Raw genomic sequence first — 57671 nt, forward strand, 5'->3', positions numbered from 1 at the left:
GCGGCCGCTGCTGCCGGTGCCGGCCTGGCTGCGCGGGCGGGGCGGTCAGCCGGAGGCCTACTGCCACCGCATGATGTTGGACGCGATCCGCTACCTCGCCGACAACGGAACGAAGTGGCGGGCGATGCCGGCCGACTTCCCGCCATGGGACCGGGTCTACGCGTTCTTCCGCCGCTGGCGCGACCTCGGTCTGGTGCAGGAGTTCCACGACCGGTTGCGTGGAAGGGTCCGGGAGAGGGCGGGGCGGGACCCGGAGCCGAGCGCGGGCGTGATCGACTCCCAGTCCGTCAAGGCGGACGCCGTCGTCGGCGCCGACAGCCGCGGCTTCGACGGCGGCAAGCTGATCAACGGCCGCAAGCGCCACGTGGTGGTCGACACCCTCGGCCTGCTGCTGGGGGTGATGGTCACCGCGGCGGACATCGGCGACCGCGCCGCCGCCCATGTCCTGCTCGCCCGGGTCGCCGCCGCACACCACCGGCTGGCCCTGGTCTGGGCCGACGGCGGCTACACCGGCCCCCTCGTCGAGCACTGCCTGGCCGCCCTCGCCCTGGTCCTCGCCATCGTCAAACGCAGTGACGACATGCGCGGCTTCGTCGTGCTGCCCAAGCGGTGGATCGTGGAGCGGTTCTTCGCCCACCTGATGCGAAGCCGCCGCCTCGTGCGGGACTTCGAACGCTCCACCACCAGCGCGGAGGCGATGGTCTACTGGTCGGCGACGATGCTCATGACCCGCCGCCTGGCCCGGCCACGGCCTTCGCCAGCGTGAACCGGCCCGGTGCCGGCTCGGCCAGCCACCCCCGCGCTGTCAGCCGCTTCGCTTTCGACCGCAGGGCCTCCACCTTCGCGGGCACCGGGTCCAGGCCGAAGCTGCCGGCCATCTCCTGGCACGTCAGTGACCCCTGGCCGAGACGATTCCGGTCCGCGAGCACCTGCAGGATGCGCTGGTAGTCCACCGACAGTGCCGACCAGGCCAGCCCCGCACGCCACATCGGCACCACCGATTTGGGCTTCGCCGCCTCCGAAGATGCCGGCAGCGCGCACGGTTCACCGCGATCCGACGGCTCCTCGGCGGCACCCGGGCCGGCGACGTCGCCCCCTGAGGACAGCACCTCGTCGACACGCGAACGGGCGATGACCCACTCGTTCCACTCCCGCTCGGCCACGACCAGCTCGGCCTGGATACGGTCGGCCTCCTCCCGAAGGTTGTCCAGACGACGGCGAGCGGTGAGCTCACGCTGTTCCAGCAGTCCCACGACCGACGGCATCCCGACCTCCACACGAGCGGCGACTCAACACGCCACCACTCCCCGAGACCGCCGACCTCATGCCTGAACAGCGGAAACGCAGCTCTCACGCCCGGAAAGACAACAGCGACTCACCCACCGCGGGCCAGCAGGCGCTGGCGGCGTTGGAGCTGGTGCTCTCCTTCGACGCGATCAGCAGCGTCCTCGCAACGACCGACGCGGACGGACACGAGACGATGCTGCACCTCGCGCCGCCGTTCCTGCTCAAGCTGGCTGCCATCGAGGTAGCGACAGACCAACCGAGCACGGCGTGATCCTGATCCGCTGCTGGTGGACGACCTCGATGGCTTCCTCGTAGTCGAGAGCGTAGAAGGACTCTCCCCTGCTCACGCCCGGGTGCCGGCGGCGCAGCTCTCTGAGCACCCCCTGCTCCCAGGGGTGCGCATCGGCGACCAGCTCAGATGTCCAGGCGTCGAACAGCACGTTCCCGTCGCGCTCCGCCCTCGTGCGGTGCGTGCGGAGGCGGATTGCGAAGTCGCCCGTGCGACCGACCTTCACGAACGGGCGCGCCCCGGCGAACGACAGCACGTAGAGCCGCTTCCAGCCCTGAATCCTGGGCGCTTCAGCGGCTGAGCCCAACCTGTGCAAGGCCAACCACTCCACCAGGGCGACGAGCGTGTCCATCTCGTCGGTCTCCCAGTCCTCCCCGTCGGAGGCGAACCTGCGCTGCAACTCCGCGCGGAGCCGGCGCTCTTCAGGGCTGCCCGACAACTCCTCGGGCTTGAGCTCGACTCCGCCCGCCGCAAACCGGGCTGCGTACTGCGACTCAGACCAAGGCGTCATCCCCGAAGCGTTCCACAACTATCCACACTGAGAACAGCGTTCACGACTACCCGTTCGGGCCGGTCGCCAATGGCGAGCGGCCCGAACGGCTTTCACACGGACCAGATCGCTGGCCCAAGCCGACCGCCGACACCAATCCGGAAGGACACCATGATCAGCGACACCACCATCCGCCGCCTCGCGCTCCTCGGAACGCTCCTGGCCGTCTACGGCGAGCTTCATCCGTTCGCAGACCAGTGGGCGCAGGCCGGCCGAGATGCCTACGGAAAGCGCCTCCACGGCAGCCACCCCGTCCACCGGGACGGCGCCCCGGTCACGCCCGAGAATCCGGCCCTTCCTGGAGAATGCACGCTGAGCGCTTCCGCCCATGGGCGGCGCTGCGCTACCCGGCACGTTCTGGCCTACAGTGCCGTGCAAACGGCCGGGGCGATCGCCGTCACCCGGGCTTGCGGCTACCGGCTGACGGCCGGCCCCCTCTTGGTCGGGACCGCGATCAACGGCCTCACCCACGCCTTGATCGACCGCGGGCCGGTCCTCGCCGCTCTCGCCCGCCGTATCGGCAAGAGCGGCTACATCGAGGCCTGCGCCGCCGTAAAGCTGGACGAGGACGGCAAGATCACGACCGCCTTGTACGGGCCCGGGACGGCCTGGCACGAACTCGACCAGGAGCTCCACCGAGCGATCTCCGTAGCAGCAGCGGCCACCACTACCTGGCTGGCGGTCTGCCCCCGGAGCCACCGGGAAGGATGATCGTGGGGCCGAGGCGCCCTGCTGGACGCCCCGGCCGTCGGTTCACATACGCCGGCGTTCGAAGAAGACGAGGAACGGGGTGACGAACCCGCTCGCCTCGACCGGTGTGGTGTGGCCGACGATCACCAGAAGTACGCCAGCCGCCAGCGCGACGCCGTACACGCCAGCGCGCACCGGGCTGTCGCCCTGTCCGGCCGCAGCGGCGGGAACGGCAGTGTCCCGCTGGTCCGGGGGTTCAGACATACTGGAAGGGCTCCTGTTCACGAGAGGGCAGGACAGTCATCGCCCGCAGCGCCTGAAGAACTCTGCGGGCGACGCTCTGCGACGGGGTCGGGGCTCGGCCAGGCACGGCCAGCGCCCCGACCTCAGTCGAAGCTTGAAGTGAAGGTTCCGTCTTCCTCCAACCAGATGACCTCGATCGTCATCGAGCTGCAGAGGTCGATGAGGTCTTGGCGGGGCTTTGATCCTGTGAGAACAGCAAGCCGCGGCGTGGGCGAGAAGAACCGGCGGTAGTCGATCAGCTGCCCGATCGCCAGACGCAGCGCCTGCCGCGTGGGGCTGGCCTTGCACTCGATAAGTACGTTGTCGGTTCGGTCATGAAGGTCGGCGCAGAACGGCCGAACCTCGCCCGGCGGCAGGATTTGCACCCGCCTGATCTCGTGACCAAGGCGCTCAAGGTGAGCCCGGTACCGGATCGCGAGGTCCATCTCGGAGTCCCGGCTGGATCGACGTTGTAGTCGTTCGATGCGAACGCGGCCCCCGATCGCGGCCTTCTCCTCGTAGCCCCGGTAGGCCAGGGCCTCGGTCGTGGTCACGACCGGTGCGTCGGCGGCCAGCTCCCCTACGGGGCGCAGCCGGAAAACGATTACGGTGCGGAGCTCACCATCGGCGTCGAATGCGTCCGTGGAAATGAAGGGCTGCTCCTGATCGACCTCGAACTGGCCGACGCAGCGATAGTCCCCCTGCCTCTCCCGGCGCCAGATGTAGACGTCGCGGTTGGCGTCTTTATGCGTGAGGAGGGCTCGGTTGCCTTGGGTCAGCGTCTGGTCGCCCTTCTGGCCAGCACCGGTATAGAGATAGATGCCCTCCTCGTCGAGGCCGTCCGGCATGCCGTAGCTCTCGACGTGTATCGGGTCGGAGAAGAGGTGGATCATGCCCGCCTGCGCGGAGATCGAGATCCCGCTCTGGCGGTTACCCCCGTACATCGCGTGGAGCTCAGACCGAGGCATCGCTTCACCAGGATCGGGCCGCTTGTCCATCCGCTCCTCCTCTCGTCAGCATGACCACCTTGCCACATAAGCGTGACGCTAATCCACCACGCTTTGCCCAACCGCCAGGCCATCCAGTCCTCCCACAAGGCCTTGACCTGTACATATGCAACTCAAGCACCAACGCAACTCCGACCTTCCCGAGACCATATCGTTATCAAAGTCGACACCTATTGACCTTGGCGGTTGGTCACTCGAACATGCGCTCGAATAATTGAGCCATGACGCCCACCGACCCCTCGCCCCAGCCGCTACCGCGGCTCAGCAGAGCGATGCCGAGATCGCGCCTAAGGCTCTGATGACCCTGCCGGGGGCCAGCCGCGACCACAGGCAGTTGCGGCTGATCGAGATCCGGCGGCAGGGCCACTGGCAGCCGGCCATGCTGACCGTCTGGCGGCGACCGCCCGGCAGCCCGCTGTGGGTAGTCCACGTGATGTGGAGCTCCGACCCCGACAACGGGTGGGGGTGGTTCGTGTTCTCGGACGCGGCCATCCGCCCGATCACGGACCCAGGCGAAGCGGCACCGGCGGGCGCACCACTCTTCGGCCGGTGGCACGATGCCGTAGCCGTGCCGCGCGAACTCGCGCCACCCCCGGGCACCGACCCGCGCGATCAGGAACGTTGGCAGTTGGCCTGGATCAGAGTCGGCCGCGCATGGCGGTCCGGGCTGGTGACTGCCGTCCGTCGGCCGGCGCCGACGATGCCGTGGATCGCGTACTGCCGGTGGGGAGAGGACAAGCGGGCCGCCTGGCTGGTGCACGACGGGCAGGCGGTGCCGGCCGGCCACCCCGGAGGAGCGGGCCGGCTAACGGGTAGCACGGCGAACGGGAGCGCCCGGCAGAACAGTTCCGGGGGGTTGGCTGCCCGACCCCCACGCAGGGTGAATACGTGGGCCTGGCCGGCGTGGTGTAGATGGTCATGTACGTGGGTGGAATGGGGCTCGGACGGGGCGGCGCAGGGGCGCTATCCCCGCTCAATCCCCGCGCCGCACGACGAGTCGGGTATTTCCGGCATCTCCCTGCGGTCGGGTTGGCCGGTGCGGCGCGAACGGGTGTGGAAAAGGCCAGGTCAGACGGCGTCTAACCTGGCCTCAGTTCTGTGGGCCGCCAGGGGCTCAAACCCTGAACCTACGGATTAAAAGTGCGCAGCTCTTGAGTTAGCCTCGGCTCGACGTAGGGTGTCAGTAGCCCGAGACTCCTTACATTCATCACGGAACGTAGCCGCTACTCTGCGCCTGCCGCCACTTTCGGGCTACTCCGGGCCATTGCCCGACGCCCCGGCCGCGACCCACCAGGCAAGAACGCCATCTGCGGTGTGCGCTGCGGCCGGCGCCGAGAAGCACCCCCTCAACCTCGGATGACCTGCGCAGACCCCATCAGCGGCGGGTCCTCGTCCGCGGCCACAGACGTTGGGTCGCATTCCACCCGCCACGCCCGCCGGATCTCGACGCGCTTCGAAGAACGTCACGTGCGTACGGTCTGCCCCGTTCAGCACGCCAAGCCCTGTTCCGCCCCTCCAGGCGGCCAGGTGACTGTGGGCGTGCCCGGCCGAGCCCAAGCGGCTCCACCACCCTGCCAGAGGGAGACCATGCACGCCCGACCTCACATTCCCGCCATAAGCCGGTTCTCGGTTCCGACCCCGGCCATCGCCGACCCCTCGCACGAGGCCGATCCGGCAGAGGAGTTCGACCTCCTGCACAGCGGCTGGTACTCGACCGAGGAACTCGCCGCGCTGCTGAAGGTCGACCCCTCGACCCTGCGTCGCTGGCGCTCCGCCACTCCCCCACAGGGCCCGCCCTTCGTGCAGATCGCGCCCCGGCTCTACCTCTACAGCATCCCCGACACCCAGGTGTGGCTCGCCCAGAAGCGCACCGACCCATCCGAGGCAGCCTGAATGTCCGACCCCACCCAGCTCATCCCCATGGGTGTCAAGCTCACCACCGACATCGAGCACCGCCCCGACCGCCGCCCGGAATTCCGCTACCGCGCCCGGGTCCGGTGGACGGACCCCAACGGCGGCGGCCGCAAGTCGGCTTCCTCCTCCGTCCCCACGGAGACCGAAGCCGAGGCCTGGATCGCCCGCATGGAACGGGCCGCATCACGCGGCATCACCCCCAAGACCCTCACCATGACCCTCGCCGAGTACGGCGACGAGAACTGGGACCTGGCGATGCGCGGCCTGGAGACCACCACCCTCGATCCCTACACCGCCGGCTGGAAGCTGCGCGTCACCCCGGTCCTCGGCCACATACCCGTCACCAGCATCACCAACGGCATCACCGACCGGGCCCTCCACTCGTGGATCGCCGACGGACTCAGCATCTCCTCCGTCAAGAACAGCCTCGCCCCGCTCGTACGCATCATGGAGCAAGCCGTCCGCGACGGCCTCATCGACTTCAACCCCTCGCGCATGAGCGGCTGGCAGCGCCTCTACAAGAGAGCCGAGGACGAACTCGACGACCCCCGCTCCCTCGCCCTCGCCGACTGGGACGCCCTCAACGAACTCGCCAACGCCCTCGTCGAACGCTCCCACAACCACTACCGCGGCTGGGGCGACATCATCCGCTTCGCCGCCTGCACCGCCGCCCGCATCGGCGAAGTCTCCGGCGTCCGCGTCAAGGACATCAACCGCTTCGACTGGACCTGGGACCTGTGCCGCCAGACCACCACCGGCCCCGGCGGCCTCATCGACAAAGGCACCAAAGGCAAGCGACGCCGCACCGTCCCCATCATCGAAGAGATCCGCGACCTCGTGAACTGGCGCATGAACATGGTCGGCAACGACCCCATGGCCCGCCTCTTCACCGGACCACGCGGCGGACGCATCACCACCGCGATCCTGCGCGACGCCACCCACTGGGACGAAGTCGTCGTCAGCCTCGGCTACGAGTACCTGCGCCGGCACGACCTGCGGCACACCGGCCTCACCTGGTTCGCCGACGCTGGCGTCCCCATCCACGTCCTTCAGAAAATCGCCGGACACGGTCACATCACCACCACCCAGCGTTACCTGCACCCGGACAAGAGTTCCATCGAGAACGCCGGCCGCACCCTCAGCAGGCACTTGTCAGGAGACCGGACCACCCCGCAGACGGCGGCCTCCGCCCAGGCGGCATCGACAGAGGCGCCAGTTCGTCATCTGCGTCTCGTCCAATAGACGGCCGAAACGGGCAGCCTCCGGAAATTCTCCGCTGATCAGCTGCCCGAGCAGTGCGCCTGTCCTCGTCAACCACCCTGCTGTAGAAGTGGACTTGTGGCAGACGATGAAGAAGGTGCGGAACCCTGGGTCCGGTTGCTGCGCCGCGAGCAGACGGCACGCAACATCCATGGCAGCCTCCGAGCCGCTGGAATCACCGTGCCGCTGGATGCCGTCCTCGACCTGTGCAACCGCCCGGTGCGCACGCACGACGGTAACCCTTCTCCGCTCCCGCCCGAATGAGCGCGCCATCTCCTCGGCGGTGCCGGCACGTTGCGCCCCTGCACCGCTTGCTCCGTCCCCGCTCGGACCGCACGGCGGATTTCCGGCGGCCCCAGCCGGGTAGGGCTGCTGGCATATCGCGCGGGCAGCGCGGGCCCCACACGGGTTCGCGCTGTCACGGACCAGGGGGTGGACTGGGTGGCACGCCGAAAGACTGTGGCGGAAATCCTCGCCGAGGCGTACCGCCTGAAACAGCAAACGCGAGCCGCGGAGGCACAGCGCGGGACGCAGCAGCCAACGACCGGCCAGGCCTCCGCATCGGCGGCTCAACCCCGCCCCAGGAAACGGAAGGTGGATCCCGTCGTAGAACATGCCCGGCTTCTGGCCGCCGGCGAGAAGCACCTCAAACGCGAGGAGGCCGCCCGCGCCAAGGAAGCCGCCCGGGTGGAAGCGGAGTTGGCCAAGCGCCAGACGGCTCGCCGCCGGGCGGAGGAGGCGAGGAAGCGCGAGGACACCCAGGCCGAGAAGGAAGCCCAACGGCAAGCCCGGCAAGCAGAGACGGCCCGGCTCAAAGCCCAGGCCGAGGCGGGCACCGCCGAGTGCAACCGGCGCCGTGAGGAACTGGAGACAGTCCTGCTCCTACGCCCCGAGGGCCTCGAGCTGTGGCACCCGCACGTCGAACAGGCCTTCACCCATGAGGGCCCCCAGGGCGTCGCAGAGATGATCGAAGATCTGCTGCGGCGCTCCCCCGTGCCCCCGGGCTGCCGAACAGCAGCCCATGCGGTCTATGTCCCCGAGGCCCAGCAGCTCCTGGTCGACATCGAGCTTCCGAACCACGAGATCGTCCCCGCGGTGGTTTCCTACCGCTACGTCGCGCAGCGGGCAGAGGTCGTACCCCAACCCGCCAAACAGGCCGAGGTCCACGAGGCCTACGCCCGGCTGGTGGCCCGCCTGGCCCTCCGCGCGCTGGACGAGGCGTTCTCCGTCACGCCGACCGCGTTCGTGGAGAGCGTCATCCTCAACGGCCGTGTCAACGCCACGGATCCGGCGACCGGCCAGGCCGTGCGGGCGTGCGTCGTCAGTGTCATTGCCCAGCGCAAGGACTTCGCCGAACTGGTCCTGGACGAGCCGAGGCTCGACCCGCAGCAGTGCCTCCACCGGCTTGGCGCCACCGTCTCCAAGCACCCCCACGACCTGGAACCGGTCACGCCCATCGTCGAGGCGGACCTGTCCCGCTACCGCATCATCACCGACACCGCTGTGGTCGCCACCCTGGACAGCCGGCCCGACCTGCTCCAGATGAACCCCTACGACTTCGAACGCCTTGTGCGCGAACTCTTTGAGGCCATGGGCTACGAGACCTGGCGCACCCAGGGATCCCGCGACGACGGCGTGGACGCCGTCGCCACCCTGACCGATCCCACGGGCTCCAGCGTCTTCGCCATCCAGGCCAAGCGCTCCAAGAACGCGGTCCCGGTGGAGACCGTCCGTGCCCTCGCGGGCGTGATGCACGACAAGGACGCCGGCTACGGCATCCTCGTCACCACCTCATGGTTCGGCAAGGCCAGCTACGACTTCGCCCACCGCAGCGGCCGCATCAGGCTCATCGACGGCCGCAACCTCAAGGCCCTGCTCGCCGGGCACCTGAACATCGACGCCCTGATCGGACTGCCCAAGGTCCCTCCGGGCTGGCAGGCCGGCGACCTCGTGTAAGCGCGAACGTGGGGCCGCCGCCGCAGGTTGCGGCGGGCCCTCGGCCGATGGCTGCGGTCCCCAGCTGGTCCCCAGCAAGATCGCAAATGGGTGGCCGAGCGGCCGTCGACCACCTGTCGGTCCATCAGCAAAAAGGCCGCTGGCCTGGAATTTCTCCCGGCCAGCGGCCTTCCGACATTCTGTCGGGACGACAGGATTTGAACCTGCGACCCCTTGACCCCCAGTCAAGTGCGCTACCAAGCTGCGCCACGTCCCGTGGTCTCGGTGCCCCGGCGGAGCCTGGGGGGCTCTGCTGTGGGCTTCTCGACCTTGTCCCCGGTGTCCCGGCGACGTGGAAAACAATACAGCACGTCGGGGGGTGCTCGCTGCCAGGTTTGGTTCGGGCGCGAGGTCAGGGGGTGGGGTGGCGGGCGTCGTAACGGAGGAAGGCGGGTCGGTGGACGGCGAGGAGGAGGATGGCGGCGAGGCAGGCGAGGCCGCCGCTGACGACGGAGATGGCGGGGCTGGTGAGGGAGGCGACGGCGCCGGACTCGAAGTCGCCGAGGCGGGGGCCGCCGGCGACGACCACGATGAAGATGCCCTGGAGGCGGCCGCGCATCTCGTCGGGGGCGGCGACCTGCATCATCGTGTTGCGGAAGATCATGCTGACAGTGTCGGCGCAGCCGGCGACGGCGAGGAACAGGAGGCCGAGCCAGAGGTTGCGGGCGAGACCGAAGGCGGCGATGGCGAGGCCCCAGGCCGCGACGGAGGCGAGGACGGCGACGCCCTGGCGGTTGACGCGGCCGACCCAGCCGGAGAAGAGGGCACCGACCAGGGCGCCGACGGCGGGGGCGGAGACCAGGAGGCCGACGGTGCGGGCGTCGCCGCCGTAGAAGGTGACCGCGATGGCGGGGAAGAGGGCGCGCGGCATGCCGAAGATCATGGCGGCCAGGTCGGCGAGGAAGCTTGTGCGCAGGTTGGGTTGCTCGCGCAGGAAGCGCAGGCCGTCGAGGACGGAGGCGCGGCCCTTGCGTTCGCCGAGCGGGCGCAAGGCGGGCAGGCGCCACATCGCGTAGAGGGTGGCGGTGAAGGCGACGGTGTCGACCAGGTAGGCCGCTTGGGCGCCGTAGGCGCCGATGAGGACGCCGCCGAGCATGGGGCCGACGGTGAGGCCGAGGTTCATGCTGACGGTGTTCAGGGCGTTGGCGGCGGGGAGCTGGTGGCTCGGGACGAGGCGCGGGATCATCGCCGAGCGGGCGGGCGAGCTGAGCGCGAAGAAGCCGGCCTGGACCGCGACGGCGACGTAGAGGACGGCGACGAGGCCGAGTCCGGCGAGCGCCTGGGCGGCCAGGACCGCGGAGACGGCGGCGAGGCCGGCGGAGCCGATCAGTCCGAGCCGTCGGCGGTCCACGGTGTCGGCGATGGCGCCGCCGTAGAGACCGAAGGCGATCAGCGGAAAGAGGGAGAGGAGCCCGACCAGGCCGGTGGCGAAGGTGGAGCCGGTCAGGTCGTAGACCTGGACGGAGACGGCGACGGCCGTCATCTGCTGGCCGACCGACGAGACGGCCTGGCCGAACCAGACGCGCCGGTAGTCGGCGTTGTCGCGCAGCGGGCTGAGGTCGGCGAACGCCCCGCGAGCGGCGCGGCGATACCACGGCGGTACGGGAGCGTCGGGCCCGGCGTCGGTCACAGGAGGCCGGGACGGGACAGGCCGGGTACCGGCTGGGACAGGCCCGGCGTCAGTAGCGACAGGTCCGATACCGGCAGGGACGGGCCCGGCGTCGGCTGGGGCGGGGCCGGCGTCAGGCGGGGCAGGCTCCGGACCCGCTGAGGCGGGCCCGGTCGCCGAATTGGCAGGATGATTGGTCGACACAGCCCCCATCCTCGCCCCGTCAGCCGGCCCACCCGCCACCGGGGCAACCTCTACAAGCCACCGGGGCTACAGGTCACCGGAGCAGCCACCGGAGCACCCGCCGGAACCGCCAACGGAGCCCCGCCCCGGAGCCGCTACCGGGTCAGCACCTGCTTCTCCCCCGCCTCGACCGCGAAGTCCAGCCGGTTGCCCGGCGGCGGGAAGGGGCAGATGAAGTGGTCCGAGAAGGCGCACGGCGGCAGGTAGGCGCGGTTGAGGTCGAGCACGGTGTGACCGTCCGCGTCCGGGGCGGGCAGGGTGATGAAACGGAAGCGGTAGGTGTCCGTCCCGCTGGTCGCGTCGGCGATGACGCCGGAGAGGCTGTTGCCCGCGCGGCTGACGGTCAGGGTGCGATGCTCGCCCGCGACGGTGAAGGCGATCCGGCCGGTGACGGCCAGCGGGCGCTCCTTGCCGTCCGCGTTGGGGACGACGACGGCCTGGTCGCCGCCGTCCTCGAACGGGGTGAAGACCGCCGGGACGGCCCACTCCGGCGAGTAGGCGTACGCGGAGATGCCGGCGAAGGAGGCCCGGCGCGGCGCTGCCGGGTCGAAGACCCGCAGGGCCAGCTCGCCCTCGCGCTCGATCGGGACGAGGCGCAGTTCGCCCAGCACCGCGGTGTCGGCGGCCGGGTCGCTGTCCGGGCGGAGCAGCGCCTCACCGTCGACGGGGGCCTCCGCGCCGGTGACCGTGATCCCGTCGGCGGCCGCCGCCCGGACCCGGACGCCCTCCGCGTCGGCCCACCAGAGCCCGGGCAGGCCCGGGACCTCGGCGGGCTCGGGCTCCAGCCAGTGCGTACCGGTGAGCGCCAGCTGGCCGTGCGCGGTGCCCACCGCCGCCGCCCGGTTGTCGCTCCAGTGCTTCCATTCCTCCGCGGCTGTCGCCGTCATCGGCGTACCCTCCCACTCCGGTCCACGGCCCGCAGGCCGTCCCTAGTCCGTCAATTCCTCAACGCCGACCACCGGGGTGGATCATTCCCGGGGCCGGATCAACCCTTGAGCGGCCGGAACAGCCCCTCCTGCACCACCGAGACCACCAGCTGCCCGCTGCGGTCGTAGATCTGCCCGCGCGCCAGGCCCCGGGCACCGTGCGCGATCGGGGACTCCTGCTGGTAGAGCAGCCAGTCGTCGGTCCGGAACGGCTGGTGGAACCACATCGCGTGGTCAAGCGAGGCCATGTCGAAGTGGCGGGTGCCCCAGAGCGGCTCGACGGGGGCGCGGACGGCGTCCAGCAGCGTCATATCGCTCGCGTAGGTGAGGGCGCAGACGTGGATCAGCGGGTCGTCGGGCAGGGCGCCGTTGGTGCGCAGCCAGACGCCGCTGCGGGCCTCGACGCCGGCCAGCTCCTCCTTGCTCCACCGCAGCCGGTCGACGTACCGGATGTCGAACGGCTGCCGACGGCTGATGAACGGGGGCAGCTCGCCGAGGCGGGAGCCGACCTCCTCCAGCGCGCTGGGCAGGTCCTCGGGGGCGGCGACCTCGGGCATCGGGTACTGGTGCTCGATGCCGCCCTCCTCGGGGAGGTGGAAGTCCGCGGTGAGGGCGAAGATCGACCGGCCGCCCTGGATGGCCAGCACCCGGCGGGTGGTGAACGAGCGGCCGTCCCGGATCCGGTCCACCTGGTAGACGATCGGCACGCCGGGCACACCGGGGCGCAGGAAGTAGGCGTGCAGCGAGTGCACCGGGCGCTCGCCGTCCACCGTGCGCCCCGCCGCCACCAGGGCCTGTCCGGCGACCTGGCCGCCGAAGGTCCGCTGGAGCGCCTCCTCGGGGCTGCGCCCGCGGAAGATGTTCAGTTCGATCTGCTCAAGGTCCAGCAGTTCGACGAGTTCGTCGACGGGGGTACCCATGCGTGCACTTCCTCTCCGGACGGCCGGCCCGGACGGAGGTCTTCCGCCTGGCCGCCGACGCCCGTGTTCTCGAAATTCTCCCGCCCCATCGAATTCTCCAGCGAGCCCGGACATTCCCCGCACCCGGGGCGGCCGCTGCCGATTCACTCGAACGAGGTCCCACACGACCGAACACCAGCCCTCGAACCACAGCCCGGGCACCACCGGCCCCCGGCCCTCCCCCGTCCCGCAACTCCGGCCCCGGCGCCCACCGGCCCGGGGCCCGGCCCCTAGCCCGGCCTGGAGAAGTCACATGATCCGCCGGACAGAACCTAACGGGCCCCGCCCGCAGCGGGCCGGAGGCCCGACCGGCGGACGGTGATGTTGAGCCGCCCGGTCAGCCGGAGCGCCGGATCGGCCGTGCCGGGCAACGTGCGCACCACGCCGTGGTACGCGAACCTGGACGGGCCTCCGAAGACCAGCAGGTCTCCGCTGTGCAGCTCCAGGTCGGTCCACGGACGGGTCCGGGTCTCGGTGTTCCCGAGCCGGAAGACGCAGGTGTCGCCGAGCGACAGCGAGACCACCGGCGCGTCGGTCCGCTCGTCGCGGTCCTGGTGCAGGCCCATCTTGGCGCCGTGCGGGTAGTGGTTGACGATCGCGATGTCCGGCTCGTACCCGGCCGCGCCCGCGATGTCGCCGGCCGCCTCGCCGTACGCCTCGGCGACGGCCCGGCGGGCCAGCCGGCCGAGCTCCGGGGGGAACGCCTTGACGGGTGTGCCGTCGGCGGCGGTCCGGCGGTAGCCGTACGGGTACCAGTGCCACCCGAGGCTGACCATCTGCACGGACATCAGACCGCCGGTCGGCATCCGGACGGTGTGCATCCCGGCGGGCGGTCGGGCCCACTCCCGGCAGGCGGTGACCAGGTGCGACTGGGCTGCGGCGTCGAGCCAGCCAGGGACGAGCACCACGCCGGGCGCGGGCTCGGAGCGCTCACGCGACACGCCCGCGCCAACGCCCCCACCCGCGCCGAACAGCTCGCCCTGGATCACCCCACCATCGTCGCGCACCCCTCCGACAAGCGGCACCCGAACGGCGTGGCGCCCCCGCCCGCTCGCCGCGCGCCCGGCTCACCGCGCGTCCGGCCCATCCGGCCGGTCCGGCTCATCCGCTCCATCCGGCCCATCCGGCTCCCCACCGATCATCCCGATCTCTCGCGCGCAGACCGGCCAGGCTTCCCACCCCTGCATCCGGAGGATCTCCTCGGCGACGGCGGTCTGCTGGCGCCGGCTCGCCAGGTTGAGCCGACGGGCGTACCGCAGGCCGCCGGCCTCCTCCCAGGTCGGCGGCCAGATCTGCAGTCCGCCGAAGTAGCCGTTCCCGGTGTTGGCCCGCCAGTCGCCGCCGCTCTCGCACTCGGCGAGGTCGTCCCAGACCGTGTCCGCGACGGTCGGGGTGGCCCGGGCCTGCCGGCCCGGCAGCGGTCCGGCAGTCAGTAACAGTGCGGCGGCGAGGGCAGCGAGGACCCGCGCCGGACTGCCAATCGGCACGAAGGATTGACAGCTGATCCTATGAAAGCTGAGAAGGCACAGCAGCCGACCCTAGGCGTGCCCCTCCCCGGCAGACCCTGACACGCCGGACACGCCGACGGCCGCTCCCCCGCACAGCGGAGAAGCGGCCGGCCGGACGACACGTCCGGGGGTGCAGCCTGACCAGAGGTCGGCCGGACCGGGGATCAGACGGTGAGGGTCTGGCCCGGGAAGATCAGGTCGGGGTTGCCGCCGATGACCTTGGCGTTGTTGTTGTACAGGGTGTGCCAGTCGATGCCCTTGGCGCCCGCGATGGTGCTCAGGGTGTCACCGGACTTGACGGTGTAGTTGCCACCGTTGGCCGGCTGGGCGTCGTTCGAGGTCGCGGCCTTGCCGGACTTCGCGGCGTTGTCGGACTTCCACGACTTCGCGGCGTCGGAGGACTTCGGCGCGGCGACGGCGGCCTTGGGGGCCTCGGCGGCCTTCGGAGCGGCGGTCTTCGGGGCCTCGGCGGCCTTGGGGGCCGGGGCGGCCTTCGGCGCGGCGGTGGCGGCCGGGGCGGCCGGCTTCGCGGCGGTGGCCGAACCGGCGGAGGTGTCGACCGCGGCCGGGGCGCCGCCCTTGGTCAGGCCGGCCTTGACGGAGCAGACGGGCCAGGCGCCCGGGCCCTGCGAGGCGAGGACCTTCTCGGCGATGGAGATCTGCTGCGCCTTGGTGGCCAGGTTGGCCTGCGGGGCGAAGGCGGTGCCACCGAAGGCGGCCCAGGTGCTGGAGGTGAACTGCAGACCGCCGTAGAAACCGTTGCCGGTGTTGATGGCCCAGTTGCCGCCGCTCTCGCACTGGGCGACGGCGTCCCAGGTGGAGACGGAGGCGGCGGAGGCCGAGGTGGCCGTGACGAGGCCGGCCACCGGCAGGGCCGCGACAGCGGCGCCCGCCACGACCGCCATCCGAACGCGGTTGCGCTTGGTGACGGTGGAGGTGGTGGCAGCGGCGGACTCGTTACGGAAGGTCATGAGGTTCCTCTCGACAGCCCCGGGCGGGCATGCGGAACCAAGCCCTCGGAGGGAGTCGGTTTCGCTCGCCGCGTCCGTCGGGCGGCCGGGCACGTGTCGGACGTGCCGCGCCGCCCCGGCCACCCGCCACGCACCGGGGACCTGTTCGAGCGGTCGCATCGGCGGGCACTGCCGGCGCCGGGGTGAACCGGCGGGCTGTGCGTCGGGGGTGAACCCGGGTGGTGCTCGTTGCACCGCCAATGAAGCTACGAGTCGGCGGCCGGGGATCCAAACAATCGACGGTCTGCCCAGCTCAGCCAGGCGTTACCCGCGGTAACGACCTTGCAATCATGCCCCAAATGTCCGATTTAACCGTCATTTCCTAGATCAAACATCTACGAGCCGTGACCCACCTCACGGTTTCATTCCGGCAGCCCCGCCATCGACATCGACAGATTGCAGCCGTCGGAACACGCGCTGCGATCGATTCAGGGGCAATTCCCGTCAGCCGCGGCGCCCACCCGTGACCCCTGCCACAGGGGTCCGTTGGTAAAGGCGGCCGGAATCGACCGCTTGGACCCCTTGGAGCACCCGAGGACCGCCCGGAGACCGGCCACCAACCCAAGGCCCAACCTCCAAAGCCCGAGCCCGACCCACCGCCCGCCTGAAACCCGCCCCCAGCCCGCAACAACCCGATACCCGAGGAGTCCCAGTGCCGCGCATGCTCGACGTCAGCGACGAGGTCCGGTCCGAGATCGGCGACGACGAGGCCGACCGCCTGCTCGGCGGCGCCCACGCACCCGACAGCTACGAGTGCACCTCCTGCCGCACCCCGGGCGACTCCCTCCAGGAGCCCACCAGCACCGTGCTGTTCGTCGGCGAGGAGACCGCGGTGCTCGCCTTCGCACACGCCCGCTGCATCCCCTCCCAGGTGGTGCCGGTCGCCGAGGAGCAGCTGGTCGGCGCGGTGCGCAGCATCAGCCAGGCCCAGACCGACACGCCCACGGCCACCGTCACGCCGACCGCCGCCGTGCCGGCCCCCGCCGCCGCGGCCGTCGCACAGCCCGCCCACGAGCGGCCCACCGCGCCCGGTCAAGCCGCCATCCTGGGCATCACCTGCGGACTGGTGCTGCACGGGGACACCGGCCACGCCTCACTCGTGGTCGAGCCCACCGGGCCGGTCGGCCGGCCGGGCAACACCTCCGGCACCGACGAGTTCCTCGGCCTCCTCCAGGACGCCGGCTTCCAGCCCGTCACCGACCTCGACAAGACCCCGGAACAGCTGGCCGGCTGGTCGGTCCTGGTCGCCATGGGCAAGCTGCACGCGATCCTCCAGCCAGCGGCCGCCGGCGGCAGCACGGGCTGGTGGCAGGCGCACCAGCCGCTCCAGGTCACCGACGCCTGGCGGTTCGCCGCCAACCAGCTGGCGGAGGTGACGATGTACGCGGTCCCGGCCGGCATGGTCGGCCGCCAGCCGCGCGAGGACCTGCTCCGCCAGGCGCTGGAGCGTGCCATCGCCATGGGCCAGGTCGTCGCCGCCTCCCTCCCGCTCGCGGGCACCTGAGCCGCACCCGCACCACCTGTACCCGCACCACCCGGCGGCCCGGCCCGCGCCCCGGCCCCGCCCGAGCCGCCCCCACAGCCGCCCACCGCCTCGTCGTCGGCCGGTCTCACCGATCCACACCCCGGATCGATGACACCGGCCGACGGCCGGGCCGCCTCACCCCGCATCCCCGGGCGGGTTCACTCGTTGGCCCCTACGTGTACAGCTACGACGTCTCCGCCTCCCACCGCCGGTCCACCACCGTCCCCCGTGCGATCCCGGGCATGCGCCCGTCGTACGACGCGGAGCACCCCCACTCGACGACGCCGATCTACGACGAGCTGTACTCCGAGTACCGGCGGCTGTTCCGGGCGCTGCCGGGCGACCGCTCCGGCGAGGAGAACCTGGAGTTCGCCGGCTTCGCCGTCCGGGACAACGGCTACCCCTCGCTCGGCGAACCCCGGCCGTTCCCGCCGCAGCACCAGGCGTTCCAGACGTACGCGGGACAGACCCTCGGCATCCCCCAGTTCATGCCGAACCAGCAGACCGGCCCGGGCCACACCGGCCACGGAACCCATGGCAGCCACGGCAGCCATGGCACCCACGGCAGCCACAGCACCCACACCGGCCACGCCTCCCACAGCAGCGCCCCGCACACACCCGCCAACGGCGCCGGCTCCACCGGCGAGAGCACCGGCCACGGCCACCTGGCCGGACCGGCCTCCCCCTCCGGCCACCCCGCCCAGGCAAGCGACGGAACCCCCGGCGCTCTCGGAACCCCGGGCAGCCAAGGCGGCCAAGGCGGTCAGGGCACCCAGGGCGGCCAACCAGCCCAGCCCGCCGCCCAGTTCACCAACGGCCAGGGCTGGGTGGCCGCCGGCTACCTCGGGCCGGTCCTGCACCCGATGCCCGCCGCTGCCCCGGCCCCGGTGGTGGGCGCCGGCACCGGCCCCACCGCCGGCCCGGCCACCGGCGGCCGCCACCGCAACCTGCTCTCCCTCCCCCCGGGCCGCAGCAGCGACCAGCACTGAGCAACAGAGCCGCGGCACCCTGTACCCGGCCCCATGCACGGACCCCACCCGACAACGCCCGCCCACCAGCCCCGCCCACCAGCCCCGCGCATGCGGAGAGGGCCCCGCCACCCGTGGTGGCAGGGCCCTCTCCGCGTCACGTGCGCGCCCGCACGTCCGACTGCTTACCGTTACTTCCTCTTCCGCTTCTCCCGCACCCGCACCGAGATCGAGATCGGCGTGCCGACGAAGCCGAACTCCTCACGGAGCCGACGCTCGACGAAGCGGCGGTAGCCGGCCTCCAGGAAGCCCGAGGCGAACAGCACGAAACGCGGCGGCCGGGTGCCCGCCTGGGTGCCGAACAGGATGCGCGGCTGCTTGCCGCCCCGGATCGGGTGCGGGTGGGCGGCGACCAGCTCGCCGAGGAAGGCGTTCAGCCGGGCGGTCGGGATACGGGTCTCCCAGCCGGCCAGTGCGGTCTCGATCGCCGGGACGAGCTTCTCCATGTGCCGGCCGGTGAGGGCCGACACGTTGACCCGCGGGGCCCACTGCACCTGGACGAGATCGCGCTCGATCTCGCGCTCCAGGTAGTAGCGGCGCTCCTCGTCCAGCTGGTCCCACTTGTTGTAGGCGACCACGACGGCGCGACCGGCCTCGACGGCCATCGAGATGATCCGGGTGTCCTGCTCGGCCAGGGTCTCGCTGGCGTCGATCAGGACGACCGCGACCTCGGCCTTCTCCAGCGCGGAGGAGGTGCGCAGCGAGGCGTAGAAGTCGGCGCCGGCGGTCAGGTGGACCCGGCGGCGGATACCGGCGGTGTCCACGAACTTCCAGGTCTTGCCGCCGAGTTCGATCATCTCGTCGACCGGGTCGCGGGTGGTGCCGGCCAGCTCGTTGACGACCACCCGCTCCTCACCGGCGACCTTGTTGAGCAGGCTGGACTTGCCGACGTTCGGGCGGCCGATCAGCGCGACGCGGCGGGGGCCGCCGGGGGCGGCGTCGCCGAAGGTCTGCGGCGGGGCCTCGGGGAGTGCGGCCATCACGGCGTCGAGCAGGTCACCGGAGCCGCGGCCGTGCAGGGCCGAGACGGGGTACGGCTCGCCGAGGCCGAGGGACCAGAGGTAGGCGGCCTCGGCCTCGGTGGACGGGCCGTCGACCTTGTTGGCGCAGAGCACGGTCGGCTTGCCGGCCCGGCGGATGATCTTGATCAGGGCCTCGTCGGTGTCCGTGGCGCCCACCTTGGCGTCGACCACGAACAGCACCGCGTCGGCGGTCTCGATGCCCAGCTCGGCCTGGGCGGCCACCATGGCGTCGATGCCGAGGACGTCGATCTCCCAGCCGCCGGTGTCGACCACCTTGAAGCGGCGGCCGTTCCAGGCGGCCTCGTAGCTGACGCGGTCGCGGGTGACGCCCGGCTTGTCCTCGACGACGGCCTCACGGCGGCCGATGATGCGGTTGACCAGGGTGGACTTGCCGACGTTCGGGCGGCCGACGACGGCCAGCACCGGCAGCGGTCCGTGGCTGCCGTCGCCGAGGCCGTCGACGTCCTCGGGGTCGAACCCCTCCTCGGCGGCGAGCGCCATGAACTCGGCGTACTCGGAGGCGTCCAGCTCACCGTGTCCGGCGGCGGAGTGCTCTGCGGTCATGTTCGTGTTTTCCGTTTCCCGGCCCGGCCCTTCCCAGGGGCGCGCCGTGCGTACCTGCCCCACCGGGGCAGCGCGAGTGGTTCCGGGATACCGCCACGGCACCCGGTTCGTTCGGTGGTCAAGCAGCGATCGGGCCGGGCGGGCCCGATCGGACAACGACGGCGGCCGGTCAGACCGCCGAGAGCTCCGCCCGCTCCTCCACCAGCGCGGTGATCGTGCCGATCACCTGCTCCAGGGTGAGCTCGCTGGTGTCCACCAGCACCGCGTCCGCGGCCTGGGTGAGCGGGGCGGTCTTGCGCGAGGAGTCGGCCGCGTCCCGGCGGGCCAGGTCGGCCGCCATCGCGGTGATGGTCGCCTCGTCGACCCCCTTGGCACGCAGCTCGGCCGCCCGGCGCTCGGCGCGGGCCACCTCGGAGGCGGTCAGGAAGATCTTGACGGTGGCGTCCGGGAACACCACGCTGCCCATGTCCCGGCCCTCGGCGACGATGCCGCGCTCGGCGACCTCGGCGCAGCCACGCTGCAACTCCACCAGCCGGGAGCGCACCGCCGGCACCGCGGAGACGGCGCTGACCTGCGCGGTCACCTCGGGGCCGCGGATCGGGCCGGACACGTCCTGCCCGTCGACGGTGATGGTCGGGCCGTCCGCGTCGGTACCGGAGACGATCACCGGCTTGCCACAGGCGACGGCCACGGCCTCGGGGTCGTCGACGTCGACGTCGTTGGCCAGCATCCACCAGGTCATCGCCCGGTACATCGCACCGGTGTCCAGGAAGCTGAGCCCGAGCCGGGCGGCGACCGCACGGGAGACGGTCGACTTGCCGGAGCCGGAGGGTCCGTCGATGGCGACGACGACCGGGGCGTGCGCTCGGTCGGCAGTGTCCACGGGGCGAACCTCTCTCTGAATCCTGGTCCCGGCACCTGCGCGGCGTGAATCGGCGCAGCGCGAGAAACGGGGAATGTCTCCCTCAAGGTTAATGGACCGCCGCCAGACCCCGACCCGCCCGCCCTCCGGAGCCGCTCAGGCCCCGGTGGGCGGCCCCGACCAGCTTCCTCGCCCGCTGTGGATCGCCGCCAGCGCCCCGGCCGCCGCGGCCGTCAGCAGCTCGTCCTGCCACGGGGTCAGCGGCGTCCCGCCCAGCTGCCGCCGGTGGCCGGCCAGCGCCTCCAGGGCGGCCGCCGACGCGACGGCGTTCTGCAGGACGGCGGCCCGGACCACCGGCAGCAGGGCGGCGGCCTCGGCCCCGTACGTGCCGAGCAGCCGACCGAGCGCCACGTTGCAGAGGGCCGTGCGGAAACGTTCATGGAGGAAGTCCGGTACTCGCCTGTCCCCGAGGTGGGCCAGTGCGAGAGCCTCCCGCCCGCCCTCGTACGGCAGGGAACCGGGCCGCATGCTCACGGCCAGCCGGTCGGCGTACGGGGCCGCTGCCGAGCCCGCCTCCGTGATCAGCCGCAGCGCGCGCTCGCGCACGTGCCAGGAGGGGTGGTCGAGACAGTTGGCGACCAACACGTACAGCTCCGCGAGCGGGGCCCGGCGGTCGACCACCGCGCGTTCCGCGACATCCAGGCTCCACGGGCCGCGGACACCCGCCGCGGCTCCCGGCAACGCGTCGATATGGGCGAGGCGCTCAACAGAGTCACCGGCGAGCGCCTCGCCGATCAACCCGTCGAGCTGTGGTGCACCGAGCTGTGGCGCGCCGACTCCGACTCCCGCCCCAGCTCCGGCCCCGGCTCCAGCTCCAGCTCCAGCTCCAGCCCCGGTCCCGGTTCCCGTCCCGGGGCGCAGCCGCACCCGAGCACCCTCCGCCGCTGGCCGCACCGCCGCCTCGCGGTGCCCGAGCCACTGCCCGAACCAGCCGTACCACCCGTCCACGGCGAGACCGTCGGGGGTCACCTCACCGCTTGCCGACCCGGACCCCGCCACCGCCGCCACCGCCGCCCCTTCGACCGGCACGGGCGCCGGCGCCCCGAGTGCCGTCAACTGGGCGCACAGCTCCACCGGGTCCCCCTCACGCTCGGCCTGGGCCCGCAGGGCGCCGGGCGTCTCCTGATCGTCCGCGCCGAGCGCCCGCAGCAACGGCGGGACGAGCCCCCGGACCTCCGGTCCGCGTCACCGGCCAGTCGGGCGACCTCGGGCACCACCGGCGCCAGAAGGGCCCGGCCGCCCTGGTCCCAGATCGGCCACCAGTAGGCCGCCGGCCGCTCGGTGAGCTCGGTGAGCAGGCGCAGCGCGTCCCGGCGGGACCGGCCGCTCGGCGCCCGCAGCATCCGGATCAGCACCGGCAGGGCCTCCGGCACCAGGGCGCCGCCCCGCACCGGATCCCTCAGGTCGGTACAGAGCCGGGCCCCCGCACGCCGCAGCGCCCATGCGTCCTCCTGCGTCGACGCCGCCACCACTGCATCGCCCGTCCCCATACCGCACCCCCGTCTGTCACCCGGCCCGGCCCGGCCCAGTCCGCTGCAGCCGTCGGCCGCGCCGGCCCAAACCGCCTCCACCGAAACGGGTTCAGCCGGACGGGAAGTCCACCGGAGCCTCCGAGCTCCCCGGTACCGCCCGGCTCAGTCCCGGACGCTCCACCCGCTCGCCCGCAGCGCCGCCGTCAGCGGCTTCACCGCCGCCGGGGCGACCGACAGCTGGACGAAGCCGACCTGCTGGCCGGTCGAGTGCTCGATGTCGACGTCCTCGATGTTGACGCCCGCCGCACCGACCTCCCCGAAGAGGCGGCCCAGCTCGCCCGGCTGGTCGCCGAGCACCACGGCCACCGTCTCGTACCGGGTGGGCGGCGCGCCGTGCTTGCCGGGGATGCGGGCCTGGCCGGTGTTGCCGCGGCGCATCACGGCCTCGATCCCGGCCGCGCCGGCCTGGCGTTCGCCCTCCTCGGCGGCCTGGAGCGCGCGCAGTGCGGTGACGGTGTCGCCGAGGTCGGCGGCGACCTCCTCCAGGATGTCGGCGACCGCACCGGCGTTGGCGGAGAGGATGTCCACCCACATGCCGGGGTTGGAGGCCGCGATCCGGGTGACGTCCCGGACACCCTGGCCGGAGAGCCTTATGGCCGTCTCGTCGGCGTTCTCCAGGCGGGCGGCGACCAGCGAGGAGACCAGTTGCGGAGCGTGCGAGACCAGCGCGACGGCGCGGTCGTGCGCGGCGGCGTCCATCACGATCGGCATCGCGCCGCAGAGGGCGACGAGCTCCAGGACGGCGTTGAGCGTCTCGGTGTCGGTGTCGGCGGTGGGGGTGAGCACCCAGGGCCGGCCCTCGAACAGGTCCGCACGGGCGGCCAGCGGGCCCGAACGCTCGCGCCCGGCCATCGGGTGGCTGCCGATGTAGTGCACGGTGTCGCAGCCCAGGGCGGCCACCTCGGCGCGCGGGCCGTCCTTCACGCTGGCGACGTCCGTGTACCAGCGGGCCAGGCCGCGCCGCTGGCAGTCGGAGAGCACCTTGCCGACGAGCGCGGGCGGTACGGCGATGATCGCCAGGTCCACCGGTCCGTCGGCGGGTTCGGTGGTGCCGGCGCCGAGCGAGGCGGCGGTGCGGGCCGCGTCCGGGTCGCTGTCCTCCAGATGGACGGTCAGCCCGCGACCCGTCAGGGCGAGCGCGGCGGACGTGCCGATGAGTCCGGTACCGACGACGACGGCAGTGCGCATGGCGGGTTGGCTCTCCTCACGGGGCTGGCCTGGACGTGCCCGCCCATCCTCTCGCATCCCCACCACCCCCGTGGCCACGGCCGGCACCTCCCGCCCACCGACCGCAACCGCGCCGCCTCCATGCCCGTCCCCTCTCACACACCGCGGGCACAGGACCAGGCACAGACACGGGCCCGGACGCACGGGCGAAATCCACGGACGCCCACGCCGAAGCGAGGCAGACTGACCGCGCGGGAGGCGGCAGCGCGCGAATCGGCGCGAGCGGCACGAACGAAGGGGTAGCCGGGTGAACGATCAGCACAGCGCAGGCAGCAGGGAACGCTCCGACGGGCCGGCGGTACCGGCCCACCCGTCGGTGCTCGACTCCGTCGTGGTCTACGCCTCCGGGGCGGTCTGCCGCCGCCGGGCCCGGGTGGCCCTGCCACCGGGCGGGCGGCTCCGGCTGACCGGGCTGCCGCAGGTACTCGACGGACGGTCGTTGCGGGCCCGGGTGCTCGACGGCCCGCCCGGCACCGCGGTCACCGAGGCCCGGCTCGAACCGGTCGCCGAACTCCGTACCCCCGCCGAACTACCCGAGCTGCGGGCGCAGTTGGACGATGCCAGAGAGCACGAGTGCGCCGTCCGGGAGCGGCACCGGCTGGTCCTCACCGCCATCGCCGAGACCACCGCACTGCGCGCCGTACCGCCACAGCGCCGGCGCGACGAACCTCTGCGCCGGACGCCGGCCGACGCCTGGCTTGAGCTGGCCGAGTTCGTCGACGACCGCCTCGCCCGGCTCCACGGACGGGCCGGGGAGCTGACCCGGGAGCTCGAACTCGCCGAGCACGAGACCGAGGTGCTCACCGACCGGCTGGAGCGCTCGTCCACCGCCGGGCCGGTCCACCCCGTGGAGACTTCCGCGACCGTCCTGCTCACCCTCACCCCGCCCCACCTCGCCACCGACCCCGGCCCGGGCCCGGGCCCCGACTCCGACGCCCCTGCCGCCCCCACCGACCCCGACGCCAACGCCAACGCCCCCGAGCTCGACATCGAGCTCGAATACGGTGTCCCCGCCGCCCGCTGGGTGCCCGCCTACCGCCTGTCGTACCGGCAGGGCTCGGGCACCGGGCAGCTGATGCTGCGCGCCTCCGTCGCCCAGAGAACCGGCGAGGACTGGACCGGTGTCCGCCTCGCGCTCTCCAGCGCCGACCTGGACCGGCGCACCGACCTGCCGCGGCTGCGCTCGCTGAGGATCGGCCGCAGCCAGCCGGCCCCGCCGCCCTCGGGCTGGCGCGAGCCCCCGGCGGGCCTCGCGGACCTCTTCGCCGGCTACGACGCGGCCGGTCCCCGCCCGGAGCCGCGCCGGCCGGTCCCGCTCCCGGTCGCGGTCGGCGCCGCCCCCGCCGCACCCCTGATGTCCCTCGCCGGCGGCACCCGCGCGGCCGACGAGGCCCCGGAATTCCTCGGCTACGGCGCCCCGCCACCGCAGCCCGGCAGCCCGATGCCGGCCCCGCCGATGCCCGCCCCGCCGAGCGCCCCGGCACCTGCCCCAGCCGCGGCACCGGCACCGGCCGCCCGCCGGGCCCGCGCCTCGCGCCCCTCCGCCGCGCCCGCCCGGGGCGCCCAGGCCGGCTACGCCGAGGGCACGGCCGGCGCGGGGGCAGGAGCACGGGCCGGAGGAGGAGGCGCAGGAGGTCTCACGGCGGACACGGACGGGGAGCGCCCGTTCGCTCCTCCGGCCCCCGACGCCGCGCTCCTTGACTACCCCGCGCTCGTCCTGGCCGGTCCGGAGGCGCCCGCCGCCCGCCGCGGCACCCTCGGCCCGCCCTCCGCCGGCCGGGCCGGTGAAGCCCCGTCCCCGGCGGCGAGCGCCGCCCGGGCCCTGATCGCCCTTCCGCTCCCCCGCCACGCCGTGCCGCCGCGCGTCTCGGCCGGCTCCTTCGACCACCGTTTCGACGCCGCCGCCCCCGCCGACATCCCCTCCGACGGCACCTGGCACACCGTCACGGTCGGCGAGATCCCGCTCTCCGTCCGCTCCGAGTACGTCACCGTCCCCTCCGTCGAGGAGAAGGTCTACGGCACGCTGGTGCTCGACAACCGAACGGCGCAGGCCGTCCTCGCCGGCCCGGTCGAGGTCACCGTCGACGACGAGTTCCTGCTCACCGCCGCGCTGCCCACGCTCGCGCCGGGCGGCACCCAACGGCTCGGCACCGGCGTCACCGAGGGCATCGAGGTCGCGCGCCGCACCGAGCTGCACGAGTCCACGGCGGGCATGCTGAACAACAGCACCGTGCTCGACCACCGGGTGCACGTGGAGCTGGTGAACCGGCTCGGGCGGGCCGCCACCGTGGAGGTCCGCGAACGCGTGCCGGTCGCCTCGGAGGCCGACATCCGGATCGAGGAGCGGGCCGCCTGGCACGCGCCCACCGTCCCGTCCCCGGAGTGCCCGCCCAGCACCCGGCTCTGGCGGGTCGACCTGCCACCGGGCGGCCGGGCCGAACTCGACGGCGGCTACCAGATCAGAATCCCGGCCGGAAAGGCCATCGTCGGCGGAAACCGGAGGAACTGAACGATGAGCAGCGAGACCATCCCCCTCCCGGTCACCGCCGTCACCTGCCTGGAGGACCGCAGCCAGGTCGAGCGCACCGTCACCGTCCATCTCGCCGCCGGCGTCCAGCGCCTGCGGCTCGGCCCGATCACCGCGCTCGCCGTCGATCGCACCCTGCGCGCCGAGACGGGGGATCCCGCCGCCCGCGTCCTGGACGCCCGCATCGTGCGCGTCTGGACCCCGCGCGCCCCGCTGGCCCCCGGCCCGGACGACTCCGCGCTGCGCCACCGCGTCCACGAACTCGACGAACGGGCCCGCCGCGAGGACCAGCTGCACGACCGCCTCCAGGCCCGCCTCGCCCTGCTCGCCCAGCTCTCCGCCGACCTGCTGCGCGAGGTCGGCGAGGGTGCCGGCATCGGCGAGGTCGAACGGGCCCGCTGGACGCGCGAGCTCGACCGGGTGGACGCCGAGCGCGAGCGTTACGGCGAGGAGCTGCGGGCCGTCCGCTCCCGGCTGCGCGACCTGGAGGAGCAACGCTCCCGGGCCAGGAACGCACTCGACCAAGCCGAGGAGGAGCCCGCCGAACTGGTCGCCCACCTCGACCTGACCGTCGAGGCGGCCACCGCCGGACCGGTCGTGCTGACCGTCGGTCACCTGGTGCCGTGTGCGGTCTGGCGGCCGTCCTACCGGGCGACCCTGGCCGACGGCTCGCTGCGCCTGGAGTCCGAGGCGGTGGTCTGGCAACGCACCGGCGAGGACTGGACGGGCGCCCGGCTCACCCTCTCGACCGCCCGCTCCGCACTGGCCACCGCCCCGCCCTCGCTCACCGAGGACGTGCTGACGCTGCGCGAGCGCAGCGCCGAGGAGCGCCGCACGGTCGAGGTCGAGCTGCGCGAGGAGGCGATCAGCACGCTCGGCCCGTCCGAGGCGGTGCCTGGGGTGGACGACGGCGGCGAGGTCCGGGTGCTGCGCGCCCCCGCCCCGGCGACCGTGCCCTCGGACGGCCGGGCGCACCGGGTGCCGCTGGGCTCCTTCACGGTCCCGGCGGGCAGCGAGTACGCGTGCGCGCCGGAGCTGTCCCCGCTGATCACCCAGGTCGTCCGGTTCCGCAACGCGGCCGGGCACGCGCTGCTCGCCGGCCCCGTCGAGCTGGTCCGCGGCAGCGGCTTCACCGGCCGCGGCGAGCTGTCGTTCACGGCGGCGGGCGCCGACGCCGAGCTGGCGTTCGGCAGCTCGGACGGGTACCGGGTGGTGCGCGAGACCGAGGAGCGCCAGGCCACCGCCGGCCTCACCCAGCGCTCGGTGACCACCCGGACGGTGCGCCTGCACCTCTCCCGCTTCTCCGGCCCCGAGGAGCACGACGAGCAGCTGGTCACGGTCCGTGAACGGGTCCCGGTCTCCGAGGTGTCGGCGGTGGAGGTGCGGCTGCGCAAGGAGGACTGCTCCCCCGCCCCGGACGCCTTCGACTCCGAGGGCATCGTCCGCTGGGACCTGCCGCTCGGCCCGGGCGCCCGCCGGACGGTGACGCTGGTGTACGAGGTCTCCGCCTCCGCGAAGGTGGCCGGCCTGTGACCACGTCCGGGCCCTGCCACGGGCCGGCCCACGACATCGGCCGGCCCGTGGCGCGGCCCGCGACCCGCCGTCGTGACGTCGGCTCAGGTACAACAGGAACTTGACCTCCTCCCCTGCGCCCGCGTGCCGGGGATTCCAACCCTCAGGGGCCGGACGCCCTCACCTCACAGCCGCCCGCCGACCCGGAACCACCAGCGAAGGGACGGTGCACCGCCCGTCGGACCCGAAGCAGCTCCACGGGCCTGACATCCCGCCTGACACTCCGCCTGTCATCCCGCCGGCCCGGCGGCATTCCCCCGCCCCGCAACATTCCCTGACCTGCAACATTCCCTGACCTGCAACGTTCTCTGACCTGCAACGTTCTCTGACCCGCAACGCCGACGGTCCGCTCTCCCCCGTACAGGGGATGCCCAGACCCCTGCCCCGGCCCGAGCCGGGGGTATCCACGGAGTACCACATGATCCTGCACCTCGCCCCCCTGGACGACTGGCTGGCCGACCCCGGCCGGCCGTACGCCACCGCCTCACTGCTCACCGACGGGTTCATCCACTGCTCGGCGGACGAGCAGACGGCGCTCGCGGTGGCCAACGCCTTCTTCGCCGACGCCCGCGAGCCGCTGATGGTGCTGCTGATCGAGGAGTCGCTGGTGGAGCCGATGGTCAAGTGGGAGGCCCCGCACGGCGCACCACCGCCCGGGGCCACGCCCGGGGTGCTGTTCCCGCACATCTACGGCCGGCTGAACCGGACCGCCGTGGTCGGCCTGGAGAAGGTCGAGCGCGGACCGGACGGCCACTGGGCGGGCCTCTCCCCCTGGAGCTGACCGGCACCCGGTCACAGTCGGCCCCGGCAACGCCGAACTCCCTTCACGGCCGTACCAGGAAGCGCCCGTACCAGGAAGCACGCGGACCGGGAAGCGGCCGTACCAGGAAGCACTCGGACCAGGAAGCACTCGGACCAGGAAGCGGCCGGATCAGGAAGCGGCCGGATCAGGCAACGCCCGCCCCGGTCACGGTCCCGGTCCCGGCCCCGGCCCCGGTCAGAGCCAGCCCCGCTCCCGGGCCGCCATCCCCGCCTGGAACCGGGTGGTGGCGCCCAGCTCGCGCATCAGGCTCTGCAGCCGGCGCTGGGTGGTCCGGGCGCTCCAGCCGAGCGAGCGGGCGATCGACTCGTCGGTGAGGCCGGCCGCCAGCAGGCCCAGCAGCTTGCGGTGGTCGGCCTCCGGCTCCAGCGTCCCCTCCGCTGCGCCGATGGCGGCCTGGAGCTGGACGGCGCGCTCCCATTCAGCCTCGAACAGCGTGTCCAACGCCTGGAGCAGGGCGGACGGGTGGATCACGTAAGCGGCGTCGAGCACGCTGTCACCGACGCTGATCGGGATGATCGCCATCCGGTCGTCCGACATGATCATCTTCATCGGCAGTACCGGCCGGACCCGCGCCTCCTCACCGTCCGCGACGCCGACCAGGATGTTCTTCTCCAACCGGCCCGGCCAGGCCACCGCCTCCCGGTCGTAGATCGTCCGGAACCGCAGCCCCTCCTTCATCCGCTGCCGCTGCAACGGGATGTTCGCCACCGGGTCCTGGATGTACGGGGGGCAGTCGAAACCGCGCACCTGGTACTGGCTGGTCTCGGTGATGTGCTCCAGCCGCTGGGCGATCGCCTCGCCGCCGGTGAGCACCTCGACCGAGTGCGCCGGGTCGGTGTAGCGCGAGGCCTCCCGGAAGGCGTCCATCAGGCGGTGCATCTCGGCCCGGGCGTGCCGAAGTTCGGACTCCCGGTGGCCTATCAGTGTGCCTATCGCGACATCGGGGGCAACCGGCAGGAACCGGTGCCGGTCGACAGGCGCCCGGGTCGCCATGCCCTGCTGCGCCAGCCGGTCCAGCGCACGCATGCTCTGTTGGAGGGTCAGCCCGCAGCCGACCGCGAGGTCCTCCGCCGTGGACTGCGGATTGGCCACCAGCGCCGCGTAGACCTGTCCGTCCGGCACGGCCAGTCCCAGTGCGCTGAGTGGTGCATCGGACACGACGCCGCTCCCCGTCTCGCCTCTCCCCCGCGCCGAAGTGGCGCAGTCCCGCCACCCGGCGGGTCGTGGTCAGGTGGCAATCTTCGGCCACGGATCATGACGCTGACAAGGCGATGACCAGGCGATGCGTCCCGGCTCACAGCAGAACCCGCCGAACGGCGTGAGGGCCTCCCCGCCACTCGGCGGGGAGGCCCTCAGAACGCGATGTGCGGCTCGGCCGCGGCACCCGAATATGCAGACCGGTCTACAGATCCGTGTCGGCCTGTGCAGATCGGCCCACCGGCCGATCTCCTCCGGTTTATACCGACCGGTCTACAGATCCCATGCCGATTTATACCGACCGGTCTACAGACTCCGGGCCAGCGGCTCGCAGAATATGCAGACCGGTCTACCGAAATATGCCGACCGGTCTACAGACCGACCTCACGCATCAGCTGGCCGACCTCGGGGTTGGTCAGGCGGCGCAGCCAGCCGGACTTCTGGTCACCCAGCGCGATCGGACCGAAGTGCGTGCGGACCAGCTTCTCGACCGGGAAGCCGGCCTCGGCCAGCATCCGGCGGACGATGTGCTTGCGGCCCTCGTGCAGGGTCACCTCGACCAGGTAGTTCTTGCCGACGTTGGAGACCACCTTGAAGCTGTCGGCGCGGGCGTAGCCGTCCTCCAGCTCGATGCCCTGCGCCAGCTTCTTGCCCAGGTCGCGCGGGATCGGCCCCTGGATGGCGGCCAGGTAGGTCTTGGTCACGCCGTACCGCGGGTGGGTGAGGCGGTGGGCCAGCTCACCGTGGTTGGTGAGCAGGATGATGCCCTCGGTCTCGGTGTCCAGGCGGCCGACGTGGAACAGCCGGGTCTCCCGGTTGGTCACGTAGTCGCCGAGGCACTGGCGGCCGTCCGGGTCCTCCATGGTGGAGACCACGCCGGCCGGCTTGTTCAGCGCGAAGAAGAGGTACGACTGGGTGGCGACGGTCAGGCCGTCCACCTTGATCTCGTCGTTCTCCGGGTCGACCCGCTTGCCCTGCTCGGTCACCCGCTTGCCGTTGACCTCGACCCGGCCCTGCTCGATCAGCTCCTCGCAGGCCCGGCGGCTGCCGATGCCGGCACGCGCCAGCACCTTCTGCAGGCGCTCGCCCTCGGGCTCGCCGAAGGTCTTGGGCAGCTTCACGGCCGGCTTGTCGTGCCGGGCCAGCACCGCGTCCTCGATCTTGGCCTGGAGCTCGCGCGAGCGCTGCGGCTGGCGGCGCGGGTCGCCCGGGGCGCCCTGGCCCTCACGGCGCGGACGCGGAGCCGGACCGGGCCGGCGCCCCGTGTAGCCGCCACGGGCGGGGGTGGCGTTGGGGCCGCCGCCGAACTCGGGGCGGTCGTAGCGCCGCTCCTCGGGCCGCAGCGGGCGGTCCGGGTAGCGGCGGTCGTCACGACGGTCGTCGCGGCGGTCGTCACGACGGTCGTACGAGCCGGAGCCGCGCGAACCCGACCCGCCACCGTAGGACCCGCCGCGCGAGGAGCCGGAGCCGCCGCCGTACGAACCCGACCCGCCGCGCGAGGAGCCGGAGCCACCACCGTACGAACCCGACCCGCCGCGCGAGGAGCCGGAGCCACCACCGTACGAACCCGACCCGCCGCGCGAGGAGCCGGAGCCACCACCGTACGAGCCGGAGCCGCCCCGGCCCCCGCCCTGTCCGCCACGACCGCTGCCGCCGCCGCTGCTGTTCCTGCCGTTGCCACTGCTACGCATCAAAGTGTCCGTACGTCGTTTTCCGTCTGGGCTGTGCGGTCGTTTCGGCCGACCTCACCGCCCCCTACCGATCAGGCGCAGCCCGATCGGCCTCGCCACTGCCGCCCGCGGCCTGCACGGCAGCGGCGGCGACCGCCTCCGCGATCATCGTGCCCTCCAGGGACTCCGCTTCCACGTCGTCGACCTCGGGCAGGAAGGGAGCGAGCTCCGGCAGCCCATCCAGGCCGCGGAGCCCCATCCGTTCCAGGAAGTAGTTCGTCGTCCGATACAGGATCGCACCTGTTTCGGGCTCGGATCCGGCCTCTTCCACCAGTCCTCGCTGTACCAGGGTACGCATCACGCCGTCACAGTTCACACCACGGACGGCCGAGACCCGCGATCTGGACACCGGCTGACGGTAGGCGACGACCGCCAGCGTCTCCAGCGCGGCCTGGGTGAGCCGGGCCTGCTGGCCGTCCAGGACGAACCGCTCGACGGCCGGCGCGCACTCGGCACGACTGTAGAACCGCCACCCGCCGGCGACCAGCCGCAGGTCGAATCCCCTGCCCTGGGCGGTGTACTCACCGGAGAGTTCACGCAGCGCCGCCGCCACCTCCGCCCGCGGCCGCTCCAGCACGGACGCCAGGTGGGCCTCGCCGGCCGGCTCGTCGACGACCATCAGGATCGCCTCCAGCTCCGCCTTCAGCCCCGGGCCGCCGTCCGGCTCCTCCTCCACCACCTCGACCGCACGAGAAGTCGACGGGGCCGACTTCTGGTGCACGACGAGCACCTCCGCCCTGCCCGGCTCACGAACCACGGGCTCGTCGGCCAGCACGGGGTCGGTCGGCACGTCGCCGGCCACCACAGGCTCGCCGGCCACCACGGGCTCGTCGACCACCACCGGGTAGGCAACCACCACACGGTCGGCGACCACCGGATCGGTCAGCACATCGCCGGCCACCACCTCACCGGCTTCAGCGTCATCGAACACGACGGCACCGGGCACCCGCGAACCAGGCCCAGGCCCCACCTCGCCGGGCCCCACGCCGCCAGGCTCCACCGCCGGCTCCATCCACTCCTCGGCCCGCGGCTGCCCCGGTACACCGAGCGGGCGCCGGACCGGCCGCCCGCCGGCATTCGTTCCAGACGTCATCGCTTCTCCTTCCGCGGCCCGTCCGACTGCCTACCCGCCGACTGCCCACCCACCAGCCGGTCGCCCGCCGACTGCTCGCCCGCCGGCCGGTCGAACTCGTCCGTCACCTCGACCGCGCCCCGGTCCGCCTCGGCCACCCACCGCACCAGCAGCTCGCCCAGCGCCTCCGGCTGGTCGAAGGCGAGCACCCGCTCCCGGTACAGCTCCAGCAGCGCCAGGAAGCGTGCGACCACGACCAGCGTGTCCGGCGCGTCCTCCACCAGCTCCTGGAACGACGCCTCGCCCAGCTCGGTGAGCAGCTCGACCACCAGCCCGGCCTGCTCCCGCACGCTGACCGGCGGCGTGTGGATGTGGTCGACGTAGACGACCGGTGCGGGCTTCGGGGCCATCGCCTTGGCCGCCAGCTGCGCGAACCGCTCCGCGCCGATGCCGATCACGACCTCGGGCAGCAGTTGCGCGTGTTCCGGTTCCAGCCCGACGGTCCGCGGCCGCAGGAGCAGCTCGGCGGCCCAGCGCTCGCCGAACAGGGCGGCCGCCCGCTTGTACGCCCGGTACTGCAGCAGCCGGGCGAAGAGCAGGTCGCGGGCCTCCAGCAGGGCGAGGTCCTCCTCGTCCTCGACCTCAGCGGCGGGCAGCAGCCGCGCGGCCTTGAGGTCGAGCAGGGTCGCGGCGACGACCAGGAACTCGGTCGCGGCGTCCAGGTCCCAGTCCGGGCCCATGGCCCGGATGTGCGCCATGAACTCGTCGGTGACCGTCGCCAGCGCCACCTCGGTGACGTCCATCCGGTGCTTGGCGATCAGGCTCAGCAGCAGGTCGAAGGGGCCTTCGAAGTTCGCCAGCCGCACCCGGAAGCCGCCCCGCGACCCATCGGCGGTCCCGACGGTCCCGGCGGCGGCGACGGAGGGTTCGGGGCTGCTCGGCATGACGGTCCATCTTCACCCGGCCGCGCCGCCCGCCCCATCCGGGGGGCACCGACACGCCGCGACCACCGCCGCGCACCGGCCCGGGCCGCAGTGCCGGGCCGGCCGTACCGTCCCGACCCGACCGTGGAACCGGCCGTTGAACCGACCGCAGAACTCACCACAGATCCGACCCGACCGCAGAACTCACCGCAGAACCGACCCGACCCCGGGGCCACCGGCGACCGACGTCCCCGTCCCCGCACCGCGCACGGCCCCCGCAGGCGGCTCAGCGCCCGCGCAGCCGCCGCACCAGGATGCTCGCCTCGCCGCGCTGCTCCAGGTCGGCCAGCACCACCGCGATGGCCTCCCGGACGATCCGGCCGCGGTCCACCGCGAGCCCGTGCTCCCCGCGCAGCACCAGGCGGGTGTGCTCCAGGTCCATCAGCTCCTCGGCCGACACGTACACGGTGATCTTCTCGTCATGACGCTCGCGCCCGCTGGGGCGTCGCGGGGCCCGGCCGCGCGGACGAGGGCGCCCTGCGCCGCCCGCCTGCTCCTCGGCGGCACCCGCGTGCTGACGCGGTCCCGGCGCGGCGGCCCGGCCGCCCTGCACCGTCTTCCCGGCCTGCGCGGTGCCCTGCACGCCAGTGCCCTGGCCACCCGCACCCTGTGCACCGCCCGGCCGCGCCGGACCGGGGACCGACCCGTCGGCCGGTCTGCCAGCCGACACCGTGCCCGGCGCACCACCCGGCGCACCGCCCGACGACGGCCGGCGCTCCTCGGCGCCGTCGGCGGCGTCCTCGGCACCGTCCGTTCCCGCACCGGCGCCGCCGGCACCGTTGACGGTCCGTGCGGTCTCCGGTCTGGGCGCCTCGGCGGCCGGACGCGGCGCGAGGGACGGCGACAGCGCCATCCCCCCGGTGGTCCGGAACAGCTCGTCGGCGCCCGGGAGACTCACTCGGCGGGGCGGCACCGGTCGAGCACCTCCCTGGCGAGCTGACGGTAGGCGGCCGCACCGACCGAGTTGGTCGCGTACGTGGTGATCGGCTCGCCGGCGACGGTGGTCTCCGGGAAGCGCACGGTCCGGCCGATGACGGTGTGGAAGACGTGGTCGCCGAACGCCTCGACGACGCGGGCCAGCACCTCACGGCTGTGCACGGTGCGCGAGTCGTACATGGTGGCCAGGATGCCGTCCAGGCGCAGCTCGGGGTTGAGCCGCTCGCAGACCTTCTCGATGGTCTCGGTGAGCAGCGCGACACCGCGCAGGGCGAAGAACTCGCACTCCAGCGGGACGATGACGCTGTGAGCGGCCGTCAGGGCATTGACCGTCAGCAGGCCCAGCGAGGGCTGGCAGTCGATGATGACGTAGTCGTAGTCGGGCAGCAGCGGCTTCAGGGCGCGCGCCAGCGCGGACTCCCGGGCCACCTCGCTGACCAGCTGCACCTCGGCGGCGGAGAGGTCGATGTTGGACGGCAGCAGGTCCATGCCCGGCACCGCCGTCTTCAGCAGAACCTCATCGGCCGTCAGGCCCCGCTCCATGAGCAGGTTGTAGACGGTGACGTCGAGCTCCATCGGGTTGACCCCGAGGCCCACCGAGAGCGCGCCCTGCGGGTCGAAGTCGACGAGCAGCACGCGGCGGCCGTACTCGGCCAGCGCCGCGCCCAGGTTGATGGTCGACGTGGTCTTGCCGACGCCGCCCTTCTGGTTGCACATCGCGATGATCTGCGCGGGGCCGTGCTCGGCCACCGGCGCGGGGATCGGGAAGTACGGCAGCGGACGGCCGGTCGGGCCGACCCGCTCGCGGCGCTGGCGCGCGGCGTCGGGGGCCAGCGTGGCGGCGTACTCCGGGTCCGGCTCGTACTCGGCGTCCGGGTCGTCGTAGGCGCCGTAGGCGAACTCGCCGTAGGCCAGGCCGTGGGCCGGCAGATCGGCGTCGTAGTCGGTCACCGTGGTCACCTGTGCTGTGTTCTGGCGTGCTTCGAAGGTACGGAGTGCGACCGAGCCGACCTCGGCCGAGCCCACGGTGGCCTGCCGGGCCCCGGGCTCCTCACTCGGCTGGCCGGCGGTGTGCTCCGCCAGTCCTGGCTGACCACCCCCGGGAGCAAATGTCGACTCATTCACAAGTCGTCTTACCTCCTTGGGCATCCAGGACTCTATGTCGATTCGTCAGCGTGGCAGCATGCCGACGGTTTGCGACTCTAGGCCGTTCAAGGCGTTCGCAGCAACACAATCCACGGTAGTGGGCAGGATGTGTCGACTATCGGGCAACCCTCTGTCAAGGGATGCGGGGGCCCTTGGCCCTAACGTTTCTGCGGTCGGGTGACGCGACCCACAGAAATTGACGACAGAGCGACCCGCCCGTGCAACCGCCCGTTCACGGGCATGCCGAAGCCCCCGACCGATGATCGGCCCCTCCTGCCCGCTGACGGGCAAGAAGAGGGGGTCGGGGGCCTGCGGACCGCTCCGACAGGGAGCGGCCACGGTCGGGACGGGCCTGCGCCTACGGGGCGCGGACCCGTCCCGTCGTGGGAGGGAACGAGGTCAGGCGAGGACGCTCTCCAGGGAGACCGACTCCAGGCCGAAGGCCTCGGCGACGGCGCCGAAGGTGATCTGGCCCTCGTGGACGTTCAGGCCCTTGGCCAGGGCCGGGTCGCGGCGCAGCGCGTCCTTCCAGCCACGGTTGGCCAGCTCCACGATGTAGGGCAGCGTGGCGTTGGTCAGCGCGTAGGTGGAGGTGTTCGGGACGGCGCCCGGCATGTTCGCCACGCAGTAGAAGACCGAGTTGTGGACCTGGAAGGTCGGCTCGGCGTGCGTGGTCGGGTGCGAGTCCTCGAAGCAGCCGCCCTGGTCGATGGCGATGTCGACGAGCACGGAGCCCGGCTTCATGCGGGAGACCAGCTCGTTGGTGACGAGCTTCGGGGCCTTGGCGCCCGGGATCAGCACGGCGCCGATCACCAGGTCGGCCTCCAGGACGGCCTTCTCCAGCTCGAAGGCGTTGGAGGCGATGGCCTTGATCTTGGTGCCGAAGACCTTGTCGGCCTCGCGCAGCTTGTTGATGTCGCGGTCGAGCAGGGTCACCTCGTAGCCCATGCCGATGGCGATGGTGGCCGCGTGCCAGCCGGAGACGCCACCGCCGATGACGACGGCCTTGGCCGGGTGGGTGCCGGGCACGCCGCCGGGCAGCACGCCGCGGCCGCCGGCCGGGCGCATCAGGTGGTACGAACCGACCTGCGGGGCCAGCCGGCCCGCGACCTCGGACATCGGGGCGAGCAGCGGCAGGGCGCCGTTGGCGAGCTGCACGGTCTCGTACGCGATCGCGGTGGTGCCGGACGCGACCAGCGCGTCGGTGCCGGCGCGGTCGGCCGCCAGGTGCAGGTACGTGAAGAGGGTCTGGCCCTTGCGCAGACGGTGGTACTCCTGGGCGATGGGCTCCTTGACCTTCAGCAGCAGGTCGGCGGTGGCCCACACCTCGTCGGCGGTGGGGAGGATGGTGGCGCCGGCGGCCACGTACTCCTCGTTGGGGATCGAGGAGCCGACACCGGCGTTGTCCTCGATGTAGACCTCGTGTCCGTTGCGGACCAGCTCATGCACGCCGGCGGGCGTGATGGCCACGCGGTACTCGTGGTTCTTGACCTCGCGGGGGATGCCGACCTTCACGGCTAAACACGTCCTCTTGCCATGGGGGTCCCTACCGGAGAAGACCGGCGGGCGACGCGCACGTGGGGAGACCTCCGGAAGACACCGGGGCACAGATCGCTGCGCGACTAGGTTTGAGTGTAATGAAGCCCAGGCGGCGTGTCAGCCTTCCAAAGTGAATAAATCTGCCGGACACATTGGCAGGTTCGTAGGCTTCCCCAGTGATCTTCCCGCCAATGGTGTCGCAACCGGGCATCTTTGACGATACTCCCGAACCCTGACTTACCACCCTGCGTCGAGACGTTCCCGCAGCTCCGCGAGGGCGGCGCCGACGGCCTGCTGCCCCCGCTCGTCTCCCAGCCGGCGCAGCACCGAGAGGGACGCCCGGTACTCGCGCTCGGCCTCGTCGAAACGGCGCTGGGCGGTGTGCGCCTCCGCCACCCGGGCGAGCAGCCGGGCCTCGGCGGCCTGGTCGCCCATGGACTGCCGGAGGCCGAGCGCCCGCCCGTACCAGTCCGCGGCGCGCACGGCATCGCCGAGCGCCCGGTGACAGCCGGCCGCGCCCTCCAGCGCTCGGGCACAGAGCGGCTCGTCGTCCGCGGAGCGGGCGTGCTCCAGGGCGGCCCGGTAGTGGCCTCCGGCCTGCTCCCAGCTGCCGGCGGCGGCCTGGAGGTCCCCCAGGTTGAGCAGTGCGGCGGCGGCGCGACGGGGTTTGCCGTGCCGCTCGGCCACAGTGAGCACCAGCTCGTGCAACTGGTAGAGGTCGGCCGGGGCGGCGGCCCCGGTCAGCGGCAGGGACCGCAGCAGGGCGGTGACCAGCCGGCCGGCCGAGCCGTCCAGGTCGCCCTGGCCGATCGCGTCGGCGACGGCGCCGAGCAGCACGTCGCGCTCCCCGAGCAGCCACTGCCGGGCCTGGTCGGCCGAGCGCAGCCGCAGCGGGCCCGGAAGCGGGTCGGGCCCCGCGCCGCCGGCCGGGTCGAGCAGGGCGCGGGCCGCCTCGGTGAGCCGGACCAGCCGCTCCAGCAGCCGGGCCCGGGCCAGCTCGATCTCGGCGGGCCGGTCCTCGTGCTCGCGCAGCCGGACCAGCCGGGGGTAGAGCCGGCCGGGCACCCGGTAGCGGAGCGTGCCGTCGGCGGCGGGCGCCTCCTCGCCGAGCAGCTCCCGCTCGGCGAGCGCGGCCAGCATCGTGGCGGCCTCCGGAGCCGGGCAGCCGACCAGGGCGGAGGCGGTGCGCAGGTCCGCCGTCTGGGCGGGCGCGAGGGTCAGCGCCCGCAGCAGCCGGGCCTGGGCGGGCGGCAGCGTGCCGTAGAGAAGGGTGAAGGCGCCGATCAGCGGGTCGTTGTCCGGGACGGGGACGGGTTCGGCCGGCCCGGGCCCGGGCTTCACCCAGGCGGTCGGGTCGGTCGGCGGCCCCGCCTTCGGTCCGGCAGCGGGCGTCCCGACGGTCGGCGTGCCGGCAACGGGCGCGTCGGCGGCAGCCACGGGCTTCCCGCCCCCGTCGGCCGTCTGCTTGCCGGCCTTAGCGGCCGGCCGCCTCCCCCTCCCGGCCCGCGCCCCGTCCGCCGGGCGCCTCCCGGCTTTGCCCTCCGTCGGCGCGTCCTCGGCCGGGGCCTCCTTGGCCGGGGCTTCCTTCCCACCGGCCACAGGCCCCTTCCCCGGTGCCTGCCCCGCCACCTGTTCTGTTCCGGGCCCGGTTCCCGGCCCCGCCGCCGCCCCCGCCGCCGTTCCCGTTCCCGTTCCCGTTCCCGGCCCCGCGGCCTTCCCGTCCGGCTTCCCGTCCGCCTCCCGGACCGCCCGGGCCAGCTCGCGCGCCGCGTCCGTGACGGCCAGCTTCGGGTTGCTCCGCAGCCATCCGGCCATCAGCCGCAGTGCGGCCGGCCGGGAGGCGCAGGCCTCCGCGAGGTCGGCCCCGCCGACGGGGTCGCAGCTGATCCTGGTGCCGCCGACCAGGTCACCGAGCAGCTCGCCCGAGGCCTGCCGGTCGAGCCCGCCGAGGATGACCGGGTCGATGTCCTCGATCCCGGTGAGCGGGCCGGCGGTGGTGGCAAGGACGAGGCACCCGGGCTCGTCCGCGAGCAGCGGCCAGACCTGCCCGGCGTCCCGGACGTCGTCCAGCACCAGCAGGACCTTCCGCCCGGCCAGCGCCTCGCGCAGCGCGACGCAGGCGGGCTCGTCCCGGCCGTCCTCGACGGCGCCGGGCAGTGGGACGCCGGCACCGTCCGCCCCGAGTTGCTCCAGCAGCCGGCGGGCGGTCCGGGCGGGCGGCACCCGGCCGCCGTCGGGGGCGGAGAGGCGGGCGAAGAGCACACCGTCGGGGTAGTCGGCGGCGACGGTGACGGCGAACCTGGCGGCCAGCGTGGTCCGGCCGGAGCCGGGCCGGCCGGCCAGCACCAGCACCGGGCTGCGGCCCTCGGCCGGGCGCGCGGCGGCGGCCCGCAGCGCGGCCAGCTCGGCACGCCGGCCGACGAGCAGGGTCGGCCCGGCGGGCAGCCGGTCCAGCCCGGGAACGCCCTCGACGGGTGCGCCGGGGCCCGCTTCCATGGTCGCCGTCTTCCTCGCCACCCGTGCCACTCCCGACGTCACCCAGCGCTCAGCGGAGGCGGCCCGGGACGGGCGCCCTGTCTGCGAAGCGTAGTTCGACCGTCCGGGTCAGCCGAGGTGACATCCGGTCGTACGAACCGGTAAATCACCCCCACGGATCAATCGCGCAAACCCTCGCGGATCAATCGCACGAACCCTCGCGGACCACTGACCCGAACCCTCGCGGATCAGCAGCCCGAACCGGCGGACCAGTCCCCCGAACCTCCCGGGCAGTTCCCCGCACCACCCGGCCGGCCGCACGCACCTCCCCGGCCGCCCGCCCGAACAGATCAAGCCCCGAACAGATCAGGCCTCGAACGGGCGGGCCGGCCAGGGCGCCTCGGCGGGCCGCAGCGCGTCCAGGCCGCCGGGGCCGGTCAGCGCGGCGTGCAGGGCGAGCGTCCCGGTGATCAGGGTGGGATTGTGCAGTTCCCCGGCGTGGATCAGCCGGACCAGCTCCGCGACGGGCACCCGGGCGGTCTCGATCTCCAGCTCCTCGCCGTGCGCCTCGTAGCGCTCCCCCTCGGCCTCGGCGAGGTCGGTGGCGAGGAAGAGCCGCAGCGCCTCGTCGGTGCCGCCGGGCGAGGTGTAGAAGTCGACCAGCACCCGCCAGGTCCCCGCCTTGCAGTGCGCCTCCTCGTAGAGCTCGCGCTGGGCGGCGTGCAGCGGGTTCTCACCGGGCACGTCGAGCAGGCCGGCCGGCAGCTCCCAGAGCCGCTGGCGGACCGGGTGGCGGTACTGGCGCAGGACGAGCACCCGCTGCTGGTCGTCCAGCGCGAGGACGGAGACCGAGCCGGGGTGGGTCTGGTAGTCGCGGCGGGCCCAGCTGCCGTCGGGCATCAGGACCTCCTCGCTGCGCACGCCGGTGACCTTGCCCTGGAAGGGCGTCCCGCTCCCCCGGACCTCCCACTCCTCGGCCACGTCGAAGATGCTTCGGTCGTCCATCGGTCTCCCCTTTTCGTCAGTGAGACACAATCTAACGCCGAACGACGGCCCCGCGGGAATCGCGGGGCCGCCGTCGGGTGAACGGACCGGGTTGCCTACTTGTCGGCCGTCTTGATCTCGATGGCCGCCTTGACCAGGCCCGCGAAGAGCGGGTGCGGGCGGGTCGGGCGGGACTTCAGCTCCGGGTGGGCCTGGGTGGCCACCAGGTAGGGGTGGACCTCGCGCGGGTACTCGACGTACTCGACCAGGTCACCCTTCGGGGAGAGGCCGGAGAACTGCAGGCCGGTCTTCTCCAGGTCGGCGCGGTACGCGTTGTTGACCTCGTAGCGGTGGCGGTGGCGCTCCTCGACGTACTGCTCGCCGCCGTAGACCTCGCGGACGATCGAGCCCTCGGCGAGCTTGGCCGGGTAGAGGCCCAGGCGCATGGTACCGCCCAGGTCGCCCTTGCCGTCGACGATGGCCAGCTGCTCGGCCATGGTGGAGATGACCGGGTACTTGGCGGCCGCGTCGAACTCGGTCGAGTTGGCCTCGGGCAGGCCGGCCAGGTTGCGGGCGGCCTCGATGACCACGCACTGCAGGCCCAGGCAGAGGCCGAGCAGCGGGACCTTGTTCTCGCGGGCGTAGGTGATCGCGGCGACCTTGCCGTCCACCCCGCGGTCGCCGAAGCCACCGGGGATGCAGATCGCGTCCACGTCGCCGAGGTGCTCCTGCGCGCCCTCGGGCGTCGTGCAGTCGTCCGAGGTGACCCACTTGATCTCGACGCGGGCGTTGTTGGCGAAGCCGCCGGCGCGCAGCGCCTCGGTCACCGACAGGTAGGCGTCGGGGAGGTCGATGTACTTGCCGACCAGCGCGACCTTGACGATGTGCTGCGGCTCGTGGACGCGGCGCAGCAGGTCGTCCCAGGTCGTCCAGTCGACGTCGCGGAACGGCAGGTCCAGGCGGCGGACGACGTAGGCGTCCAGGCCCTCGCCGTGCAGCACCTTGGGGATGTCGTAGATCGACTTGGCGTCGATGGCCGCGACCACGGCCTCCTCGTCCACGTCGCACATCAGCGAGATCTTGCGCTTGATGGCCTGCGGGACCTCGCGGTCGGCGCGCAGCACGATGGCGTCCGGCTGGATGCCGATGTTGCGCAGCGCGGCCACCGAGTGCTGGGTGGGCTTGGTCTTCAGCTCGCCCGAGGGGCCGATGTAGGGCAGCAGGGAGACGTGCACGAAGAAGACGTTGTCCCGGCCGACCTCGTGGCGGACCTGGCGGACGGCCTCCAGGAAGGGCAGCGACTCGATGTCGCCGACGGTGCCGCCGACCTCGGTGATCACCACGTCGACGTCCTCGGTCGCCATCCGGCGGATCCGGGCCTTGATCTCGTTGGTGATGTGCGGGATGACCTGGACGGTGTCGCCCAGGTACTCGCCGCGGCGCTCCTTGGCGATGACGGTCGAGTACACCTGGCCGGTGGTGACGTTCGCCGAGCCGTGCAGGTTGGTGTCGAGGAACCGCTCGTAGTGGCCGACGTCGAGGTCGGTCTCGGCGCCGTCGTCGGTGACGAAGACCTCACCGTGCTGGAACGGGTTCATGGTGCCCGGGTCCACGTTGAGGTACGGGTCGAGCTTCTGCATCGTCACACGCAGGCCCCTTGAGCAGGGCGCCCAGGCTGGAGGCGGTGAGGCCCTTGCCGAGCGAAGAGGCGACACCCCCGGTGACGAAGAGGTGCTTGGTCGTCACGGCGCGGCCGTTCGATGCCTTGCCGGAATGGGGCTGTGCCAAGAGGGGGCTCCCGTGGGTCGCGTGTCGAAGGTGACGTGGGCGGGAGGCTCGCGGCTCGCCTAATGCGACGGGAGCGCGGTGCGGTGCACGTCGCTCGCGGGGTCGTCGGTTCGGCTGGTCCGGGGCGTTTGGTCCCACCGGTCCACGGGATACCAGGGTAACAGTGACCCGGCCGGGACGCTTTCCGGGCCGCTCGCGGCTTGCGCGGACCACACTCCCGGCGCACCACCGGGCGCACAACAGGCGCACCGTACGGCGCACGTGTCACACCGGTCTCACCACCGGCCCGGGCGGGCCACCCGGCGGCACTCACCCGGGCCATCACCGGCCATCCTGACGGGCCACCCCGGGGTGATCCTTCCGGGCCATCCTGCCGGTCACCCCTGCGATGCACGGCATTTCCGCCGAATTGTGGCGCCACGCAGAGCTGCGCCCGCGTGCTTCGCCCCTTTCGTCCGTCGTAAGCTGCACGGACGCATCGCCGACAGCACGAGCACGCGGAGGGCGTGGGAGGGTCAGGACACCTCTCGGTCCCCGATGCGCGACCGGACCTCCCCGTAATCCAGCTCTCCCACCCACCAGGGGCTCGACCGAGCCTCACGCGGACACTCCAGCAAGGCCCGCCACCACCCACCGGCAGGCCGGACGTCCCGGGGTGGCTCCCCGGCCCCGCAGACCCGCTGGCTCTCCCCGGATCGCCGATGCGTCGTGACCACATTGCGAACTGGAGATCCACGTGGCCGGCCGTATCGAGGACTACGCACTCATCGGGGACATGCAGACCGCCGCCCTGGTCAGCAGGGACGGGGCGGTCGACTGGCTGTGCCTGCCCCGCTTCGACTCGCCGGCGGTCTTCGCCGGCCTGCTCGGTACCGATGAACACGGCTTCTGGCGGATCGGCCCGGCCGAGGTGGTCCCCACCGAACCGCCCGCCCCCGCGGCCGCCCCGGCCGCCGCCCGCGCACGCCTCGGCGACACCGGCGACCTCCGCGTCCCGCCGCCCACCGCGTCCGCGCCGGCCGTCCCCGCCGACCGGCGCCGCTACCGGGGCGACTCGCTCATCCTGGAGCAGGAGTGGGACTGCCAGGGCGGCACGGTGCGGGTGATCGACTTCATGCCCCCGCGCCCGCTGGCCGGGCGCGACGCCGTCCCCCAGATGATCCGGATCGTCGAGGGCCTCTCCGGAACCGTCCGAATGCGCTCGGCGGTGCGGATGCGCTTCAGCTACGGCCGGATCGTCCCCTGGGTGCACCGGGTCGAGCAGGCCGACGGCGGCCACCGCACCGTCGCCGTGGCCGGCCCCGACTCGGTCTGGCTGGACGGCGAGGCCGAGACGTACGGGCGCAACCTCACCACCTACGCCGACTTCGCCGTCACGGCCGGTGAGCGGATCACCTTCGCCCTCACCTGGCAGGCCTCCCACCTGGAGCCGCCGACCGCCCCGGACGCCGAGGAGATGCTCGAAGCCACCGCCGGCTTCTGGCACGACTGGGCCGGCCAGTGCACCTACCAGGGCCCCTACCGGGAGGCGGTGATCCGCTCGCTGATCACCCTCAAGGGCCTCACCTACGCCCCCACCGGCGGCATCGTCGCCGCCCCCACCACCTCGCTGCCCGAGGACATCGGCGGTGAGCGGAACTGGGACTACCGCTACACCTGGCTTCGCGACGCCGCGATCACCCTCTCCTCGCTGCTGCGGACCGGCTACCGCGACGAGGCCCGCGCCTGGCGCGAGTGGCTGCTGCGGGCCGTCGCCGGCGACCCGGAGAACCTGCAGATCATGTACGGCATCGCCGGCGAGCGCGAGCTCACCGAGTCCTCGCTGGACTGGCTGCCCGGCTACGAGGGCTCCCAGCCCGTCCGGGTCGGCAACGGCGCGGCCGGCCAGCTCCAGCTGGACGTCTACGGCGAGGTGGTCGAGGCCCTGCACCTGGCCCACATGACCGGCCTGGTCCGCAACGACCACGCCCACCACCTCCAGCTGCGCCTGATCGAGTACCTGGAGGAGCACTGGCAGGAGCCGGACGAGGGCATCTGGGAGGTGCGCGGCCCGCGCCGGCACTTCGTCCACTCCAAGGTGATGGCCTGGGTCGCCGTCGACCGCACCATCAAGCTGCTGGAGCAGACCCCCGAGGACGCGCCCTCCGACGGCCACCTGGAGCGCTGGCACGAGCTGCGCGAGACCATCCACCGGGATGTCTGCGAGAAGGGCTACGACCCGGAGCGCAACACCTTCACCCAGTACTACGGCGGCAAGGAGCTGGACGCCTCGCTGCTGCTCATCCCGCAGGTGGGCTTCCTCCCGCCGGACGACAAGCGGGTGATCGGCACGATCGAGGCGATCCAGCGCGAGCTCTCCACCGAGGACGGCTTCGTCCTGCGCTACCCGACGCACGACGAGAGCGGCAACAACGTCGACGGCCTCTCCGGCCACGAGGGCGCCTTCCTGGCCTGCTCGTTCTGGCTCGCCGACGACCTCGCCATGATCGGCCGGGTGCAGGAGGCGCGCGAGCTGTTCGACAAGCTGCTGGCCCTGCGCAACGACCTCGGGCTGCTCGCCGAGGAGTGGGACCCGCGGGAGAAGCGCCAGGTCGGCAACTTCCCGCAGGCCTTCAGCCACGTCCCACTGATCGACACCGCGCTGCGGCTCACGGCCTGCGGCGGCGCGTACCTCTCGGCCCAGCCGGACGGCCTGGCCGCCGACCGGGCCGAGCAGGCCACGGTCTGACCTACCCGCGCTGAACCAGCTCGTCGTAGGTGCTCAGCACCTGGGCGACGGTGGCGGCCTCGTCCGGCCAGGTCTCGGCCTGCTGCCGGCCGGCCGCCACCAGGCGTTCGCGGCGGGCCGGGTCGGCCAGCAGCCCGCCCACCGCCCGGCCGATCGCGGCCGCGTCGCCGAACGGCACCAGCACGGCGGCGTCCCCGACCAGTTCGGGGACGCCGCCGACGGCGGTGGCGACCACCGGCACGCCGGCCCGCATCGCCTCCTGGACCACCAGCGAGCGGGCCTCCCAGCGGCTGGGGACCACCACCACGTCGGCGGCGGCCAGCAGGTCCGGTACGTCGGTGCGGTAACCGAGCAGGCGGACGGGCAGCTTCTCGGCGGCCACCCGCTCGCGCAGCCCGGCGGCCTCGGGGCCGTCCCCGGCGAGCAGCAGCAGCGGCTCCGGGTCCAGGTCGGCCAGTTCGCGGGCGGCGTCCAGCAGCAGCCCGAACGCCTTCTGCGGGACGAGCCGGCCGACCGCCAGCACCAGCGGGCGGTCCGGGCCGTCGCCGAGCAGCGCGGCCCGGGCCTCGGCCCGCTCCAGCCGGCCCTCCGGCATCGGCGGGGCGGCGACCGGCCCGAGCCGGGCGTCGGTGGCGCCCAGCTCGCGGGCCCGGGCCACCAGGTCGGAGGAGGCGCCCAGCACCAGGTCGGCGGCGCGCGCCACCCGGCGCTCCATCAGCCGCTGGAGCCGCCGCTCCATGCCGGTGGCCAGCAGCGCCTGGTGCGAGGTGACCACGAGCGGGGTCTCCGGGCGCAGGCCCGGGAAGCGGCCGGCGGTGCGCAGCGCGAGGTCGGAGAGGAGCCCGGCGCGCAGGCCGTGGGCGTGCACCACGTCGGCGCCGGTGAAGGCGCGGCGCAGCTCGCCGATCGCGGCGGCGTCGCTGCGGGCGCCCGCGGTGGGGGTGATGTCGACCAGGTGGAACCTGGCGCCGGTGCGGGAGAAGCCGAACAGGGCGTCCGTACCGGCGGGCGCGCAGACCGTCACGGTCACCCCGTGCGCGACCAGGCCCTGTGCCAGGGAGCGCACGTGCGCACCGATGCCGCCGGTACTGGCGGCCAGGACGAGCACCACGTGCAGCTGACCCGGTTCTGGGGCGGCCGCGGCGGCCCGGGCGGCGGAATGGTCCACGTCGTCTCGCATCCGACTCGATCAGGTTCACGCGCCGCGGTGCGAGGATCTCCCGCCAGCGGCGCTCGGGACTGGAAAGCCAGTGTCCAGCCGCCACCATGCCAGGTCGGCGGCCCTCTTGGACAGTCGGCGCCACCGGGGCGCGTCGCCGTGGGTCCGCGGGGGCTGCCGGGGCCGGCTACCGGTGGCGGGGGGCTCTGGCGGCGGCCAGCAGCTCCTCCGCGTGGGCCCGGCCGAGCTCGGAGTCCTCCAGGCCCGCCAGCATCCGGGAGAGCTCGCGGACCCGCTCCTCGTCGTTCAGCACCTTGACGCCGCTGCGGGTCACGGTGCCGTCGTTGGTCTTCTCCACCACCAGGTGCCGGTCGGCGAAGGCCGCCACCTGGGGGAGGTGGGTGACCACCACGACCTGGGCCGACTCGGCCAGTTTGGCGAGGCGGCGGCCGATCTCGACCGCGGCCTTGCCGCCGACGCCGGCGTCCACCTCGTCGAACAGGTAGGTGGGGACGGGGTCGGCGCCGGCGAAGACCACCTCGACGGCGAGCATCACGCGGGACAGCTCACCCCCGGAGGCGCCCTTGGCGATCGGGCGGGGCTGGGCGCCGGGGTGCGGGGCGAGCAGCACCTCGACCTCGTCCACGCCGTGCTGGCCGTAGGCGACGGTGCGGCCCTCGACCTCGATCCCGGACAGGTCGTCGACCTGGCTGATCGAGAAGGTCACCCGGGCGTGCGGCATGGCGAGTTCCGCCAGCTCCGCAGAGACGGCCTCGGCGAAGCGACCTGCGGCGGCCTGGCGGGCGGCCGAGACCTCGGCTGCCAGATCGGCCAACTCGGCGCGCAGCACGGTCTCCTGGGCGCCCAGTTCGTCGATCCGCTCGTCGTCGCCGTCGAGCTCGACGAGCCGGGCGGAGCCGGCCTCGGCCCAGACCAGCACCTCGGCCAGGGAGTTCTCCGGGCCGCCGTACTTGCGCAGCAGCTGGGCCAGCACGGCCCGGCGGTCCTCCACGGCGGCCAGCCGGACGGGGTCGGCGTCCAGGTCGTCGGCGTAGCCCGCCAGGTCGCCGGCGACGTCGGCCAGCAGGTAGCCGACCTCGTTCAGCCGGTCGGCGAGGGCGGCGAGCCGCTCGTCGTGGTGGCGGACGGCCTCCAGGGCGCGGCGGGACTGCGCGAGCAGGGTGCCCGCGTCCAGCGCCTCCGGGTCGGCCGGGTCGCCGGCCAGGGCGGCGTGGGCGAGGGTGGCGGCGGAGGAGAGCGCGTCGGCGTGGCCGAGCCGCTCGGCCTCGGCGCCCAGCTCGGCGTCCTCGCCGGCCACCGGCTCGGCCGCGGCGACCTCGTCCAGGCCGAAGCGGAGCAGGTCGGCCTCCTGGGCGCGCTCGCGGGCCCGGGTGGTCAGCTCCTCCAGGGTCGCGGAGACGTCGCGCAGCCGGCGGTAGACCTCGCGGTACCGGGCCAGCGGCTCGGCCACCGCCTCGCCCGCGTACCGGTCCAGCGCGCCGCGCTGGCGGGCCGGGCGGAGCAGCCGCTGCTGGTCGGTCTGGCCGTGGACGGCGATCAGGTCCTCGCCGAGTTCGGCGAGGAGCCCGACCGGCACGGCCCGGCCGCCGACGAACGCCCGGGAGCGGCCCTCGGCGGAGACGGTCCGGCTGATCAGCAGCGCGCCGTCGTCCAGTTCGGCGCCGGCCTCGACGGCGCGGGCCGCCACCGGGGAGCCGGCGGGCAGTTCGAGGCGGCCCTCGACGACCGCGCGCCCCGTCCCGTTCCGCACCAGGCCCGGGTCGGCGCGGCCGCCGAGCAGCAGCCCGAGGCTGGTCACCACCATCGTCTTGCCGGCGCCGGTCTCACCGGTCACGGCGGTGAAGCCGGGAGCCAGTTCGACCACCGCGTCGTCGATGACCCCAAGATCCCGTATCCGCATCTCGTCCAACACGGTGACGACCTTACGAGGTTCCACCCCCGGCGCGCGACGAGCGACAACTCTCCGCCCGCAAGTTCATCCCTTCCGGGAGGTTTGCCCCGTGGTGGGCACGGTGCACCACGGCAGGAAGAACTGCGCGAGCGGGCCGATGGCCAGCGCGTACGCGACGGTCCCGATCCCGGCGGTGCCACCGAGCAGGAGTCCGGCGGCCAGGACGGTCAGTTCGATACCGGTCCGGATCAGCCGCAGCGAGCGGCCGGTGCGCCGGTGCAGGCCGGTCATCAGGCCGTCGCGCGGGCCGGATCCGAAGCGGGCGCCGATGTAGAGGCCGGTGGCCAGGCCGTTCAGCACGATCGCGGCGGCCATCAGCGCGATCCGGGCCGGCAGCGGGCCGGGCGCGCCGGCCATCCGCAGGGTGAGGTCCATCGCCGCGCCGATCACCAGCACGTTGGCGACGGTGCCGAGGCCGGGGCGCTGGCGCAGCGGGATCCAGAACAGCAGGACGAGGGCGCCGCAGATGGTGACCCAGGCACCCACCGAGAGGCCCGCAGTGCGCTGGAGGCCCTGGTGGAAGACGTCCCACGGGTCGAGGCCGAGCCCGGAGCGCAGCATCAGCGCCATGCTCGCCCCGTACAGCCAGAGCCCGACAGCGAGCTGCGGGAGCCGGCGGCCCAGCGCGTGGGTGTCGCCGAGCAGGCGGGCGGCGGGGGCCGGGCCCTGCGGGGCGGCGGGGGCCGGGCCCTGCGGGGCGGCGGGGGACGTGGCGGGCGTCGGCATGGTCGTGGTGGGCGGCGGCGTGGTCGTGGTGGCCATTTGGGTCTCCTGCGGGTGGTGCTGGACCCCGGGGTTCTGCGCCCGGCGGTGGCGGACTCGATGGCCGCCCTGTCATGATGGCCAGGCCAATGAAGCCCACTCCAGGGCCAATTCCAAGCAAGTGGACTTGACTGCCATGGCCGACTGGCACACCACCGTCACCGCCGCCGCACTCGCCCGGCTGCTCTCCACCGCCCGGCTGCCCGAACCGGCCGGCACCCGCCGGCCCGCCTACCGGACCCTGGCCGGCCAGATCCGGCTGCTCGTCTCCGAAGGCCGGCTGCCGGTCGGCGCCCGCCTGCCCGCCGAACGCGAGCTGGCCCTCGCCCTGCGGCTCAGCCGCACCACCGTGGCCACCGCGTACGAGGCCCTGCGCTCCGACGGCTACCTGCACAGCAGGCGCGGCTCCGGCAGCTGGACCGCCCTGCCCGAGGGCGCGCCACCGCCCGGCGACGCGCTGCACCCGGTGCCGCCGGACGAGCAGGGCCGCACCCTGGACCTCGGCGTCGCCGCCCTGCCCGCCCCGCAGCCCTTCCTCGGCGCGGCCGCCGCCCGGGCCGTCGAGCAGCTGCCCGCGTACGCCGCCGGGCACGGCCACTTCCCCACGGGCGTCCCGGTGCTGCGCGAGGCGGTGGCCCGCCGCTACACCGAGCGCGGGCTGCCGACCACCCCCGACCAGATCCTGATCACCATCGGCGCGATGGGCGGCCTGCACCTCGTCCAGCGGGCGCTGATCGGCCGCGGCGACCGGGTCGCCGTCGAGGCGCCCAGCTACGCGCACACCCTCCAGGCGCTGCGCCGGGGCGACGCCCGCCTCGTCCCCGTCCCGTACGCCCGGCCGGACGGCCCGGAACGGCAGCCGGAGTGGGATCTCCCCGAGTGGCGCCGGGTGCTGCACGGCGCCGCGCCCAGGGCCGCCTACGTGATCCCGGACTTCCACAACCCGACCGGCGCCCTGGTCACCGAGGAGCAGCGGCGCGAACTGCTGGCCGCCGCCCGCGCCGCCGGCACCGCCGTCCTGGTCGACGAGACCACCGCCGAACTCGGCTGGGGCCTCCCGGACGGCGCGCCACTGCCCCGCCCGACGGCCGCTCTGGACCGCTCCGCCCAGGTGGTGACGGTCGGCTCGGCCGGCAAGCTGCTCTGGGGCGGCCTGCGGATCGGCTGGGTCCGGGCCGCCCCCGCCCTGGTCCGCCGACTGGCCTCCGAACGGGTCTACAGCGACGTCGGCGCCCCGGTCCTGGACCAGCTGATCGCCGCCGAGCTGCTGGGCGAGCCACTGGCGGCCGTCCGGGCCCACCAGCTGGACCGGCTGCGGGCCACCGCCGACGCCTTCGCCGACGCGCTGCGCACCCGCCTGCCGGACTGGCGCTACGCCATGCCGCCCGGCGGGCTCGCGCTCTGGGTCTCCACCGGCGACGTCTCCGGCGCGGCGCTGGCCCTGGCCGGCGAGCACGCCGGCGTGCGGATCGCGGCCGGCAACCGCTTCGGGTCGGACGGCGCGTTCGAGCACCACATCCGGATCCCGCTCACCCTGCCCGTCCCGGCCGTGCCCGACGCCGTCGAGCGCCTCGCGGAGCTCGCCGCCCGGGCTGTCGCCGGCGGCCGGTGGAGCGACGCCGCCGACGACAGCCAGCCGCTGGCGGTCTGAGGACAGGTCAGTTCACTGCGGCCGGGGCGGAGTTCAGTGCGTCTCCGCCCGCCCGCGCCAACCCGTCACCGGCAGCGCGAACTTGGCCACCAGGCGGTCGGTGAACGGCGCCCGGTGCAGCCGCGCCAGCCGCACCGGCGTCTGTCCCCGGCGGACCTCCACCCGCGCCCCGGCGGGAAGTTCGACCGAACGGCGGCCGTCACACCAGAGCACCCCGTGCGGGGTCTTCGGCTGCACCTCCACCGCCAGTACCGAGTCCGGCGAGGTCACCAGCGGCCGGGCGAACAGCGCGTGGGCGCTGATCGGCACCATCAGCAGCGCCTCCACCTCCGGCCAGACCACCGGCCCGCCACCGGAGAACGCGTACGCCGTCGAACCGGTCGGCGTCGCGCAGACCACCCCGTCGCAGCCGAAGTTGGAGACCGGGCGGCCATCCACCTCGGTCACCACCTCCAGCATCCGCTCCCGGGACGCCTTCTCGATCGACGCCTCGTTCAACGCCCAGTCGTGGTGCACCACATCGCCGTTGGTCCGGACGATCACGTCGAGGGTCATCCGCTCCTCGACCTCGTAGTCGGCGTCGACCACCCGCTCGACCACCACCGCGAGATCGTCCCGCTCCGCCTCCGCGAGGAAGCCGACCCGCCCCAGGTTGATGCCGAGCATCGGCAACCCGTGCTCGCGCGCCAGCTCCGCACCGCGCAGCAGCGTCCCGTCCCCGCCCGCGACGAGGATCAGCTCGCAGCCGTCCGCCGCGCCCGGCCCCCCGGCCACGCGCTCGACGCCGTCCGGCAGATCCAGGTCCACTGCCTCGGCCGCCAGCAGCCGGATTCTGATCCCCGCCTTCAGCAGGCCGTGCACCAGCCCCTCGACACTGCGCAGCGCCGCCTCGCGGCCGGTGTGCGCGATCAGGAAGACCGTACGTTCATCACTCATGCCCGCTGCCCTCTCCCTACGCCTGCCGGGTCGCCCACGGCCCGGTTCGGCCGCGTCACCCAGCATGATGGACCGGACGTCCGCAGAGCACCCTATCGGGGGCCCTCCGCGACGGCCCGGTCCGCCTCCGCCGGGTCCAACTGCGGGGCGTCCCTGCGCAGCCAGAGGAAGTACTCGACGTTCCCCGACGGGCCCGGCAGCGGGCTCGCGGTGACCGCCCGCACACCCAGCCCGAGCTCCCACGCCTGCCCCGCGACCTGGCGCACCATCTCGGAGCGCAGCTGCGGGCTCCGGACCACACCGCCGCTGCCGAGCCGCTCCTTGCCGATCTCGAACTGCGGCTTGACCATCAGCACCAGGTCCGCGTCCTCGGCGGCGCAGCCGGCCAGCGCGGGCAGCACCAGGCCGAGCGAGATGAACGAGAGGTCGCCGACCACCAGGTCGACCGGCGTCCCGCCGATCACGTCCAGGGTCAGCTCGCGCACGTTGGTGCGGTCCATCACGGTCACCCGGTCGTCGCTCTGCAGCGACCAGGCCAGCTGGCCGTAGCCGACGTCCACCGCCAGCACGTGGGCCGCCCCGGCGCGCAGCAGCACGTCGGTGAAGCCGCCCGTGGACGCGCCCGCGTCCAGCGCCCGGCGGCCCTCGACCACCAGGCCCTGCGGCACGAACGCGGCGAAGGCGCCGGCCAGCTTGTGGCCGCCGCGCGAGACGTAGTCGGGGTCGTTCTCGTCCTTGGCCACCACGACCGCCGCCGAGGTCTCCACCTGGGTGGCCGGCTTGGTCGCGGTGGTGCCGCCGACGGTCACCCGGCCGGCCGCGATCAGCTCGGACGCGTGCTCGCGCGACCGGGCCAGCTTGCGGCGGACCAGCTCCGCGTCGAGACGGCGTCGTGCCACTGCCACTGGTGTTCAGCTCCTACAGGTGGTTCTGCGGGTTTCCCGGCGGGGGTGTTCCCCGCGGGTCATTCCCGGTCGAGCGCGGCCAGCGTGTCGGTGAGCCGCTGGTGAACATCTTCGTACACCGCGACGTGCGCCTCGGTCGGCACCCCGTCCAACGCCTCCAGCCGGGCCAGCCCGGCGTCGACGGCGGGGTGGCCGGTCGGGGCGAGCCCGACGCCCAGCGGGAGCGGTTCGCCGTCGGCCGGGTCAAGGGCCGCGGGGGCCGGGTCGTGGGCCCCCGCGGCCGGGTCGAGGTCAGGCACCGGGCTGTTCCGGCTTCTTCGCGCCGCCGGTCTTCCGGGCGGTGGTCTTCTTCGTGGCCGACCGCCCGGCCGACGCCTCCGGCACTGCGGCCTTCTTGGCAGTCGTCTTCTTGGCAGTCGTCTTCTTGGTGGCCGCCTTCCCGGCGGTCGTCTTCCCGGCGGTCGTCTTCCCGGCGGTCGTCTTCTTGCTGACGGCCTTCTTGGTGACGGCGCCGTTGGTGGCCGCCGTCCCGGCCGCCGCCTTCCCGTCGGCGGTCTTCCTGCTGGTCGTCCTCCCGGCCTCGGGCTTGACGGCGGCCGTCCCCTTCGCCGGGGCCTTCTCCGGCCGCTCCTGCGCCGCCGCTTCCCGCACCCGCTCCGCCCGGGTCGGCGGCACCGGTGGATCGACCTCCACCGGCGCGTCGACCTCGACCCGCTCAGCCACCACCGGCGCGGACGCCACCGGCTCGTCCTCGCGCTCCCAGCCCTGCCCGAACAGCCCGTCGGCCCGCGGCGCCGGCCCGGGCTCCCCGGCCCCGGCCTGCGGCCCCGCCGCCGGCCGGTCACCGTCCTCCTCGACCTCGCGCAGCTTGCTCTCCAGGTACGCGAGCACCACGCCGACCTTGGTTACCTGGTCGCCGACCCGCTCGAAGGCCTTCTCGACCTCGCCGCGCGCCACCCCGACGGCGAGGTCCACCCCGGCCCGCCCGGCGGTCACGGCCTCCTCGGCCAGCGTCTGCAGCGACTTGGCGGACGGCGGGAACTGCCCGCCCAGCCGGCGCTCCACCTCCGCGACGTCGACCCCGCTCTTCTCCAGCAGCCCGGCCGCCGTCCCGACGACCCGCTTGCCGACCTCCTCCACCAGTCCGGCGGCGACCTCAACCGCTCCCCGCACCGTCTTCGGCAGCATCCGGGTGCCTCCTTAGCGCCTGCGCGCATCGCTCCGTCGCCGTCGGTGCCCGGACCGTTCCGGGCACCCCACAGACGACGCTACCGCCAAAACCCTCCTGCGGTACCGTGGCCCCGCACCACCACAGTCTCCGCCGCACAGGGAGTGGACCAGCCGCCATGGCCAACGCCGAGGAGTGCCGCGCGGCACTGGAGCAGCTCAGCCGGAACATGGCGAAGTCCACCGGGGGCGTCCGCAAGGCCGCCGCCCTCGACCGCTCGCTCACCTGCCGGATCACCGATCTCGACCTGACCTTCACCGGCCGCCTCCGCGACGGCCGCATCCAGGACGTCACCCAGGCTCCCGGCGCCCCCGCCCAGAAGGCCGAGATCCGGCTCACCATGAGCAGCGACGACCTGGTCGACCTGGTCGGCGGCCGGCTCAACTTCGCCTCCGCCTGGGCCGGTGGCCGGGTCAAGCTGGAGGCGGGCTTCCGCGACCTGCTGCGGCTGCGCACCCTGCTCTGACCCCGACACCCGACACCCGGCGGACCCCTACCGCTTCCCGGGACCCGGCCGACCGGCTCGCCCTCCCCCGGGACCGGAACTTCCCCCTGGACCGGAACTTCCCCCTGGACCGGAACTTCCTCCTGGGCCGGACGGCCGGACGGCCCTCCCCGGGGCTCAGAAGGCCAGCTCGGCCAGCGCCTTCCGGCCGTCCACCGGCACGCCGTCGGCGTCCAGGGCCGTCCACGCCGCCGCGCAGAGCGCCCGCAGCCCGTCCCAGTGGTTCTCACCGGCGGCCGTGAACCGCAGCTCGCCGTCCTGCGCCACCGCCGCCCAGCCGCCGCAGGCGAAGCCGCCACCCGGCTGCCCGGCCACCTCCGGGTGCGGCACGAGCAGCCCGCGCAGGTCCGCCGACACGTACGTCGGCCGGTGCTCCACCGGCGCCGCCAGCAGCTGCGCCGCCGTCGTCACCCCGGTGAAGACCAGCAGGCTGTCCACCCCGCCGTTGAACGCGCCCTCGATGTCGGTGTCCAGCCGGTCCCCGACCACCAGCGGCCGCCGCGCACCCGTGCGCAGCACCGTCTCGCGGTGCATCGGCGGCAGCGGCTTGCCCGCGACCTCCGGCTCCACGCCCGTCGCCGCCCGCACCGCCGCGACCAGCGTGCCGTTGCCCGGCGCGATGCCGCGCGCCTGCGGCACCGTCAGGTCCAGGTTGGACGCCACCCACGGCAGCCCGCTCTGGATCGCGAACGAGGCCTCCGCCAGCTGCTGCCAGCCCACCGAGGGGTCGAAGCCCTGGACCACCGCGAGCGGCTCCTCGGCCAGCGTACGGACGGCCACCAGACCGCGTTCGGCCAACGCCTCCTCCAGGCCGAGGCCTCCCACGACCAGCACCTTCGCCCCGGCCGGGACCTTCTCGGAGACGACCCGGGCGGCCGCCTGCGCGGAGTTGATCACGTCGGCGGGCTCGGCCGGCACACCGAGGTCGGTCAGGTGCGCGGCCACCACGCGGGGCGGGCGGGAGGCGTTGTTGGTCACGTACGCCAGCCGCATCCCGGTCGTCCGGGCGGACGCCAGCGAGTCCACCGCGTGCTCGATCGCGTTGGGCCCGGCGTACACGACACCGTCGAGGTCCAGCAGCGCCGTGTCGTACGCCTCGGTCAGCGGGAGCCCGCTCCCGCCGGGGGCGGTCCGTCGCGCGGTGGTGGCCGTCTCGGTCATGCCTGCTCTACCTCATTCACTGCGTCGATCCCCGTCATCCGTGTCATCCGTGTCATCCGTGCGGTCCCCGGCGTTCCGGCCGTCCCGGCCGTCCGCACCGTCCGTTCCCGGCGTGGCCTGCGGAGGCTCCAGGTACCCCGGCGCCCCCGGCATCAGCGGTCCGAACGCCCCGGCGCGCGCCGCCAGGGTGGCCCGGGTCTGCCGGAGCGCGGCCCGGTAGTGGTCGGTCTCCGGCCGCATCGCCACGGCCAGCGCCAGGTGCTCGGCCGACGTCTCGAAGTCGCCCAGCCGCGCCGCCGCGACGCCCCACCCGAACTGAGCGTAGTCGTCCGACGGATCGGCCAGGGCGACGGCCCGGAAGTTCTCCAGCGCCGCCGCGTACGAACCCGCGTCGAACTGCGCTCTCGCCAGCGTCTCCCGGATACTGCGCGAGTGCGGCTCGGCAGCGGCCGCCCTCGCGAGCAGTTGCTCGGCCGCCGCCGGGTGCCCCTGCGCCAGCAGCTTGCCGCCCCGGCGGAACCACTCGTACACGTCACCCACGGGCTCCCCCGCCCGCCCCTGCGCCGGGACCCCGCCCCCGCCGGAACCGCCGCCGGGGCCCTCCCCGCCCGCGAATCCGTCCGGACCGTCCGGGCCCCCGGTGCCGCCGTCGACCCGCTCCTGCCCGCCGCTGCGCTCGCTCACGCCGTACCTCGCCCTCCGGTCACGACACCCGTCCCACCGACCAGCACGGGTGTTCCGATCTCTGAACAACGCGTACCCGGTTACGATGCCCAGAATGAGCACCCCCAGTGCAGAAAGCGGAGCGGAGTCTCCGCAGGGCGGCCCCGGCGATCCCGGTCACGTCGCCACCGCAGGTCTGTCCCTCTCCCCGTTCCGTGGCCTCAGATACGTCCCCGACCGGGTCGGCGCACTGGCTGCGGTCACCTCGCCGCCGTACGACGTCGTCGATCCCGGCCGCCGGCTCGACCTGGAGACCGCCGACCCGCACAACGTGGTCCGGCTGATCCTGCCGCGTCCCGAACCGGACGACACCGGAGACCGCCCCGACCGCGACACCCGTTACCGGCACGCGGCCCGGCTGCTGCGCGACTGGCAACGGGAGGGCGTCCTGGCCGCCGACCCCGAGCCCGCGCTGTACGTCTACGAGCAGCGTGTGCCCGCCACCGGCGACTCCCCGGAGCTGCTCCAGCGCGGACTGATCGGCGCCCTGGCCGTCAGCGGCAGCGAGGCCGGCGTCGTCCTCCCTCACGAGGACGTGATGCCCCGGCCGGTCGCCGACCGGGTCGGCCTGATGCGCACCACCCGCGCCAACCTCGAACCGCTGCTCCTGACCTACCGGGGCAACGGCGGCGCGGCCGGCGTGATCGAACGCGCCGTCCAGGACGAGCCGCTGCTCACCACGACCACCACCGACGGCACCCACCACCGGCTCTGGGCCGTCACCGGCCCCGCCGAGATCGCCGAGATCAGCCGCGACCTGGCCACCTGCCGGGCACTGATCGCCGACGGCCACCACCGCTGGGAGATGTACCTGCGGCTCCAGCGCGAGCACCGCCACCTCCCGCGCAGCCCGTGGGACCGCGGCCTGGTACTGCTGGTCGACACCGCCCGCTACCCGCTGAAGGTCCGGGCGATCCACCGGGTGCTGTACCGGCTGCCGGTCGCCGACGCGCTGGAGAAGCTGGGCGACCGCTGGCAGGTCAAGGAGGTGCCCGGCCCGCTGGACACCGCCCTGCAGTCCCTCGCCGAGCAGAAGCGGCACGGCGGCAGCAGCTTCCTGCTGACCGGCGGTAACGGTGTGTACTGGCTGGTCGGCGAACCCGACGAGGAGCTGCTCGACGCCACTGTGCCGCAGGACCGGCCGCAGGAGTGGCGCCACCTGGACGCGACCGTCCTGCACGCCACCCTGCTCGACCACACCTGGCGCGTCCCCGACGGCCCGGACGACATCGGCTACCTGCACACCGCCGTGGCCGCGGAGCGCGAGGCCGCCCGGAGCGGGGGCACCGCGGTCCTGCTCCACCCGGTGCGCGAGAGCGTGGTCCGCCGGCTCGCCGAGCAGGGCGTCACGATGCCCCGCAAGTCGACGTCCTTCGGCCCGAAGCCGGCCACCGGGCTGGTCCTGCGCAGCCTCGAACTGGGCTGATCCCGGCCGGGCCGACCGGGCCCTGTGGCAAAGCTCCGGACAGCAGTGAGGCCCTGCCCCGCCCGGGATCTCCCGGGTGGGGCAGGGCCTCACTCAGTCCTGCTCGACGTCAGGCCTCGTGGCCGAGGGCCTGCCGGCCTCAGGCCTTCGCGTCGTTGGACCGCTCCGGCGCGACACCGTCGAACTCCTCGTCGATCTCCAGGTCGTCCTCGTCGTAGAACTCCTCGACGTCTTCCTCGTCCTCGAAGATCTCCCGCTCGTCCGGCACGCCGCCGCCACGCGGCTTCGCCGGGGCCTCGGCCTGCTCGGTGTCCTCGTCCAGCTCCGGGTCCAGCGCGTCCACGAACTCCAGGCCGTCGATCTCGGCCAGACGCTCCGAAGCGTTGGTCGCACC

General features: G+C 73.4%; 50 protein-coding genes, 1 tRNA gene and 1 pseudogene (1 of these 52 only partly in view). 16 read left to right on the forward strand and 36 right to left on the reverse strand.

The genetic code is table 11. The features are described from left to right. A partial coding sequence (locus tag C2142_RS10150; RefSeq protein ID WP_148644669.1) for an IS5 family transposase occupies positions 1 to 766 on the forward strand: 766 nt, incomplete at its 5' end. Here C2142_RS10150 and C2142_RS10155 read toward each other — a convergent pair. Next, complete coding sequence (locus tag C2142_RS10155) at positions 723 to 1265, reverse strand: hypothetical protein (RefSeq protein WP_148641175.1); 543 nt, start codon at positions 1263 to 1265, stop codon at positions 723 to 725. The two genes, C2142_RS10150 and C2142_RS10155, sit on opposite strands and share 44 nt — an antisense overlap. 59 nt (positions 1266 to 1324) lie before the next feature. On the opposite strand from C2142_RS10155, the gene C2142_RS10160 reads away from it, so the two are divergent. Beyond that, positions 1325 to 1558: a hypothetical protein gene (locus tag C2142_RS10160; protein WP_148642342.1), complete on the forward strand. Its 234-nt coding sequence runs from the start codon at positions 1325 to 1327 to the stop codon at positions 1556 to 1558. Here C2142_RS10160 and C2142_RS10165 read toward each other — a convergent pair. Further along, on the reverse strand, positions 1509 to 2087 hold the full coding sequence (locus tag C2142_RS10165; protein ID WP_148642343.1) for a GIY-YIG nuclease family protein: 579 nt from the start codon (positions 2085 to 2087) through the stop codon (positions 1509 to 1511). The two genes, C2142_RS10160 and C2142_RS10165, sit on opposite strands and share 50 nt — an antisense overlap. A 150-nt stretch (positions 2088 to 2237) precedes the next feature. On the opposite strand from C2142_RS10165, the gene C2142_RS10170 reads away from it, so the two are divergent. Next, a complete protein-coding gene (locus C2142_RS10170) occupies positions 2238 to 2837 on the forward strand; it encodes a hypothetical protein (RefSeq protein WP_148642344.1) in 600 nt (199 codons plus the stop codon). Positions 2838 to 2879: 42 nt separating this feature from the next. On the opposite strand, the gene C2142_RS10175 is transcribed toward C2142_RS10170, so the two are convergent. Both C2142_RS10175 and C2142_RS10180 read right to left on the reverse strand, forming a co-directional pair. Next, complete coding sequence (locus tag C2142_RS10175) at positions 2880 to 3080, reverse strand: hypothetical protein (protein WP_148642345.1); 201 nt, start codon at positions 3078 to 3080, stop codon at positions 2880 to 2882. Positions 3081 to 3202: 122 nt separating this feature from the next. Further along, positions 3203 to 4096: a restriction endonuclease gene (locus C2142_RS10180; protein ID WP_148642346.1), complete on the reverse strand. Its 894-nt coding sequence runs from the start codon at positions 4094 to 4096 to the stop codon at positions 3203 to 3205. 1596 nt (positions 4097 to 5692) lie between these two features. On the opposite strand from C2142_RS10180, the gene C2142_RS10185 reads away from it, so the two are divergent. From C2142_RS10185 to C2142_RS10200, 4 genes are all read left to right on the forward strand, one after another. Then, a complete protein-coding gene (locus tag C2142_RS10185; RefSeq protein ID WP_241002486.1) occupies positions 5693 to 5998 on the forward strand; it encodes a helix-turn-helix domain-containing protein in 306 nt (101 codons plus the stop codon). After that, the gene (locus C2142_RS10190; RefSeq protein WP_162002450.1) at positions 5999 to 7261 is read left to right on the forward strand and encodes a site-specific integrase; all 1263 of its coding nucleotides are present in this window, start codon (positions 5999 to 6001) and stop codon (positions 7259 to 7261) included. Positions 7262 to 7357: 96 nt separating this feature from the next. Further along, entirely contained in the window at positions 7358 to 7543 is a 186-nt protein-coding gene (locus C2142_RS10195) for a hypothetical protein (RefSeq protein ID WP_148642347.1), read from the forward strand. 330 nt (positions 7544 to 7873) lie between these two features. Beyond that, on the forward strand, positions 7874 to 9235 hold the full coding sequence (locus C2142_RS10200) for a restriction endonuclease (RefSeq protein ID WP_241002487.1): 1362 nt from the start codon (positions 7874 to 7876) through the stop codon (positions 9233 to 9235). Between the two features lie 182 nt (positions 9236 to 9417). Here C2142_RS10200 and C2142_RS10205 read toward each other — a convergent pair. The 7 genes from C2142_RS10205 to C2142_RS10235 form a co-directional block, all read right to left on the reverse strand. Continuing rightward, positions 9418 to 9491 (reverse strand) — tRNA-Pro (locus C2142_RS10205). A 135-nt stretch (positions 9492 to 9626) separates the two neighbouring features. Continuing rightward, positions 9627 to 10823 carry an MFS transporter gene (locus C2142_RS10210; protein ID WP_241003160.1) on the reverse strand — a complete coding sequence of 399 codons (1197 nt, stop codon included), beginning with the start codon at positions 10821 to 10823 and terminating at the stop codon, positions 9627 to 9629. Between the two features lie 398 nt (positions 10824 to 11221). After that, positions 11222 to 12013 carry a DUF1684 domain-containing protein gene (locus C2142_RS10215; protein ID WP_148642349.1) on the reverse strand — a complete coding sequence of 264 codons (792 nt, stop codon included), beginning with the start codon at positions 12011 to 12013 and terminating at the stop codon, positions 11222 to 11224. A 98-nt stretch (positions 12014 to 12111) separates the two neighbouring features. Further along, positions 12112 to 12972, reverse strand: coding sequence for an acyl-CoA thioesterase II (locus tag C2142_RS10220; RefSeq protein WP_148642350.1), 861 nt, complete (start codon positions 12970 to 12972; stop codon positions 12112 to 12114). A gap of 311 nt (positions 12973 to 13283) precedes the next feature. Further along, positions 13284 to 14000 carry an alpha-ketoglutarate-dependent dioxygenase AlkB gene (locus tag C2142_RS10225; protein ID WP_241002488.1) on the reverse strand — a complete coding sequence of 239 codons (717 nt, stop codon included), beginning with the start codon at positions 13998 to 14000 and terminating at the stop codon, positions 13284 to 13286. Between the two features lie 78 nt (positions 14001 to 14078). Further along, positions 14079 to 14498, reverse strand: coding sequence for a transglycosylase family protein (locus tag C2142_RS10230; protein ID WP_241002489.1), 420 nt, complete (start codon positions 14496 to 14498; stop codon positions 14079 to 14081). Between the two features lie 185 nt (positions 14499 to 14683). Beyond that, a complete protein-coding gene (locus C2142_RS10235; protein WP_148642351.1) occupies positions 14684 to 15490 on the reverse strand; it encodes a transglycosylase family protein in 807 nt (268 codons plus the stop codon). A 691-nt stretch (positions 15491 to 16181) separates the two neighbouring features. On the opposite strand from C2142_RS10235, the gene C2142_RS10240 reads away from it, so the two are divergent. Together C2142_RS10240 and C2142_RS10245 are read left to right on the forward strand one after the other, a co-directional pair. Then, on the forward strand, positions 16182 to 17033 hold the full coding sequence (locus tag C2142_RS10240; RefSeq protein ID WP_148642352.1) for a hypothetical protein: 852 nt from the start codon (positions 16182 to 16184) through the stop codon (positions 17031 to 17033). Positions 17034 to 17230: 197 nt separating this feature from the next. Further along, complete coding sequence (locus C2142_RS10245) at positions 17231 to 18043, forward strand: hypothetical protein (RefSeq protein ID WP_153882768.1); 813 nt, start codon at positions 17231 to 17233, stop codon at positions 18041 to 18043. Between the two features lie 170 nt (positions 18044 to 18213). Here the strand turns inward: C2142_RS10245 and der are convergent, their stop codons facing one another. From der to C2142_RS10270, 5 genes are all read right to left on the reverse strand, one after another. Then, positions 18214 to 19668 carry a ribosome biogenesis GTPase Der gene (gene der, locus C2142_RS10250; RefSeq protein ID WP_148642353.1) on the reverse strand — a complete coding sequence of 485 codons (1455 nt, stop codon included), beginning with the start codon at positions 19666 to 19668 and terminating at the stop codon, positions 18214 to 18216. 169 nt (positions 19669 to 19837) lie between these two features. Next, positions 19838 to 20551, reverse strand: a complete 714-nt coding sequence (cmk, locus tag C2142_RS10255) for a (d)CMP kinase (RefSeq protein WP_148642354.1) — start codon at positions 20549 to 20551, stop codon at positions 19838 to 19840. Positions 20552 to 20686: 135 nt separating this feature from the next. Then, the gene (locus tag C2142_RS10260; protein ID WP_153882769.1) at positions 20687 to 21271 is read right to left on the reverse strand and encodes a hypothetical protein; all 585 of its coding nucleotides are present in this window, start codon (positions 21269 to 21271) and stop codon (positions 20687 to 20689) included. A gap of 371 nt (positions 21272 to 21642) precedes the next feature. Beyond that, positions 21643 to 22080 (reverse strand): hypothetical protein, encoded by a 438-nt coding sequence (locus tag C2142_RS10265; RefSeq protein ID WP_153882770.1) that lies wholly within the window; start codon positions 22078 to 22080, stop codon positions 21643 to 21645. A gap of 144 nt (positions 22081 to 22224) precedes the next feature. Continuing rightward, positions 22225 to 23310, reverse strand: a complete 1086-nt coding sequence (locus C2142_RS10270) for a prephenate dehydrogenase (protein ID WP_148642356.1) — start codon at positions 23308 to 23310, stop codon at positions 22225 to 22227. Positions 23311 to 23596: 286 nt separating this feature from the next. Here C2142_RS10270 and C2142_RS10275 point away from each other — a divergent pair, with 286 nt between their 5' ends. From C2142_RS10275 to C2142_RS10285, 3 genes are all read left to right on the forward strand, one after another. Continuing rightward, positions 23597 to 25858 (forward strand): DUF4139 domain-containing protein, encoded by a 2262-nt coding sequence (locus C2142_RS10275; protein WP_346766373.1) that lies wholly within the window; start codon positions 23597 to 23599, stop codon positions 25856 to 25858. Positions 25859 to 25861: 3 nt separating this feature from the next. Next, positions 25862 to 27409, forward strand: a complete 1548-nt coding sequence (locus tag C2142_RS10280; RefSeq protein ID WP_148642357.1) for a mucoidy inhibitor MuiA family protein — start codon at positions 25862 to 25864, stop codon at positions 27407 to 27409. A gap of 457 nt (positions 27410 to 27866) precedes the next feature. Continuing rightward, entirely contained in the window at positions 27867 to 28229 is a 363-nt protein-coding gene (locus C2142_RS10285; RefSeq protein WP_148642358.1) for a DUF952 domain-containing protein, read from the forward strand. Positions 28230 to 28445: 216 nt separating this feature from the next. Here the strand turns inward: C2142_RS10285 and C2142_RS10290 are convergent, their stop codons facing one another. From C2142_RS10290 to C2142_RS10335, 10 genes and pseudogenes are all read right to left on the reverse strand, one after another. Further along, positions 28446 to 29429 carry a helix-turn-helix domain-containing protein gene (locus tag C2142_RS10290; protein WP_148642359.1) on the reverse strand — a complete coding sequence of 328 codons (984 nt, stop codon included), beginning with the start codon at positions 29427 to 29429 and terminating at the stop codon, positions 28446 to 28448. Between the two features lie 410 nt (positions 29430 to 29839). Further along, complete coding sequence (locus C2142_RS10295; RefSeq protein WP_148642360.1) at positions 29840 to 31159, reverse strand: pseudouridine synthase; 1320 nt, start codon at positions 31157 to 31159, stop codon at positions 29840 to 29842. 64 nt (positions 31160 to 31223) lie between these two features. Further along, on the reverse strand, positions 31224 to 31877 hold the full coding sequence (gene scpB / locus C2142_RS10300; protein ID WP_277347330.1) for an SMC-Scp complex subunit ScpB: 654 nt from the start codon (positions 31875 to 31877) through the stop codon (positions 31224 to 31226). A 410-nt stretch (positions 31878 to 32287) separates the two neighbouring features. Next, a complete protein-coding gene (locus tag C2142_RS10305; RefSeq protein ID WP_148642361.1) occupies positions 32288 to 33214 on the reverse strand; it encodes a segregation/condensation protein A in 927 nt (308 codons plus the stop codon). A gap of 265 nt (positions 33215 to 33479) precedes the next feature. Continuing rightward, positions 33480 to 34151: a hypothetical protein gene (locus C2142_RS10310; protein WP_148642362.1), complete on the reverse strand. Its 672-nt coding sequence runs from the start codon at positions 34149 to 34151 to the stop codon at positions 33480 to 33482. Beyond that, the gene (locus C2142_RS10315; protein ID WP_148642363.1) at positions 34148 to 35314 is read right to left on the reverse strand and encodes a ParA family protein; all 1167 of its coding nucleotides are present in this window, start codon (positions 35312 to 35314) and stop codon (positions 34148 to 34150) included. The genes C2142_RS10310 and C2142_RS10315 overlap by 4 nt, the downstream gene beginning before the upstream one ends. A 420-nt stretch (positions 35315 to 35734) precedes the next feature. Continuing rightward, on the reverse strand, positions 35735 to 36850 hold the full coding sequence (ald, locus tag C2142_RS10320; RefSeq protein ID WP_148642364.1) for an alanine dehydrogenase: 1116 nt from the start codon (positions 36848 to 36850) through the stop codon (positions 35735 to 35737). A gap of 261 nt (positions 36851 to 37111) precedes the next feature. Next, positions 37112 to 39370, reverse strand: a complete 2259-nt coding sequence (locus C2142_RS10325; protein ID WP_148642365.1) for a tetratricopeptide repeat protein — start codon at positions 39368 to 39370, stop codon at positions 37112 to 37114. A gap of 345 nt (positions 39371 to 39715) precedes the next feature. Continuing rightward, positions 39716 to 40354 (reverse strand): NUDIX hydrolase, encoded by a 639-nt coding sequence (locus C2142_RS10330; RefSeq protein WP_148642366.1) that lies wholly within the window; start codon positions 40352 to 40354, stop codon positions 39716 to 39718. 95 nt (positions 40355 to 40449) lie between these two features. Next, a pseudogene (locus tag C2142_RS10335) lies at positions 40450 to 42079 on the reverse strand (CTP synthase). A gap of 778 nt (positions 42080 to 42857) precedes the next feature. On the opposite strand from C2142_RS10335, the gene C2142_RS10340 reads away from it, so the two are divergent. Further along, positions 42858 to 44849 (forward strand): glycoside hydrolase family 15 protein, encoded by a 1992-nt coding sequence (locus C2142_RS10340; RefSeq protein WP_148642367.1) that lies wholly within the window; start codon positions 42858 to 42860, stop codon positions 44847 to 44849. Between the two features lies 1 nt (position 44850). Here C2142_RS10340 and C2142_RS10345 read toward each other — a convergent pair whose 3' ends face one another. From C2142_RS10345 to C2142_RS10355, 3 genes are all read right to left on the reverse strand, one after another. After that, entirely contained in the window at positions 44851 to 46029 is a 1179-nt protein-coding gene (locus C2142_RS10345) for a glycosyltransferase family 4 protein (protein WP_174315627.1), read from the reverse strand. Between the two features lie 166 nt (positions 46030 to 46195). Next, positions 46196 to 47929, reverse strand: coding sequence for a DNA repair protein RecN (gene recN / locus C2142_RS10350; protein WP_148644678.1), 1734 nt, complete (start codon positions 47927 to 47929; stop codon positions 46196 to 46198). Between the two features lie 75 nt (positions 47930 to 48004). Continuing rightward, positions 48005 to 48550: a hypothetical protein gene (locus tag C2142_RS10355; RefSeq protein ID WP_241003161.1), complete on the reverse strand. Its 546-nt coding sequence runs from the start codon at positions 48548 to 48550 to the stop codon at positions 48005 to 48007. 328 nt (positions 48551 to 48878) lie between these two features. Here C2142_RS10355 and C2142_RS10360 point away from each other — a divergent pair, with 328 nt between their 5' ends. Then, the gene (locus C2142_RS10360; protein WP_148642368.1) at positions 48879 to 50393 is read left to right on the forward strand and encodes a PLP-dependent aminotransferase family protein; all 1515 of its coding nucleotides are present in this window, start codon (positions 48879 to 48881) and stop codon (positions 50391 to 50393) included. A gap of 33 nt (positions 50394 to 50426) precedes the next feature. On the opposite strand, the gene C2142_RS10365 is transcribed toward C2142_RS10360, so the two are convergent. From C2142_RS10365 to C2142_RS10380, 4 genes are all read right to left on the reverse strand, one after another. Then, complete coding sequence (locus C2142_RS10365; RefSeq protein WP_148642369.1) at positions 50427 to 51329, reverse strand: NAD kinase; 903 nt, start codon at positions 51327 to 51329, stop codon at positions 50427 to 50429. Positions 51330 to 51421: 92 nt separating this feature from the next. Further along, complete coding sequence (locus tag C2142_RS10370) at positions 51422 to 52228, reverse strand: TlyA family RNA methyltransferase (protein ID WP_148644680.1); 807 nt, start codon at positions 52226 to 52228, stop codon at positions 51422 to 51424. 65 nt (positions 52229 to 52293) lie between these two features. Next, the gene (locus tag C2142_RS10375; protein ID WP_148642370.1) at positions 52294 to 52533 is read right to left on the reverse strand and encodes a hypothetical protein; all 240 of its coding nucleotides are present in this window, start codon (positions 52531 to 52533) and stop codon (positions 52294 to 52296) included. Continuing rightward, positions 52526 to 53422, reverse strand: coding sequence for a hypothetical protein (locus tag C2142_RS10380; RefSeq protein WP_148642371.1), 897 nt, complete (start codon positions 53420 to 53422; stop codon positions 52526 to 52528). The genes C2142_RS10375 and C2142_RS10380 overlap by 8 nt, the downstream gene beginning before the upstream one ends. A gap of 158 nt (positions 53423 to 53580) precedes the next feature. Between C2142_RS10380 and C2142_RS10385 the strand changes: the two genes are divergently transcribed. Next, entirely contained in the window at positions 53581 to 53928 is a 348-nt protein-coding gene (locus tag C2142_RS10385) for an SCP2 sterol-binding domain-containing protein (RefSeq protein ID WP_148642372.1), read from the forward strand. Between the two features lie 156 nt (positions 53929 to 54084). Here the strand turns inward: C2142_RS10385 and C2142_RS10390 are convergent, their stop codons facing one another. Together C2142_RS10390 and C2142_RS10395 are read right to left on the reverse strand one after the other, a co-directional pair. Beyond that, a complete protein-coding gene (locus tag C2142_RS10390; RefSeq protein WP_148642373.1) occupies positions 54085 to 55128 on the reverse strand; it encodes an HAD-IIA family hydrolase in 1044 nt (347 codons plus the stop codon). Between the two features lie 12 nt (positions 55129 to 55140). Next, the gene (locus C2142_RS10395; RefSeq protein WP_174315628.1) at positions 55141 to 55812 is read right to left on the reverse strand and encodes a tetratricopeptide repeat protein; all 672 of its coding nucleotides are present in this window, start codon (positions 55810 to 55812) and stop codon (positions 55141 to 55143) included. 94 nt (positions 55813 to 55906) lie between these two features. Here C2142_RS10395 and C2142_RS10400 point away from each other — a divergent pair, with 94 nt between their 5' ends. Then, entirely contained in the window at positions 55907 to 57277 is a 1371-nt protein-coding gene (locus C2142_RS10400; RefSeq protein WP_148642374.1) for a DUF1015 domain-containing protein, read from the forward strand. A 139-nt stretch (positions 57278 to 57416) separates the two neighbouring features. On the opposite strand, the gene C2142_RS10405 is transcribed toward C2142_RS10400, so the two are convergent. Continuing rightward, positions 57417 to 57671, reverse strand: partial view of a hypothetical protein gene (locus C2142_RS10405; protein ID WP_346766432.1) — the end only. 504 nt of this gene lie beyond the right edge of the window; only the last 255 of its 759 coding nucleotides appear in the window; its start codon lies off the right edge, out of view; its stop codon occupies positions 57417 to 57419.

The sequence above is a fragment of the Streptomyces sp. CB01881 genome (genome assembly GCF_002953255.1).
In the GTDB taxonomy this organism is placed as follows: domain Bacteria; phylum Actinomycetota; class Actinomycetes; order Streptomycetales; family Streptomycetaceae; genus Kitasatospora.

Coding starts and splice junctions, on each gene's coding strand:
- C2142_RS10155 (WP_148641175.1), bottom strand. CDS start 1,265: ATGCCGTCGGTCGTGGGACTGCTGGAACAGCGTGAGCTCACCGCTCGC.
- C2142_RS10160 (WP_148642342.1), top strand. CDS start 1,325: ATGCCTGAACAGCGGAAACGCAGCTCTCACGCCCGGAAAGACAACAGC.
- C2142_RS10165 (WP_148642343.1), bottom strand. CDS start 2,087: ATGACGCCTTGGTCTGAGTCGCAGTACGCAGCCCGGTTTGCGGCGGGC.
- C2142_RS10170 (WP_148642344.1), top strand. CDS start 2,238: ATGATCAGCGACACCACCATCCGCCGCCTCGCGCTCCTCGGAACGCTC.
- C2142_RS10175 (WP_148642345.1), bottom strand. CDS start 3,080: ATGTCTGAACCCCCGGACCAGCGGGACACTGCCGTTCCCGCCGCTGCG.
- C2142_RS10180 (WP_148642346.1), bottom strand. CDS start 4,096: ATGGACAAGCGGCCCGATCCTGGTGAAGCGATGCCTCGGTCTGAGCTC.
- C2142_RS10185 (WP_241002486.1), top strand. CDS start 5,693: ATGCACGCCCGACCTCACATTCCCGCCATAAGCCGGTTCTCGGTTCCG.
- C2142_RS10190 (WP_162002450.1), top strand. CDS start 5,999: ATGTCCGACCCCACCCAGCTCATCCCCATGGGTGTCAAGCTCACCACC.
- C2142_RS10215 (WP_148642349.1), bottom strand. CDS start 12,013: ATGACGGCGACAGCCGCGGAGGAATGGAAGCACTGGAGCGACAACCGG.
- C2142_RS10220 (WP_148642350.1), bottom strand. CDS start 12,972: ATGGGTACCCCCGTCGACGAACTCGTCGAACTGCTGGACCTTGAGCAG.
- C2142_RS10235 (WP_148642351.1), bottom strand. CDS start 15,490: ATGACCTTCCGTAACGAGTCCGCCGCTGCCACCACCTCCACCGTCACC.
- der (WP_148642353.1), bottom strand. CDS start 19,668: ATGACCGCAGAGCACTCCGCCGCCGGACACGGTGAGCTGGACGCCTCC.
- C2142_RS10265 (WP_153882770.1), bottom strand. CDS start 22,080: ATGGGGACGGGCGATGCAGTGGTGGCGGCGTCGACGCAGGAGGACGCA.
- C2142_RS10270 (WP_148642356.1), bottom strand. CDS start 23,310: ATGCGCACTGCCGTCGTCGTCGGTACCGGACTCATCGGCACGTCCGCC.
- C2142_RS10280 (WP_148642357.1), top strand. CDS start 25,862: ATGAGCAGCGAGACCATCCCCCTCCCGGTCACCGCCGTCACCTGCCTG.
- C2142_RS10285 (WP_148642358.1), top strand. CDS start 27,867: ATGATCCTGCACCTCGCCCCCCTGGACGACTGGCTGGCCGACCCCGGC.
- C2142_RS10295 (WP_148642360.1), bottom strand. CDS start 31,159: ATGCGTAGCAGTGGCAACGGCAGGAACAGCAGCGGCGGCGGCAGCGGT.
- C2142_RS10305 (WP_148642361.1), bottom strand. CDS start 33,214: ATGCCGAGCAGCCCCGAACCCTCCGTCGCCGCCGCCGGGACCGTCGGG.
- C2142_RS10325 (WP_148642365.1), bottom strand. CDS start 39,370: ATGGAAGCGGGCCCCGGCGCACCCGTCGAGGGCGTTCCCGGGCTGGAC.
- C2142_RS10330 (WP_148642366.1), bottom strand. CDS start 40,354: ATGGACGACCGAAGCATCTTCGACGTGGCCGAGGAGTGGGAGGTCCGG.
- C2142_RS10345 (WP_174315627.1), bottom strand. CDS start 46,029: ATGCGAGACGACGTGGACCATTCCGCCGCCCGGGCCGCCGCGGCCGCC.
- recN (WP_148644678.1), bottom strand. CDS start 47,929: ATGCGGATACGGGATCTTGGGGTCATCGACGACGCGGTGGTCGAACTG.
- C2142_RS10355 (WP_241003161.1), bottom strand. CDS start 48,550: ATGGCGCTGATGCTGCGCTCCGGGCTCGGCCTCGACCCGTGGGACGTC.
- C2142_RS10360 (WP_148642368.1), top strand. CDS start 48,879: ATGGCCGACTGGCACACCACCGTCACCGCCGCCGCACTCGCCCGGCTG.
- C2142_RS10365 (WP_148642369.1), bottom strand. CDS start 51,329: ATGAGTGATGAACGTACGGTCTTCCTGATCGCGCACACCGGCCGCGAG.
- C2142_RS10380 (WP_148642371.1), bottom strand. CDS start 53,422: ATGCTGCCGAAGACGGTGCGGGGAGCGGTTGAGGTCGCCGCCGGACTG.
- C2142_RS10385 (WP_148642372.1), top strand. CDS start 53,581: ATGGCCAACGCCGAGGAGTGCCGCGCGGCACTGGAGCAGCTCAGCCGG.
- C2142_RS10390 (WP_148642373.1), bottom strand. CDS start 55,128: ATGACCGAGACGGCCACCACCGCGCGACGGACCGCCCCCGGCGGGAGC.
- C2142_RS10400 (WP_148642374.1), top strand. CDS start 55,907: ATGAGCACCCCCAGTGCAGAAAGCGGAGCGGAGTCTCCGCAGGGCGGC.